A 55727-nucleotide genomic window follows, 5' to 3' on the forward strand; every position below is an offset into this window, starting at 1 on the left:
CGACCAGCCCGTCGACGGGTCGCCGTCGAGCATCGCGGCCGGCAGAGTGCCGGGCGAGCCCGAGTAGCTCGCGTCCGCGAGCGGGTAGCCGGGCTCGCCCTGCCCGGGATCGGGGCGCATCGCCGGCGGCGGCGTGCGGGTGAGCACCTCGGCCTTCGCGACGCGCACCGACGCCGTGTCGCCCCGCAAGTCCCGGGACTCGGCCCTGACCGTGAGCACTCCGGGCTTCGTACCGGCCTGCACCACGGCGAGCGCCTTCCCGTGGAAGGCAGTCCTCGTCGACGCCTGGTAGCGCTCGGCGCTCTCCTGCCTCCCGCTGTCCACGCCGGCCAATCGCCCGCCGGTGACGCCGAACGACAGCACGTTCTGCGCGTACGGCACGAGCACCCCGTGTGCGTCGACCACGTCGGCCGTCACGTAGACCAGCGACCTGCCGTCCGCGTCGACCTCCCGCCGGTCCGTCGACAGGCGCACGGCGTGCGGCGCGCCGGCCGTGCGCAGCACGTCCGTCGCCACCTGCCGGTGGCCGCGCCGAGCCACCGCCCGCAGCTCCCCGGGCGCGAACGGCACGCGCCAGGTCAGGTGGAGCTTGCCGGCGCTGCCCGTCGGGCTCGTGTAACTGCCCGGATAGGGGCCCGAGGTGACGGTCTTGTCGTCGCCGGTCGGCTCGGTCGTCTCCAGATAGGCCCGCCCGTCCGCCGTCCTCTTGCGGTCGAAGCGCCGCACGCCGAGCGACTCGCCGTTCAGCAGCAGCTCCACCGTGTCGACGTTCGCGTACGCCCACACCTCGACGGTCTCGCCGCGGCGGTGGCTCGTCCAGTCCATCGGGACCAGGTGCACCATGGGCTCGTCGGTCCACTGGCTGCGGAAGAGGTGGTAGGCGTCCTTGGGGAAGCCGGCCGTGTCGACCGCGCCGAAGAACGAGGTCTTCACCGGGAACACGTCGTAGGGCGTCGGCTCGCCGATGTAGTCCATGCCGGCCCACAGGAACTGCCCCACGAAGAATTGCCGGTCGCGGTCCTTCTTGAGCGAGTACTCGCCGCTGATCGTCCAGGACGCCAGGTTGTTGTCGTACGAGGACGTCTCGCGCCTGCCCGGGCTGTGGTTCTCCCCGGTGTTGAGGTGTTCGGGCGCCTGGTAGGCGCCGCGCGTCGACGTCTCGGACGAGGACTCCGACTCGAACAGGAAGAGATGCGGGTAGCGCGCGTGCAGGGCGTCCACCGAGGCAGCGGTGTTGTAGTTGAGCCCGAGGCCGTCGAGCTTGGCCAGCATCCGGTCCGCGGGCGAACCGGCCGCCGGCAGCGAGCGGTACTTGTCGGAGCCGATCACGACCGGGCGGGTGGCGTCGTGCGCGCGCACCCCGTCGATCAGCCGCTGCGCCATGCCGAGGCCGGCCTCGCTGGTCGAGTCGGGTATCTCGTTGCCGATGGACCACATCAGCACGGCGGGGGAGTTGCGGGCCGCTCTGACCATCTCGGCGATGTCGCGGTCGCTCCACTCGTCGAAGAAGCGACCGTAGTCGTAGCGGTTCTTGCCGGTGTGCCAGCAGTCGAACGCCTCGACCATCATCAGGATGCCGAGCCGCTCGCAGACGGCGATCATCTCCGGCGGCGGCGGGTTGTGCGAGGTCCTGAAGGCGTTGACGCCCATCGACTTCATCAGGGTCATCTGGCGCAGCAGCGCGTCCTCGTTGATGGCGCTGCCCAGGGCGCCCTGGTCGTGGTGGAGGTCGACGCCCTGGAGTTTCATGGGCTCGCCGTTGAGCGTCAGCCCGCGCTCCGGATCGATGGCGGTGTACCGGAAGCCGAACGTCGTCCGGTAGGAGTCCACCGTCTTCCCGCCGGCGCGCAGCTCGGTGTCGAGCCGGTACAGCCGGGGCGTGTCGCACGACCACAGCTCGGGGCGCCACACGGTCATCTCGTGCGTGGCACTCGTCGTCGACGACCCGGTGGTCAGCGCCGACTCCGTCCGCGCCACCACGCGGCCCCGCGGGTCGCGGACGGTGGAGACGACGGTGACGTGCGTGCCGCCACCGGTGGCGTCGACGACGTCGGTGCGCGCCCGCACGACGGCCCGGCCGGCGGCCGACGCCGCGTCGAGGCCCGGCGTGGTGACGACGGTGCCCCAGCGGTCCACGTGCACGGGGTCCGTCACCACGAGCCGCGCGTGCCGGTAGATGCCGCTGCCCGAGTACCAGCGTGAACTCGGCAGCTGGTTCTGCACCTTGACGGCGATGACGTTCGGTGTCGTGGAGTCGGTGTGCAGGTGCCCGGTGAGGTCGAAGGCGAACCCCGTGTACCCGTAGGGGTGGTTGCCGACCAGCGTCCCGTTGCAGTACACGTACGAGTCCATGTAGACGCCGTCGAACTCGACCGAGACGCGCTTGCCCGCGAGCCCGTGCGGCAGCGTGAAGGCGATGCGATACCAGCCGAGGCCGCCCGGCAAGAAGCCCGTGCCCGACGTGGTGCCGTCCTCCTCGGTGGGCGTGAGCTCGATCGACCAGTCGTGCGGCACGCGGACCGCGCGCCACCCGGAGTCGTCGAAGTCCGGCCGCGCCGCGTCGGCATAGGCGCCGGTGGGGTCCGTCGCGGCGGCCGGGTTGACGAGCGCGAACCGCCAGCCGTCGGTCAGTTCGATGGTGCGCCCGGCGGGCGCACGAGAGGCCGGCGCGGCCTCGGCCGCCGGGGCGCCGCCCGCGAGTGCCATGCCCGCGAGCGGGCCCGCCGCCCCCGCGACCAGGAACGATCTCCGATTGACAGCCACGCGATCCTCCACTTCGTGCCGGAGGGCGGGCACGGGGCCGCCCCCGCCGGCGCAACAGAAACGACCAGGACCAAACGAAAAGTTTCGTGAGCGAACGAATTCTCGCAGTCCGGGTCACGCGGTCGTCAAGTGGCGTGCGGCGTTCCGCTGTGCCGTTCCGTTGTGCCGTTCCGTCAGTCCGTGATGGACCCCTGGAAGCGGTACCGGTCGCCCCGATAGGTCGCCACGGTGAGCTCCAGGGGGCGGGAGTCCTGGTTGAAGGCGAGCTGTGTCGCGACGAGTACCGGTGTGCCGTCGTCGATCTCCAGCAGTTCTCGCTCCTCGCCGTCGGGCTGCCGTGCCTCCACCGAATACGCGGCCACTCTGGGCAGTTGGGGCGGTGTGGCGCGCCGGAGCGTGGCGAAGAGCGAATCGGTCGTGAAGTCGGTCTCGCTGAGCAGGGGGCACAGCGCGAGCGGCAGCCGGTTGTGCTCGACGACCACGACCAGGCCGTCCAGGTAGCGCAGCCTGCGCATCTCGAACAGGGCGGCGCCCGGGCCGACGCGCAGCCTCTCGGCCTCCTGGACGGTGGCGGGCCTGACCTTCGAGTAAAGGACCTTGGCGTGGGTGGGCAGGTGGTGCTCGCGGGCGTAGTCCGCGAAACCGCGGACCGTGTGGCCCTGAGCGGGGTCCGACGCGAAGGCGCTCGGGGCCTGGCTGTCCGTCGCCCCCGTCGCGCCCGCCGCCGCGAGGAACCAGCCGCGGGCGGCCGACGACTCGATCATGCCGCGGGCGGCCAGTTCGCCGAGCGCGGAGCGCATCGTGACCCGGGAGACGTCGTAGCGGGCGGCCAGTGCGCGCTCGGAGGGGAGGCGGTCGCCGTCGCGTGCGCCGCCTGCGGCGATGTCGTCGGCGAGTCGTGCGGCGATCCGCAGGTACAGCGGGAGCGCGTCGTCGCTCAGCAGTCCGCGGGGAAGGTGGCTCTCGTGCGCGGTAGGCATACCAGTTTCATACCAGAAAGAGGCCATTGACGTCCAGTTTCCAGACCAGTAGGGTTCCGATCGGGTTCGGGCGATCGGCCCATTCCCGAACAAATTGCAGCAGCGCGGGGCGATGTCCGACCGGGCGCCGGCGAGGCGCACGACCCTTCAGTCGCGACCCGCACCTACCGTCCCGACGCGCGCACCGCTCGCGGACGACGACAAAGGAGCCCCCGTGAACACCCCCGTCCTCACCCCGCCGAAGGGCGCCGGAGCCGAGCACACGGTCGCCGAGATCGCGCAGCAGCCCGCCCTGTGGCGGGAGGTGGGCCGTATCGTCGCCGGGCAGCGCGCGGCACTCGACGCCTTCCTGGCGCCCGTGCTCGCCGCCCAGGACCTCAGGGTCGTCCTGACCGGGGCCGGCACGTCCGGCTTCGCGGGCGACGTGCTGCGCACGGCACTCGCCCGCCACCTCGGCCGGCGTGTCGACGCCGTGCACACCACCGACATCGTCGCCGACCCGCGCGGCTGCTTCGCCGAGGACGTGCCCACCCTCCTCGTCTCCTTCGCCAGGTCGGGCGACAGCCCCGAGTCCACGGCCGCCACCGCCCTCGCGGACAGCTGCCTGTCGCGGACGCACCACCTGGTGATCACCTGCAACGCCGAGGGAGCGCTCGCCCGCGCGCACGGCGGTCAGCGCGCGTCCCACGTGCTGCTGATGCCCGCCGCGTCCAACGACCAGGGCTTCGCGATGACCTCAAGCTTCACGTGCATGCTGCTGGCCGCGCTCCTCGCCCTCGGCCCCTCGTCCGCCGGATCCGCCGTCGGCGCCCTCGCGGACGCGGCCGAGCGCATCACGACGGGAGAGCTCGACGCGCCCGTCGGGCAGCTGCTCGCCCGCGAGCCCGAACGGCTCGTCTACCTCGGCAGCGGCCCCCTGCGCGGCCTCGCGGGCGAATCCGCGCTCAAGCTGCTCGAACTGACGGGCGGCAGGGTCGTCGCCCACGCGGACTCCACGCTCGGCTTCCGGCACGGTCCGAAGGCCATCCTCGACGGCCGCACCGCCGTGATCGTGTTCGTGTCCGAGGACGCGTACACGCGCCAGTACGACCTGGACATCGTCGCCGAACTGCGCGCGGCCCTGCCCGCGGGCGCCGTCGTCGCGGTCTCCGCACGCCAGGACGGGCTGCCCGAGGACGGCGTCTGGCTCGTCCCCGTGCCCGCCGGCACGGAAGACGCCGCGTTCGCCCTGCCCGCGGTGGTCTGCGCCCAGCTCGTCGCACTCGGCGCCTCGCTGGCACGCGGCGTGCGGCCCGACAACCCGTTCCCGTCGGGCGAGGTCAACCGGGTGGTCCGTGGCGTGACCGTGCACCCGTACACCGGCAACTGACAGGCAGGAGGAAACACGATGTTCCTGGGTGTGGACGGTGGGGGCACCAAAACCGCCTTCTGCCTCGTCGACTCGTCAGGGTCGGTGCGGGCGAGGGCGCTCGGCGCCGGCGCCTACTACTTCTCGGACAACGCCGGCGACGGCGTCGCGCACGTCGCGCGCGTACTGGCCGAAGGCGTCACCGCCGTCTGCGCCGACGCGGGGATCCGGCCCGCGGGGATCGCCCACGCGTTCTTCGGCCTGCCCGGGTACGGGGAGGCCGCCGGGGACGTCCCCGCCCTGGACGCGGCCCCGCGCGAGGTGCTCGGGCACGACAGGTACGCCTGCGACAACGACATGGTGTGCGGCTGGGCCGGGTCACTCGGCGCGGCCGACGGCATCAACGTCATCAGCGGCACCGGCTCGATGACGTACGGCGAGCGCGCCGGAAAGGGCGTGCGCACCGGCGGCTGGGGCGAGTTCTTCGGCGACGAGGGCTCCGCGTACTGGATCGCGGTGCGCGCCCTGAACGTCTTCTCCCGCATGAGCGACGGCCGGCTTCCCGAGGGCCCGCTCGCCGGCGTACTGCGCCGGCACCTCGAACTCGCCGGCGACCTCGACCTGGTGGACGTCGTGCACAACCGCTGGGGCGGCCGGCGCGGCGAGATCGCCGCCCTGAGCCCCCGGGTCGCCGAGGCGGCGGGCCTGGGCGACGAGCACGCCGCGGCGATCCTCACGGACGCGGGCCACGAGCTCGCGCTCCTGGTCGACAGCGCGCGTCGCGGCCTCGGCTTCGAACGGGGCGAGACGGTACCGGTCTCCTACTCAGGCGGCGTCTTCGGCTCCGCCACCGTGCTGGACACCTTCGCCCGTGACCTGCGCGGCCGTGAAGGCGGCTACGACCTGCGAACCCCTCTCTTCGAGCCCGTGATCGGAGCCGCACTCCACGCGGCCCGGCTGGCGGGCACACCGCTCGACCCGACCGCGCTCGACGCGTTGCGCTCGACCGAGGTCTCCCGTCCCCTGGAGTAACGATGAAGTCACTCAACCGCGGCTGGATGCTCCCCGCCGGCCTCCTGGTCCTGTTCTGGGGCGTGTGGGGGGCCTTCTCCAGCAAGCCCACGGACCTGTACGGCTATCCGAACGAGATGGTCTACATCATCTGGTCCCTGACCATGATCCTGCCCGCCGCCGCGGCGCTGCGGCGGGAGCGCTTCGACCGGCGCCCGGTGGCCGCACTGTACGGCCTGCTCGCCGGACTCACCGGCGCCGGCGGCCAACTGGTGCTCTTCCAGGCCCTGTCCGACGGGCCGGCCTACCTGATCTTCCCGGTCGTCTCGCTCTCCCCGGTGATCACGGTCCTGATGGCCGTGGCGCTGCTGCGCGAGCGGATCAACCGGCTCGCCGTCGTGGGCGTCGTCGCGGCGCTCGTCGCGATCCTGCTGCTCAGCATCCCCGGCGGTGGCGGCGGCGGCTCCTCGTCGGGGCCGTGGATGGTGCTCGCCGCGGTCGTCTGCGTGGCGTGGGGAGCGCAGGCGTTCTTCATGCGCAAGGCAGCCGTGGTGGGCGTCAACGACGCGACCACGTTCGGCTGGATGACGATCAGCGGGCTCCTGCTGATCCCGGTCGCCTATTTCATGATGGGGTCCTTCCCCTCGGGCGCGCCCTGGCAGGCCCCCGCGCTCACCGCCGGGACGCAGGTGCTCAACGCGGTGGGCGCCCTCTTCCTCGTCATGGCGCTCAGCCGCGGCAAGGCGGCCGTCGTCGCGCCGCTGACCAACGCGCTCGCGCCGGTGCTCACGATCATCCTCTCGCTGATCGTTTACCAGACGCTGCCCACGATATGGGCGGGCATCGGCATCGTGCTCGCCCTGGCAGGGTCGACGCTCATGGTCTACAGCGACGAGAAGCGGGGCGAGGAGGCCGCCGCACCCGAACCGGCCGCCAAGGTGCCGTCCTGAACGCAAGGACGCATGGACCGCAACCGGGCCCGCGACGCCGCTTCGTCAGAAGCGGCCGAACCCTGACCGAGAACAGCGAACGAGGAATCCGACATGTCACTGGTCCCCACCGGAGAGCTCCTGTCCCGGGCCGCAGCCGGGAGCGGGTGCGTCGCGGCCTTCAACGTGATCACGCTGGAGCACGCCGAGGGCATCGCGCAGGGCGCCGAGGCGGCCGGCCGACCGGTGATCCTCCAGATCAGCGAGAACGCCGTCCGCTACCACGGAGGCCGCCCGGGTCCCCTGGCGGCCGCGGCCCGCTCGGTCGCCGCCTCCTCGCGCGGCGACGTCGCCCTGCACCTGGACCACGTGACGGACATGGACCTGCTGCGCCAGGCCGCCGAGCACGGGTTCTCCTCCGCGATGTTCGACGCCGGGGCCCTGCCGTACACCGAGAACGTCGAAGCGACGGCCGCCGCCGCGCGGTGGGCGCACGGCGAGGGCCTGTGGATCGAGGCCGAGCTCGGCTACGTCGGTGGCAAGCCCGGCGCCCCCGCGAGCGCTCACGCCGCGGGGGTGCGCACGGACCCCGTGGAGGCCGCCGACTACGTGCGGCGCACCGGGGTCGACGCCTTGGCCGTGGCCGTCGGCAGCTCGCACGCCATGACCGAGAGGTCCGCGGCGCTCGACCACGGCCTCGTCAGGCGGCTGGCCGGGGCCGTGCCGGTGCCGCTCGTGCTGCACGGGTCCTCCGGCGTCCCGGACGAGGAGCTGCGCGAGGCGGTGCGCTCGGGCATGCGCAAGATCAACATCGGCACGGCGCTGAACATCGCGTTCACGGGGGCGGCGCGCCGCGTCCTGGACGGGGACGCCGCGCTGACCGACCCGCGCAAGTACCTCGCGCCGGCGCGCGAGGCGATCTCCGGGACGGTACGCGACCTGCTGGGCGTCCTCGACGTGTGACGGCCGTCTCGCCGCAACCCGTGCGCCCTTCAGCGCCGGCCACGAAAGTGGTTGCCGCCCGCGGCCGGCGGGCGGTCAGGCCGCGGTCTGCCGGCGCGGGAGCTTCCAGTTCGGCCGCGGGAAGTGGCACGTGTACCCGTCGGGGTAGCGCTCCAGGTAGTCCTGGTGCTCCGGCTCCGCCTCCCAGAAGTCGCCGACGGGCTCCACCTCGGTGACGACCTTGCCCGGCCACAGGCCGGACGCGTCGACGTCCGCGATCGTGTCCTCGGCGACGCGCCGCTGCTCCTCGCCCGTGTAGAAGATCGCCGAGCGGTAGCTCTTGCCGATGTCGTTGCCCTGGCGGTCGCGGGTGCTCGGGTCGTGGATCTGGAAGAAGAACTCCAGCAGGTCGCGGTAGGAGGTCTCCTCCGGATCGAAGGTGATCTCGATGGCCTCGGCGTGGCTGCCGTGGTTGCGGTAGGTCGCGTTCGGGGTGTCGCCGCCCGAATAGCCGACGCGGGTCGAGACCACCCCGGGCAGGCGCCTGATCAGGTCCTGCATGCCCCAGAAGCAGCCTCCCGCGAGGACTGCGCGCTCGGTCGGTCGCGTCATCTCTGCTCGTCTCCCTTGTCGGTTCCCGGATCTCTCCGTGCACCTGTTCACAACCGTACCGGGAGGCGGGATATGCCCGCGGGCGCGGCCCTAGCGGTGCTCGCCGAGCAGCCAGGGCCTGATCTGCTTGCGCGCGTGGTGCAGCCGGGACTTGACGGTGCCGACCGGAATCCCCGTGCGCTCGGCGATCTCCGCGTACTCCATCTCGCAGATGTCGCGGTACACGAGCGGCGCGACCAGGTGCGGGCTGTCGCGCTCCAGGTTCTCCAGGGCGTCGAGCAGGTCGAGCCGCGACCCGGCGATCACGCTCGTCGTGCGGGGATCGGGACCGGCCGCCTCGGTGTCGAGGAGGGGCCGCTCGGCGGCCCGCCGCTTCAGTTCCCGGTACTTCTGCCGCGCGCAGTTCGTAACGATCGTATAGAGCCAGGTGCTGAACCTGGAGCGCGCCTCGAAGCGCGTGATGTTCCTCGACACCTGGAGCAGCACGTCCTGTGCGGCCTCCTCCGCGTCCTCCCGGAACGGCAGGAACCGGCCGCAGCGCCGGACGATCTCCGGGCGGATCTCCCGCAGCAGGCGATCGAGTGCCTCCTCGTCGCCGGTGGCGGCGCGGGCCGCGAGGGCCTCGGTATCACGGGTGTCTGTCACGGCGCTTGCACGGGTCGCTGCATCACCCGGGCATGATAACCACATGTCCCCACCAGAGCTGATCGGCCGTTATCGCATCGAACGACGCCTTGGCACCGGCGCCTTCGGTGTGGTGTGGCTGGCCCACGACGACCGCCTCGACGCCTCCGTAGCCGTCAAGGTGATGGCCGACAACTGGGCGTACCGGATGGACGTGCGCGAGCGCTTCCTCGCCGAGGCGCGCCTGCTGCGCAAAGGCATGTCCTCCGGGGTGGTGAAGGTGTTCGACGTCGGGGAGCTGCCCGACGAGCGCCCCTATTTCGTCATGGAGTACGCGGACCGGGGCACGCTGGAGGACCGGCTCAGCGCCGGTGTCCCCGGCCTCGCCGAGTCGCTCTCCCTCGCCGCCAGCGCCGCGCGGGGCGCCGGCGACCTGCACGAGGCGGGCATCGTGCACCGCGACATCAAGCCGTCGAACGTGCTGCTCGCAAGCGGCGGCGAGGGGGCGGGCGGCGAGGGACAGGAGCGTGTCCTGCTCGCCGACCTCGGCCTCGCCAAGAACCTCGCCCAGGCGTCCGGGCTCACGGTCGTGGCGGGCTCCGCCGGATACATGGCGCCCGAGCAGGCCGAGCCGTTCGACGGCATCGACGCCCGCGCCGACGTCTACAGCCTCGGCGCGGTCCTCTACCACCTGGTCACGGGCATCGTGCCGGGCCCGCCAGGCAAGGTCCTGCCGCCTGCCAAGGTGCGCGACGGCGTGCCGAAGGCGGTGCAGCGCGCCGTCCTGCGCGCCATGGAGACGGACCGCGAACGCCGCTGGCCGACCGCCGGGGCCTTCGCCGACGAACTCGACCGGCTGGCCGCCCAGGCTGCCGGGGGCCGCGTCCGCGGACGCCCCGCCGTCAGGGTGCGCCGCCGCACGGTCATCCTCAGCGTGGCCGCCCTCGTCGTGGCGCTCGGCGGCGGTTCGGCCGCCGCGGCCCTGCTGCGTCAGGGCGGCGAACCGCGTACCGAGCGCGTCGCCGACAAGACCGGGCAGGTCAGCGTCGAGGTGCCGCGGGCGTGGGCGAGCCAGGTCGTCGACTCGGGCTGGTCGCCCGCCGACCTCGGCCTGAAGGGCGGCCACGAGCCCGGGCTCACGGTGGCCGAGGACGTGCACGACTGGCCCGACCTGGGCAGCGGCGTCAGCGGAGTCTTCGTCGGCGCCTACGCGGGGGCGGCGAAGGACCTCGCGGCCAAGGCGGCCGCCGCCCACCACGCCACGTGCACCTATGCGGGCAGCCGAGCTTTCTCCGACGCCTCCTGGCACGGCACCGTGCGCACCTGGCGCTCCTGCGGCGCGTCGGGCAACTCGCTCGACGAGGTCGCGCTCGCACCGGCGAACGGGCAGCCGCCCGAGGCGTACGTGCAGGTCCGATACGGTTCGGACACCGGCGGCACGGCCACGACCGACCGCATCCTGCGCAGCCTCCACGTCACGGCTTGACACGGGTACGGCGCCCGCCGCCGGGGCACCCGGCAGGGGGTGGCCGGGGCTCGTGGAAATCACCGTGAACTTTTCCGCCGGGCCCGCCATCGAACCTTGTGCAGGACAGACCGAGACATGGAAGAGACGGGGTGGCACGGCATGGCGAAGAACCGTATCCACGGGCACGCGGCGGCGGTACGGGGCGGGCGTGCCTCACGCACCCGCCTCGCGGCGAGCACGCTTGCGCTGGTGGCGGCCTCGGGCATCGCGCTGGCGGGCTGCGGCGGCGGCTCCCCGGCGACCCCGCAGAACGTCAGCGGCACGGCAGGCCCGGCGACGGACGGCGCGAGCCCGGCGGACTCCGGCGGCGGCGACGCGAGCGCGTCGGCGCAGGACACGCCGGGCAGCGGTACATCGTCCACCGGCGGCCAGGACACCTCGAAGGCGACGTCCCCGCAGAAGACCAAGGCGTCCGGCGGCAGGTCGAGCGGCAGCACCACCGGTGCGAGCAGCACGCGCTGCCACACCTCGGAGCTCAAGGCGTCGGTGGGTTCGAACGACCCGGGCGCGGGCCAGGAGAACTACGCGCTGGTACTGACCAACACGTCGGGCAGTACCTGCACGGTCTACGGCTACCCGGGGTTCGCGTTCGTCGACGGATCGGGCAACCCGGTCGCGGCCGACCCGCAGCGCGAGGGCGGCACGAAGTCGGTCGTCCACCTCGCGCCCGGGCACAGTGCCTGGGCCGCCCTCAGCTTCCCGAACCCGGGCATGGTGGGCAGCGCGACGGCCACCCCGAAGGCCGTCGAGATCACCCCGCCCGACGAGAAGGCGTACCTGAAGGTGGCGTGGAAGGGCGGCCCCGTCACCAAGAAGCCGAACAGCGCCGCCGCGGCGCACGTCGGCCCGTTCCAGCCCGGCAACGGCCCCGGCTCGGCCGGCTGACCACCGGCCGCGGCCGGACCCGGGGCCGTCCGCGGCCGTACGACCGCGGACGGCCCCGATCTGCCGGCGTGGCTGCCGCGGCGGACGCGCGGCCCCTCCGGGCTTCGGGCAGGGCCCGGAAGGCCGGCGACCGCGTGGCCCGCGCCTCGGCCCGTTCGGGCCTGGGCGCGTGTGCGGCGGGCGCCCGGCACCGGGCGCCCGAGGCGTGCCGATGCGTGTTCCCGCCGCCCCGGGCGTCCGGACGCGCCTGCCTGTGCCAGGCCGGTGCGGCCGTCGCACGCTCGCGGCGGCGAGTCCCGCCTTCAGGCCAGGGCCCCGCATCCCAGGGCCGGCCGGCCGAGGCGGCGCGGCTGCTGAGCCCGGACGCCCCAGGGCGTGTGCGGCGGACAGCCGCGCCGTTCCGTGCCGGGGCGCCCGGGGCGTGCCTGCCTGCGCCGCCTGCAGCGGGGTGCCGCCGTGAACATCGGCAGCCCGAGGCCCGGGGCCCGGGGCGCGCCCCGGGCCGGCGCGGGCAGCAGCAGGCAGGCGCGCCCGGCCCACCCCGGCGATCGGCCCCGGGCGACTGCCGCACACGCCCGGGATGCCGGCTGCCCCGGCGGGCCCTGCCCGCGGCGGAGCCGCCGCGGCGCCCTGCCGCGTGGCTCACGCCACGCGGCGCAGCGCCTCCGGGACCAGGTCCGCCAGGGTCGGATAGCCGTCGACGGCCATGATCAGGTCGGCCTCCGCGAGGAGCGTGCGCAGGACGTGCACGGCTCCGTCCGTGCCGCCGAGCGCCAGGCCGTACGCGTACGGCCTGCCGATCCCGACGGCGCTCGCGCCGAGTGCGAGTGCCTTCACGGCATCGGCGCCGCTGCGCACCCCGGAGTCGAACAGGACCGGCAGCCCGTCGGCCGCCTCCACCACGCCCGGCAGGGTGTCGAGCGCGGGCAGCCCGCCGTCGGCCTGCCGGCCGCCGTGGTTGGAGCAGTACACGCCGTCCACGCCGCCGTCCCGTGCGCGCCGCACGTCCTCCGGGTGGCCCAGCCCCTTCACGATCAGCGGCAGGTCCGTGAGCGAACGGAGCCACGGCAGGTCGTCCCAGGTCAGCGGGGCGCCGAAGACCTGGGTCCAGCGCAGGACCGCGGCGCCCGGATCCTCCTCCGGCGAGTGTTCGAGCCCCGCACGGAACACCGGGTCGCCGAAGTAGTTGGCCAGGCAGTGCCCGCGCAGCTGCGGGAAGTTCCCGGTGGACAGGTCGCGCGGGCGCCACCCCGTCACCCAGGTGTCCAGGGTGACGACGATGCCGCGGAAGCCCGCACGTTCCGCCCGCTGCACGAAGTGCGCCGCGAGATCCCGGTCGGTCGGCGTGTAGAGCTGGAAGAACCCCGGCGTGTCCCCGAGGGCGGCCGCCACGTCCTCCATCGGGTCGGCGGAGAGCGTCGAGGCGATCATCGGCACGCCCGTGCGTGCGGCGGCCCGCGCTGTCGCCAGATCGCCGTGGCCGTCCTGTGCGCAGAGACCGATCACCCCGATCGGCGCCATGAGCAGCGGCGAAGGCAGCCGCATGCCGAACAGCTCGACCGACAGGTCGCGCTCCTTCGCCCCGACGAACATGCGGGGCATGAGCCCCCACCGGCCGAAGGCGCTCACGTTGGCGCGCTGCGTCCGCTCGTCGCCCGCGCCTCCCGCCACGTACGACCACACGGACGGGGGGAGCGCTGCGCGCGCCCGCTCCTCCAGCTCCCCGTGCTCCATCGGGAACTGCGGAAGCACCCCGCCGAGCGCCCGCAGGTAGATCTCCTCCTGGTAGGAGCCGTACGACTGCGCCATTTGCTGTCCGCCCGCCTTCCCCTGTCACCCGCGGCGCGTGAGCCGCCCCGCGCGGAGGACCAGCATGCGCCGCGGTCGCCGTCGCGCGTCGCCCGGGTCCGGCGCGAGGCAAGGGCCGGGGCGCTCAGCCGCGCACCGCCCAGCTGTAGCGGTGCTCGGGGCGGCCCGTGTCGCCGTATTTGAGGGTCAGCGCGACCCGGCCGGCCCTTTCCAGCACCTTCAGGTAGCGCTGCGCCGTCGAGCGGCTGACGCCCGCGCGCTCCGCGACCTCGTGGGCGGACAGCGGCGCCGACGCCTCGCCGAGCACCCGGCGCACCAGGTCGGCGGTCGGCGCGGAGTGGCCCTTCGGCAGCGTCCGCGCCGGTTCCCCCGCGGGGCGCAGCGCGCCGAAGATGCGGTCCACCTGCTCCTGGCCGGCCTCCCCGCGCCCGCCCACCGCGTTGACCGTCCGGCGCAGCGCCGCGTATCCCTCCAGCTTCGCGCGCAGCCCGGTGAAGCTGAACGGTTTGACCAGGTACTGCAGGGCGCCGTGCCGCATCGCGGAGCGCACCGTCGCCACGTCGCGCGCCGCCGTCACCATGATCACGTCGGCGTGGTGGCCCGCCTGGCGCATCCGGCGGATCAGCGCGAGGCCCGGCTCGTCGGGCAGGTAGTGGTCGAGCAGGACCAGATCGATGCGGTGCTGCTCCAGGGTGGCCAGCGCCTGCGCCGCCGTGTGCGCGCGGGCGGCGACCCGGAAGCCGGGCACCCGCCCCACGTAGGCCGCGTTGATCTCCGCCACTCTGAAGTCGTCGTCCACGACCAGTACCTCGATCACCGCGCGGCCCCCTCCCGTACCCCGCCAACGGCCTCCTGCCGCGCGCCGTCCGCCGCCGGTGCGAGTGCCTCGGGCAGGACGACGGTGAACACGGCGCCCCCGCCGGCCCGCGCCGTCACCCTGGCCTTGCCGCCGTACCGCTCGGCGAGCCTGCGCACCAGCGCGAGGCCGAGGCCGCGGCCACGGTGGGCGGGGGAGCGCTTCGTGGTCCAGCCCTCGGCGAAGATCAGCTCGCGCTGCTCAGGGGGAACGCCGGGGCCGTCGTCGCTCACCCGCACCACCGCCGTGGTGCCCTCGGCGCGCAGCTCCACACCGACGGTCCGCGCCACGTCGAGTGCGTTGTCGATCAGGTTGCCCAGCACCGTCACCAGGTCACGGGGGTCCACCACGCGCTCCTGGAGCAGCGTGGCGGGGGAGATGCGCAGGGCGGCGCCGCGCTCGGCCGCGATCGCGGACTTGCCGACCAGCAGCGCCGCGAGCAGCGGATCGTGCACCCGCTCCGCGACCTGCTCGGCCGACGCCCGGTGCTCCTGCGACACCTCGGCGACGAACTGCGCTGCCTCCTCGTACAGCCCGAGCTCCAGCAGCCCGAGCAGCGTGTGCAGCCGGTTCGCGTGCTCGTGGTCCTGGGCCCGCAGCGCGTCGAGCAGACCGTGCGTACTGTCCAGCTCGCGCCCCAGCAGCTCCAGCTCGGTGCGGTCGCGCAGGGTCGCCACCGCGCCACCGTCGTCCGTCGGCATCCGGTTGGCGACCAGCACCCGGCCGCCGCTCACCGTCAGCAGGTCGGCGCCGGCGACCCGGCCCGTCAGCACGTCCGTGGTACGTCCGGGCGGCAGCAGTGCGTCGAGGGACTGCCCCGCCGCGTCCGGGCCGAGGCCGAGCAGGCGCTGCGCCTCGTCGTTGACCAGCCGGACGCGGCCGCAGGCGTCCAGCGCCACGACCCCCTCCCGTATGCCGTGCAGCATGGCCTCGCGCTCGTCGAGGAGCGCCGAGATGTCCGCGAACGCCAGGCCGTGCGTGCGCCGCTGGAGCCGCCGGGACATCCCGTAGGCGACGAGCGAACCGGCCGCGAGCGCCGCGCCCGCGTACAGCAGCAGGCCGCGCATGGTGGACATCAGCCGCGCCCGGACGCTGTCGTACGCGATGCCGACGGACACCGCGCCGACGACACGCCCCGCCGAGTCCCGCACCGGAACCTTGCCGCGGGCGGAGAGGCCGAGGGTGCCGCGATCGATGTCCATCACGTCCTTCCCCGACAGCGCACGGCTCGGGTCCGTCGACACGTGCTGGCCGATGCGCGCCGTGTCGGTGTGCGACCAGCGCACCCCCCGCCGGTTCATCACGACGATGTACAGCGCGCCGGTCGACCGCCTGATCCGGTCGGCCTCAGCCTGGATGGGACCCGACGGGCTCGGGTTCGTGGACGCCAGCTCGCGCGGGAGCCCCGGCTCCGCCGCAGTGGTCTGCGCGATGGCCAGCGCCTGCCGCATGGACTCGTGGTCGAGCTGAGAGCCGAGCGGCGCCATGAACAGGCCCGTCACCAGCATCAGCACCCCCGCGGTGGTGGCCACCTGCACGAGCAGCACCTGCGCGAAGACCCGGCGGGGCCAGCGGATCCGCATGCGATCCCCTCCGTTCTTGCTGCTCATCGGCGCTGTCGCCGCCGCGGCGGCCCTCCCGGCACCCGCGTCGCCGCACCGTAGACCGTGGACGGGCGTGCTGCCCAGCCCCAGCGGTGTTTTTCCCCCGCGAGCGGTGAGCAGAACGAGCAGAACGCCGCGTTGCGCGCAGAACGCCGGTTGTGGGAACAAGGCTCCCGGCAAGCCCCCGGCGCGCCTAGCTTCACCGGTCATGAACAGTCGGACGAGCCCCGCCATCGAGCTGCGGGGGGCGAGCAAGGTGTTCAGGACGCCCTCAGGGGCACCGCACACCGCCGTACGAGACCTGGATATGACCGTCGACAGGGGCGAGTTCGTCGCCGTCGTCGGTCCGACCGGATGCGGGAAGTCGACCACGCTGACCCTCGTCAGCGGCCTCGAGGAACCCACGGAGGGCGACGTCCTGGTGGGCGGGGAGCCGGTCAGCGGCATCGCGGAGGACGTCGGGTTCGTCTTCCAGCAGGACGCCGTCTTCCCTTGGCGCACGGTCCTGTCGAATGTGATGGCCGGGCCCCGCTTCCGTGGCGTGCCCAAGCAGGAGGCGAGGGAGCGCGCCAGGCAGTGGCTCACCAGGGTCGGCCTCGAAGCCTTCGAGGACCGCTACCCGCACCAGCTCTCCGGCGGGCAGCGCAAGCGCGTCTCACTCGCCGCGACCTTCGTCAACGACCCGAAGATCCTGCTGATGGACGAGCCGTTCTCCGCACTCGACGTGCAGACCAGGGCGCTGATGTCGGACGAGCTCCTCGACCTGTGGTCGGGCACGGGCGCGTCCGTCGTGTTCGTCACCCACGACCTGGAGGAGTCCATCGCACTCGCCGACAAGGTCGTCGTCATGACGGCGGGGCCCGCCACCGTCAAGGAGGTCTTCGAGATCGACCTGCCGCGGCCCCGCAAGGTCGAACAGGTGCGGTTGCAGACGGAGTTCACCGACATCTACCGGGAGATCTGGTCGTCGCTCGGCGAAGAGGTCCGCATCACGAGGGAGAGGGGAGCGGGACATGCGGCCTGACACGGCGGGGGCGGGAGCCGTCCTCGACAAGGCCCCGGCCGCGGCAGGCCGGCAGCGCACGCTCAGCAGGCAGCGCGCCGCGCGCCGCCGCAACTACCTGGTCCAGGGCGCCAGGGTGCTGGTGCTCGTCGGGGTGCTCGGCCTGTGGGAGTGGTTCTCACGCGCCGGGATCATCGACCCCTTCAACTTCTCCATGCCGTCGAAGATCTGGCACCAGATCTGGACCTGGGCATCGAACGGCACCGCCCAGGGGCCCCTGTGGGTCCAGGTCTGGGCAACGCTGTACGAGGCGCTGCTCGGCTGGGTCCTCGGTGTGTTCGCCGGTGTGATCCTCGGCATCGCGCTCGGCCGGGTACGCTTCCTCGCCGACGTGCTCGGCCCGTACATCAAGGTGCTGAACGCGCTGCCGCGCATCGTGCTCGCGCCGATCTTCCTGATCTGGTTCGGCCTCGGCCCCGCGTCCAAGGTGGCCTCCGCGGTCGTCCTGGTGTTCTTCCCCGTCTTCTTCAACGCGTTCCAGGGAGCGCGCGAGGTGGACAGGCGGCTCGTCGACGGGGCCAGGATCCTCGGCGCGAGCAACCGCCAGATCACCTACCAGGTCGTCATACCCTCAGCGACCTCGTGGATCTTCACCAGCCTGCACGTCAGCTTCGGCTTCGCCCTCATCGGCGCGATCGTCGGCGAGTACATCGGCGCCACCAAGGGCCTCGGCCTGCTGGTCTCGGCGTCACAGGGCAGTTTCAACGCCGCCGGCGTGTACGCGGCCATGGTGATCCTCGCGGTCGTCGCCCTGCTGGCGGAAGGGGTGCTGACCTTCCTCGAACGGCGCCTGTTCCGGTGGAAGCCCACCGACAGCGGTGACGGGCGCTGACGCCTCGCCCCGCCGCACCTTCCCCGCCCGTCCCCGCTTTCCGCGCGCCATTCCACAAGGACGTGACTTTCATGCGCAGTTCCCTCCGCCCCACCCACCGTGCCGCCAAGGCCGCCGTCGCCCTCACCGGTGTGCTCGCCCTCTCCGCCCTCAGCGCCTGCGGCAACTCGCACGGCTCGTCGGGCGACGGCGGCTCGAAGGACGGCAAGGTCAAGATCATGGTCGGCGGCCTCGACAAGGTCATCTACCTGCCCGCGATGCTCACCCAGCAACTCGGCTACTTCAAGGACGAAGGCGTGAATGTCCAGTTGCTGACGGAGTCGGCCGGCGTCCAGGCCGAGACGGCCCTCGTCTCGGGCGACGTCCAGGGCACGGTCGGCTTCTACGACCACACCCTCGACCTCCAGGCGAAGGGCAAGCAGGTCGAGTCCGTCGTCCAGTTCGCCCAGGCGCCCGGCGAGGTGGAGGTCGTCTCGACGAAGGCCGCCGCGTCCCTCAAGGGACCCAAGGACTTCAAGGGCAAGAAACTGGGAGTGACGGGCCTGGGGTCGTCCACCGACTTCCTCACCAAGTACCTCGCGGTACACAACGGCGTGAAGACGAGCCAGTTCACCCCCGTGGCGGTGGGCGCCGGGCAGACCTTCATCTCCGCACTCCAGCAGGGCTCCATCCAGGGCGGGATGACCACCGAGCCGACGGTCTCCACCATGCTGGCCAAGAAGGCGGGCTCCGTCCTCGTCGACATGCGCACCCCGGACGGCTCGCGTGCCGCGCTCGGCGGCCTCTACCCGTCGTCCAGCCTCTACATGCAGACCTCCTGGGTCAACGCGCACAAGGACACCGTGCGCAAGCTGTCCAAGGCGTTCGTCAAGACCCTGCACTGGATGGACTCGCACACCCCTGAGCAGATCGCCGCGAAGATGCCGTCCGACTACCAGCAGGGCGGCGGCTCCGCCCTGTACGCGCAGGCCATCAAGAACACGCTGCCGATGTTCACCAAGGACGGCGTCATGCCGTCCGACGGGCCCGCCACCGTCAAGCGCGTCCTGTCCACCTTCGACCCGAACCTGCAGAACTACGACGTCGACCTGAAGAAGACGTACACCGACGAGTTCGTGAAGTAGGCGGGAAGAGTCGACCGGGCCCGGCGGCGCCACGCGGCACCGCCGGGCCCGGTCGACTCTGCGCGTGTCAGGTCGCCGTGCCGCGCCTGCGGCGCAGCAGCCACGCGCCGCCGCAGGCGAGGGCAGCAGCCGCAAGCCCCCCGCCGGCGGCGAGTTCGGCCGGTGTGCCGGCCCTGGAGTGCTGCCCGGCGGGAGCGGTACCGGTCCCCGTCGGGAAGCCGCCCAGCTTGCCCGCCTTCTGGTACGCGGAGCCCGCCATCTTGTCGGCGTAGCGGCCGTGCACGAGCTTCTGGTAGCCGGCGAGCGAGACACCCCGCGTACCCACCTCGTGGCGCGCCGAGCCGTTCAGCGGAAGGACCCGGTCTGCGTGCACGCGGTACCACGCGTCGGTCTGCGGTTCGGAGAACACCAGGTCACCATTGCCCTGCCGTGGGTAGGAGACCTCGTCGGAGCCGGAGATCCTGTTGATGACCGACCAGCGCCCGGTGTGCTGGTCCTTGCCCAGCCAGACGCTCGCGGCCCTGCCCCTTGCGGAGGTCGCCCCGACGGCCGCGAAGGCGAACCGCGCGACCGGAGCGGACGCCGAACCGCCCTTCACGAAAGCCGGGTTGAGTACGTACACGGCTTGCGCGGATCCGTCGACACGAGGATGTTCAGCGGCCGCGGCCGGCGCCTTCTCCGCGTGCGCCACCAGGCCGGTGTGCCCGGCGGCACGGGCGTCGAGGTGTGCGAAGAACGTCGACAGGCCGCTGACCGCCTGCCCGGTGGAGGCGGCCTGCGCGGCGCTCACCAGGTCGGCCTTGGAGGGCCCGTGGACGGTGGCGGGGCCCGAGGCGAAGGCGGTGGACGAACACAGCGCCAGGGCCGCCGTCGTGAACGAGGCGGCGAGCAGTGCGCGGGTGCGGACGCGTGTGCGGGTTTCCTTGCGGTTCATCGCGCGCCTCAGCTCTCCCCGTAGAGGGACTGGCCCCACCGGAACTGGTAGTTGCTGACGTAGGAGTTGTAGTTCATCTCGCCGTAGCGCGGGTTGCTCGGCCACGGGTCCGCATACATCAGCGTCTGGCTGTTCGCGTCGTACCCGTACAGCACGTTGGCGTGCCCGCCACCCGACGTCCAGTAGATGCCGACCTCGACGGGGGAGCCCGCGTCGATCGACTGCGTGACGGTGCTGAACGACACGGGTCCTGTCACCTGCCCGACGTCGCGCATGCCGGTACCCTGCCAGCCCCGCTGCGCGTCGCTGAGCTGGCCTGCCTGGTCGGGGCACGGGTAGCCGGCCGGCAGGCCGCGGGCGTAGTCGCAGAACGTGTTCTGGTTGACGCCCGCGCCGTAGCCGAGGAACTGGGCGATGGACAGGGCCGTGGCGTCCCAGCACCACTCGTCCTGCGTCTGGACCTGCTCGGTGAAGTTGAGTTGACCGGCGGTCGCCGCGTGGGACGAGCCGTGTCCGGCCGCCGTGGCGGTCGCGGCGCACGGTATGAGCAGCCCGACGGCCGCGACGGCCGCAAGCAGCAGCTTCCCGCCGCGGCGGGCGGGGACAGGGGCCGCGGGAGCAGGGGCCGCGGAGCCGGCGGCGGCGGCCGGGTCGGGCGGGTTGCCGCGTTTGCGCAGAGCCATCGTCACTCCTTTGTGGGGGTGGAGGTGGGAGGTGAGCGAGACGCCAGGACCATAGGAGCGCCGCGCCCCGCACCGGACCCCTCACGGCGGAGAACAAGGGGTTACCCGCCGGCCGCGAGGCGGCGTCCGCCCCGCCGGGCCGCACCTCTTGACTGCCGGTGGCACCCGGGACACGATGCACCACGCCCGGCAGGGACCGCCCCCGCCGGGGCCGGGGGTCGCGCATGCTCAACGCCGTGCGGGGAGAGCGCCGCGAGACGCTGGAGCGGCTCGACGGCGAACTGGTGGAGCACGGCGGCGTCCTGCTGCACGGCCCCGCCGGCATCGGCAAGACCTTCGTCGCCCGCGCGTTGGCCGGCCGGCGCGGCGACCGCGGCGATCTGGTGCTGTCCGCCGAGCCGGGGGAAGCCGAGCGGGACCTCGACCACTCCGCACTCGCCGACCTCTTCCGCACGGTCACCGGCGACCGGCTGCACATGCTGCCGGACCCCCAGCGCTCGGCCCTGCGCCAGGCGCTGCGCCGGGAGCCTCCACCACCGGGCGGGCCGGAACCGGTGGCCCTTCGCCTCGCGGTGCTCTCCCTGCTGGCCGCCCTCGGCCGGGACCGCCCCGTGCTGCTGGTCATCGACGCGGCGCAGCACGTGGACCGGGCGAGCGCCCAGCTCCTGGCATTCGCCGCCCGGCGGCTCGACACGGCGCGCGTGCGGACACTCGTGACCGAGACCACCACCCCGGGTGCCGCACCCGCCGCAGGACCCGCCCTCTGCCCGGCGGCCGCACCCGAAGTCGTCCTGCCGCCTCTCTCGTTCCCCGAGGTGTCGGCGCTGCCGGGGCATCCGGAACTGCCGCACTGGCTGCTGCGCAAGGTGTACGAGACCAGCGCGGGCAACCCGCTGTTCGCCCTGGAGCTCACCCGTGCGGTGGCCACGCTCCCCGAGCCCCCGGCCAGGGACGACCCGCTGCCGCTGACCGCTCGGCTGCGCGCCCTCGTGGCGGGGCCGCTCCGCGACCTCGACCCGGCCGTCCGGCGGGTGCTGCTGCTGATCGCCCTCGACTCCCGGCCCACCCCGCGGCACCTGAGTCTGGCCGCCGTCGCCGCCTGCCCCGCCGGGCAGGGACACGGCAGCGTGGCCGGGACGGACACCGACGGCGCCGTCGCCACGGCCTGCCGGGCGGGACTGCTCACCGTCACGGGCGAATCGCTGCGCCTGACTCACCCGATGCTCGCGGCCGCCCTCACGGACTGCCCCGCTGACGACCGCCGCGCGGCGCACGCCCTGCTCGCCCGGGCGGCCGACGACCCGGTGGAGCGCATCCGCCATCTGGCGCTGGCCGCCACAGGAGCGGAAGAGCCGCTCGCGGCGGCGCTCGCGTCGGGCGCGGAGCAGGCACGCCGCCGCGGCGCGACCAAAACGGCCGCGCGTCTTGGCAGGCTGGCTCTCGAACGCACCCCCGCCGACCGCGGGGCACTGGTCGCCGAGCGCGCCCTGACCGGCGCGCAACTGGCCTACGACGCGGCCGACTACGAACTGACCCGGGAGCTGGCGCACCGGGTGATCTCCGGCAGCGCGACCCCCACCCAGCGCGTCCAGGCGTGCATCCTCGTGATCCACGCCTCCAACCAGGCGCTGGGCGACACCTCGGAGGTCTTCGCCGAGATGCTCGTGAGCGTCGGCGACGACCTGGGGCTGCACGCGCAGCTGCACTACGCACGCGCGCTGCGCGCCCACATCACCGACGGCAGGACCGCGCTGGCCCGCCTGGAAGCGGCACGCGCGGCGGAGCTCGCGGCGCGCTCACGCGACCGTACGACCGAGCTGATGGCGCTGTCGCTGCAGGCGTTCACCGCCGCCGTCCTGGGGCGGGCCGACGCCGGGCAGCCGCTGGCCCGCGCGCTGTCGCGACCGCAGGACAGCGGACTGCCGGGCGGCCACAACGGCCCGCGCGCCATCAAGGCCAGGCTCGACCTGTTCGCGGACCGGCACGAGGCGGCCGCGGCGGAGCTCGCGTCCCTGATCCAGCGGGCCAGGGACAGCGGGACCGTGGAGGACGTGATCTTCCTGCTCTGCGCGTCGATCGACGTGGACGTGCGTGCAGGACGCGGCGCGCAGGCCCTGGCGTCGGCTGACGAGGTCACGCGGCTCAGCCGGGAGATCGGCGTGTGCCACGGCCCGGTGCTGCACAGCGTCGCACTCGCCGAGGCGGCCGGCGGCGACCTGGCGCGGGCCGCCGCGCTGGCACGCGAAGGGGTCCAGACCTCGCTGTCGAGGCACGACCAGATCTTCCTTCCCCTGGCACTGTGCACCCTGGGCCACGTCCAGCTCCGCTCGCGGGACACGGCGGCCGCCGTCGCGAGCCTGGAGCGTGCACGCGGCATCGCCGAACGGCGCGGCATCGTCGACCCGCTGGCGGTCCCGTGGGCCGTCGACCTGGCCGAGGCGCTGGTCGCCGCCGGAGAGCACGCCAGGGCCGCGGCCCTCACGGCAGCCGCGCTCGGCACCGCCGAACGCCTCGACCGCGCCGGGGTGGCCGCCTCCCTGCACCGCGCCCAGGCCCTGCGGGCGGCCGCCGGCACGGACAAGAACGGCATCGGGCAGGCGGTCGCCTCGCTGCACCGGGCCGCCGACTGCCACCAGGAGCACGGCCTGCGCCTGGAACACGGGCGTGATCTGCTCGCCCTGGGCAGCGTCGAGTGGCGCCGTCGCCACCCGACGGCGGCCGGCGCCGCATGGCAGCGGGCCGCCGCGGTGTTCCGGGAGTGCGGGGCAAGGACCTGGCTGCATCAGGCGACGGCCGAGCTCGCCCGGCTGGAACGCGGCGAGGACGGCGGGAGCACGGAAGGCTCCCTGGTGCACGCGCTCAGCGGCACGGAGTACCAGGTGGCCACCATGGCCACGGCCGGCGCGACCAACCGGGAGATCGCCACGAGCCTGTTCCTCGCGGTCAAGACCGTGGAGGCGCACCTGACCCGGATCTACCGCAAGGCCGGGGTCCGCTCCCGCACCGAACTGGGCGTGCTGCTCCGCCGGTCCGCCGCGCGTCCCGGCGCCCGGCGGGCCTGAGCGGCGCGCGGGGGTGGCATCGAGTGCCGCGCTGGGGGCCTATCGTTGTCGTAGCGCCTTCCGCCCGCGCCCGCGGGCCGCCGCCGTCCGTCCTCAGGAGTGACACCATGCCGGAGCTCCCCAGCGCAAGCGACGCGGGGCCGCGCGCCCGCGTCCCGGCCGGGACCGTGTTCGTCCCGGTCAGGCCGGAGGGCGAGGGCCACCGCGTACGCCTCTTCCGCACGCCGCTCGGGGCGCGCACCGCGGTCGCGTTCACGTCCGTCCGCCTGCTCACCGCCACACTCGGCGCCGGCCAGCCCTACCTCAGGCTCGCCGAGCCCGCGCTGCGGGCGCTCACCGTGCCGATCGGCGTCACCGCGCTGACCGTCGACCCGCAACTCGTGGCTCCGCGCCCGGCGCCCGCCGACGTCCGTGTTCCCTCTCCGCTCGGCGCGCGCGAGTGCCGTACAGCCGGGAGAATCCAGCTGGTCGGGCCTCGCCGCTCGCTGTGAGCCGGTCCGCCGCTCCCGTGTGAGCGGAGCACCGCTGGGCACACGGGAGGGTCGGGGCTGCACGACCACACCCCGTGCGAGCGGAAAGGACGTGAATCACATGCGAGTCGCTTTTCTCGTGGCTCCCGAAGGCGTGGAACAGGTAGAGCTGACCGAACCGTGGAAGGCCGTCGGTGACGCGGGCGGTGAACGCCACCTGATCTCGACCACCCCCGGCCGGATCCAGGCGTTCGACCACCTGGACAAGGCGGACACGTTCCCCGTGGACCGCACGGTCGGCGAGGCGTCCGTCGGCGACTACGACGGGCTCGTACTGCCCGGCGGCGTGGCCAACCCGGACCAGCTGCGCACCGACAAGGCGGCCGTCGCGTTCGTGAGCTCCTTCTTCGACGCCGGCAAGCCCGTCGCGGCGATCTGCCACGCGCCGTGGACGCTGGTCGAGGCCGACCAGGTGCGCGGCAGGACGCTCACCTCGTGGCCCAGCCTGCGGACCGACATCCGCAACGCGGGCGGAACCTGGGTGGACGAGCAGGTCAAGGTCTGCACGAGCGCGCCGAGCCCGCTGATCACGAGTCGCAAACCGGACGACCTGAAGGCGTTCTGCGAGGCCTTCATCACGCAGTTCGGCGGCTGAAAGACCCTCACCGAGCCCCCTCCCGCGGCACGGCGGGCCACGCATCACATGCGGACGGCCGGTGTGAAGGAGTGGCCCGCCGGGTCCGAGTGGATGCGGGTGTCCCGAGGGCCCCCGTTGTCCCTCGTGTCCAGCGGCCGCGCGCCCAACCCGATGAGCTCGCGCTCCGCCGCGTCCATCTCGCCGCGCTCCATCAGGATGCGCAGATGGGCCTGTTGCGAGGTCTCGGGCCTGGGCCGGCTCGGCGGCGCGTAGCTGCGGTCTCGGCGTATCGCCAGGCGCACACCCGCGTCACCGACGATCTCCAGGAAGTCGGGATCGTCGCCCTGCCGCGTTTCGGCGTCGAGGAGAGCGGCGTAGAAGTCGGCCGGTTCCGCGGGCTCCGCGGCGTCCAGTACGAGCACGGTGGTCTTCGCGACGGTCATGCGGCGCGTGTGCCCCCGTGGGTAGCTCGCACACGGTTGCCGCCGGGGGCCACGGGTACCCGCCGGGGAACCGGGGAGCCGCCCCGGGCACCGGACGATGAGGAGACAGTCATGACCAGTGCGGAGCAGTCCGCGCACGCGGCGGCGACGGTGGTGGTGGAACTGACGGGCTCCGCGCCGGCGGACGCCCACGCCGTCTTCGGTGTCCTGCACACGGCCTACGCGTCCGACCGCGCACCCGACGACGTGCCGCAGGAACCGGACAGCGGAGGCAGGACGACGGTGTGGACGGCGGCTTTCGACACCACGGATGTCCGCGAGCAGCCGCACCCCGTGCCGCTCGGCGCGCCCGTCACGGCGGTGCTGCAGGGGGGTTACCAGGCCGTCGAGGGGCTGCGCGTGACGCTGTCGTCGGCGTTCGCGGTGAACGTCGTGGGCACCTCGTCGGGCGACCAGGAGAAAGAGGTGCAGTTGCGGCTCGCGAGCAGGTGACGTGGTCCCAGGTCACGCACGGTGCGCGGGTGATCGTGTTGCGCGTTCGGCCCAGTCGGGTGAGGCTTTGGGTGACCCAGAAGTGGCTGTTGCTCACGCTTCGTGCTCGGGGGTCGTTCACGCGATGTGAAGCATGTGGGCCTCTCTGTGAGGAGCCTGAATCATGACAGTTCCACTCGACCGTCACTACGAGCTGGAATTGCACGCCTCCGAGGAGCGCGTACCGCAGATCCGGCGCATCGTCGCCGCCCACCTCCGGCACTGGAAACTCGACCTGCACGTGCGGGCCGTCTGCAGGGGTATCGACGAACTGCTGACCAACGTCCACCGCCACGTAGGCGACGAGAGCCGCTGCCTGCTCGAGATCCGCTGGTCCGGACGGCGCCTGACGGCGTCCGTCGAGGACGACGGGCCGCGCATGCCGCGCATGCTGACCGCCGGGGGCGGGCTCGCCCGTATCGCCGCGCTCAGCGACAGCTGGGGCACCTGCGCCACGACAGGCGGCAAAGTGGTCTGGTTCACGCGCAGCGTCGAGGCCCCGCTGTCGGTGCCGCGCGTGCCGTTCGTCCCGCTCACCCTCGTCGACGCGGAACTGCGCCACCCTGAGCCGGCCGGGCCGGTCCCGGTGGCCGTCGCCGGCACGGCCGCGGCGGACGCGATGTCGCAGCCGCGGATCCCCACACCTGCCTGATCGGCCGGCGCGCCGCACGGCGCCCGCCGAGCACGACGACTGCCCCGCACCCGCCACACGGGCCGCGGGGCAGTCCGTCAGGGCGTGTACTCGTCTTCGTCGACGGTGTGCACCGCGGCCTCCTCGGCCGACGCCGCCGCGCCGTCGATACCCACGTCCTCCGCGACCATGTCCTTCTCCGCGTCCGCGTGGGCGCCCTCGTCCGGCGCCACGAGACGGCCCGACCTCATGCCACCGACCTCGTCGTCGCGGACCTCGCCGTCGCCCTGCGGCAGGTCGCCGATGCCGTCGCCCGCCACAACGGGCGGGTCGGGGACCTCCTCGGCCAGCCGTTCGTCCAGAGTCTCGCCCTCGTACTGCTCCTCGGCCGTGATGCCCTCGCCCTCGACGCCGAGCGGGCGCTCCGGCGGCGACCAGCCCTCGTCGTACGGGTCCGCCACGCGGTCGCTGAGGCTGTCCTCCGGGTCGAGGATGCCCTCGTCCTCCCGCACCTCGGCGTCCGCGTCGGGCTGGTAGACGTCGTCGGCCATGGGATCGGTGTTCTCTCCGCTCACGTGGATCACCTCGTCGAGTCCGATTGCGTTCGACCCCGGCTACCCGGCGCGGACCGCGCTATCCGCGCCGCCCTCGGACGGTCCACATCCCACGCTGCCACCAAACCCGGCGCCGCTCAAACCCCAGGTGGCGGGCGCCGCGTGTTTGCCACGGCCGACCAGGGGCACGCGGTGCTTTCGTCCGCAGACGCGAAAAGCCATCGACCGGAGTCGAGCGTGAGCCAGATGCGCATCGTCATCGTCGGAGCGGGATTCGCCGGATACGAGACCGCCCGCGTCCTGTCCCAGCGGTTGCGGGGGCGGGCGGAGATCGTCCTGCTGAACCCGACCGACTACTTCCTCTACCTGCCCCTGCTGCCCCAGGTGGCGGCGGGCGCCCTGGAGGCCAGACGGGTCGCCGTGTCGCTGCCGGACACCCTGCCGCACGTGCGGCTCGTGCTCGGGGAGGCCGACGAGGTCGACCTGGACGCCGGACGGGTCGGTTACATCGGCCCGGAGGGCAACCGCGGCCGGATCCCCTACGACCGGCTGGTCCTCAGCGTGGGCAGCGTCAACAAACTGCTGCCCGTGCCCGGAGTCGCCGAGCACGCACATGGGTTCAGGGGCCTGCCCGAGGCGCTCTACCTGCGCGATCACGTGACCCGGCAGATCGAACTCGCCGCGGCGGCCGACGACCCGGCCGAGTGCGCCGCCAGGTCCACCTTCGTGGTCGTGGGCGCCGGGTACACCGGCACCGAGGTCGCCGCGCAGGGCAAGGTGTTCGCCGACGGGATCGTGCGCAGGCAGGGCCACTGGCGCCGTTGCGGCCCCTCGCGCTGGCTGCTGCTCGACGTGGCCCCCCGGGTACTGCCTGAGCTCGACCGGCGCCTGTCGGACACCGCCGACCGGGTGCTGAGGCAGCGGGGCGTCGAGGTCATGCCCGGTACGTCCGTCAGCGAGGCGACGGCGCGCGGCGTCACGCTCGACAACGGTGAGCACGTCGACACGCACACCCTCGTGTGGTGCGTGGGGGTGCGGCCCGACCCGCTCGTCTCGGCCGTCGGCCTGCCCGTGGAACGCGGCAGGCTCGTGGTCGACGCGATGCTGAACGTACCGGGCAGGCCGGAGGTGTTCGCGTGCGGCGACGCCGCGGCCGTGCCCGACCTGACCAGGCCGGGTGAGTACACCCCGATGACCGCCCAGCACGCCTCGCGCCAGGGCAAGGCGGCGGCCCGCAACGTCGCCGCGTCCCTCGGGTACGGGCAGTGGCGGCACTACCGCCACGGCGACCTCGGGTTCGTCGTGGATCTCGGCGGCGCCCAGGCCGCCGCGAATCCGCTCGGCGTACCGCTCGCCGGGCCACTCGCGGGGGCCGTCACCCGCGGATACCACTTGGCCGCGATGCCCGCCAACCGTGTCCGCGTGGCCGCGGACTGGCTCTTCGACGCCGCGATGCCGCGTCAGACCGTCCAGCTCGGCCTGGTGCGTTCGGGCGCGGTGCCGCTGGAGTCGTCGGCGCCCGAACTCGGCAGGGCCGTCGCAGCGAAAGCGAAGGAGTGACATGGACACCCGTGAAATGGCAGAACTCGCACAGCAGCTGAGGGTCGACTCGGTACGCGTCGCCGACCGCGCGGGCTCCGGCCACCCGACATCCTCCATGTCGGCGGCCGACTTGATGGCCGTACTGCTCGCGGGCCACCTCCGCTACGACTTCGGCAACCCCGGACACCCGGGCAACGACCGGCTGATCTTCTCCAAGGGGCACGCGTCGCCCCTGCTGTACTCGATGTACCTGGCCGCGGGCGCCATCGACGAGCAGGAATTCCTCACCTACCGCACCCTCGGCAGCCGCCTGGAGGGCCACCCCACGCCCCGCCTGCCCTGGGTGGACGTGGCCACCGGATCCCTCGGGCAGGGCCTGCCGGTCGGCGTCGGCATGGCGCTCGCCAACCAGCGCCTCGAACACACGCCGCACCGGGTGTGGGTCCTGTCCGGCGACAGCGAGATGGCCGAGGGGTCGGTCTGGGAGGCCGCCGAACACGCCGGGGACCAGCACCTGGACGCGCTCACCCTGATCATCGACGTCAACCGGCTCGGCCAGCGCGGCCCCACGCGTCACCAGCGCGACCTGTCCGCCTACGGCAGGCGCCTGCGCGCCTTCGACTGGCACACCATCGAGATCGACGGCCACGACATCGAGGCCGTCGAGCGGGCCTTGGGCGAGGCCGAGTCGACCGCCGGGCGGCCCACCGCGATCATCGCCGGCACCCGCAAGGGCCGCGGCGTACGCGCCGTGGAGGACCGCGAGGGCATGCACGGCAAGCCCGTCAAGGACGCCGAGGCCGCCGTGGAGGAACTCGGCGGCAGGCGCTCGATCAGGGTGGACGTGCACCGGCCCGGCGAGCCCGCGCAGGAGACCGGGCCACGCCACCGCGAACTGCGGCTGCCGCGGTACGAGCTCGGCGAAACGGTGCCCACACGCGACGCGTTCGGCGAGGCGCTGACCGCGCTCGGCCACGCCTACGAGGACGTCGTCGTGCTCGACGGCGAGGTCGGCGACTCCACGCGCGCGGAGTACTTCGCCAAGGAGCACCCCGACCGGTACTTCGAGTGCTACATCGCGGAGCAGCAGATGGTGGCCGCGGCGGTGGGCATGCAGGCGGTCGGGCGGGTCCCGTACGCGGCCACCTTCGCGGCCTTCCTGACGCGCGCCCACGACTTCCTGCGCATGGCCGCTGTCAGCCGCGCCTCGCTGAACGTCGTCGGTTCCCACGCGGGCGTGTCCATCGGCGAGGACGGCCCCTCCCAGATGGGCGTCGAGGACATCGCGATGTTCCGCGCGATCCACGGCTCGACCGTGCTCCAGCCGTGCGACGCGAACCAGGCCGCCTGCCTGGTCGCCGCCATGCACGAGCTGGACGGCGTGCGCTACCTGCGCACGATGCGCAGCGGCACCCCGGTGATCTACGGGCCCGGCGAGGAGTTCCCCGTCGGCGGCAGCAAGGTGCTGCGCCGGTCGGACGCGGACCGCGTCACCCTGCTCGGCACCGGCGTCACCGTGCACGAGTGCCTGGCCGCTGCCGACGCGCTGGCGAAGGACGGCATCCCCGTCCGCGTCATCGACATGTACAGCCTCAAGCCCGTCGACGAGCACGTGCTGATGGCGGCGGCCGAGGACACGGAGTGCCTGATCACGGTCGAGGACCACCACCCGCAGGGCGGCCTCGGCGATGCGGTGGCCGAGGCGTTCGCCGACGCCAGGCCCGCGCCGCGCCGCCTGGTCAGGCTGGCCGTCACCGACATGCCCGGCTCCGGCACCGGCGAGGAGCAGCGCCGCGCCGCCGGCATCGACGCCGAGTCGATCGCGGCCGGCGTGCGGCTGCTCACCGAAAAGATCATCCGCTGACCGTGGCGGCGCCGTGGACCGTGCATGAACCCTCCCGATTGGTTACCCGTCCCCTGCGGGTGCGTCGGCCAGCCCCTCCCGGGAGGGTTCGGCAGTGAGCCCCCGCTCCGCCGCCCCCGGCACCGCCGGTGGGCGGCGGAGTCCGTGTTGCGCCGTCCAAGAGGCCACCTCAAGGTCGTAACCAACCACTCCAGGAGGAACCGGTCATGCCGATCGCGACGGTGAACCCCGCCACGGGGGAGACGCTCAAGACGTTCGACCCGCTGGGGCCCGAGGACGTCGAGCGCATGCTCGCCACGGCGTACGACACGTCCAGGGCCTACCGCACCACGTCGTTCCAGGAGCGCGCCCGCCTGCTCGGCCGCGCCGCCGACCTCCTCGAACAGGACGCCCCGGACATCGGCCGCACCATCACCACCGAGATGGGCAAGCCGGTCGCACAGGCACGCGCCGAGGCCGCCAAGTGCGCCAAGGCGATGCGCTGGTACGCGGCGCACGCCGAGGAGCTGCTCGCCGACGAGCACCCCTCGGACGCGGACGTGAAGGACTCCGGCGCCTTTGCCGCGCGCGTCGTGTTCCGGCCGCTCGGCGTGGTGCTCGCCGTGATGCCGTGGAACTTCCCCCTGTGGCAGGTGGTGCGGTTCGCGGCCCCGGCCCTGATGGCCGGGAACGTCGGGCTGCTCAAGCACGCGTCCAACGTGCCGCAGACGGCCCTCTACCTGGAGGACCTCTTCCGCAGGGCCGGCTTCCCCGAGGGCTGCTTCCAGACCCTGCTGATCGGTTCCGACGCCATCGAGTCCGTCCTGCGCGACCCGCGCGTCGCCGCCGCCACGCTCACCGGCAGTGAACCCGCCGGCCGCTCCGTCGCGTCCATCGCCGGCGACGAGGTCAAGAAGACGGTGCTGGAACTCGGCGGCAGCGACCCGTTCGTCGTGATGGACTCCGCCGACATCGTGAAGGCCGCGAAGACCGCCGTCACCGCGCGGGTGCAGAACACCGGGCAGTCGTGCATCGCGGCCAAGCGGTTCGTCGTGCACACCGACGTGTACGACGCCTTCGCGGAGCGGTTCACCTCCGCCATGCGCGAGTTGACCGTCGGCGACCCGATGGACGAGGACACCGACGTCGGCCCGCTCTCCGGCGAGCAGGGCCGCGCCGACCTCGAGGAGCTCGTCGCAGACGCCGTCAGCCGTGGCGCGCAGGTCCTCTGCGGGGGCGGGCGGCCCGACGGCGCCGGCGCGGGCTGGTTCTACGAGCCGACGGTGCTCGCCGGCGTCACCCCCGAGATGCGCGTCCACCGGGAGGAGACGTTCGGACCCGTCGCCACCCTCTACCGGGTCGCGAACCTCGACGAGGCGGTGGCCGTCGCCAACGACACACCGTTCGGACTCAGCTCCAACGTGTGGACGCGCGACGAGCAGGACATCGAGCGGTTCGTCCGCGACCTGGAAGCCGGCGGCGTGTACGTCAACGGCATGACCGCCTCGCACCCCGCGTTCCCGTTCGGTGGCGTCAAACGCTCCGGCTACGGGCGCGAGCTCGCGGGCCACGGCATCAGGGAGTTCTGCAACATCACCACCGTGTGGCGCGGCGCCCAGGACTGACCGCCCCGCTGCCCGCCGCCACGCCGACGCGCCGCCCCGGCACGGGGTGCCACCGCCCAGGGAAACGAGCAGGGAGAAGAACATGCACCAGGCGAAGACCCCCGCTGAGCGGCTCACCGACGCCGACCTGGCGGCGCTCGACGCGCACTGGCGCGCCGCGAACTACCTCGCCGTGGGCCAGATCTACCTGATGGCCAACCCCCTGCTGCGCGAGCCGCTGGCACCCGAGCACATCAAGCCGAGGCTGCTCGGGCACTGGGGGACGTCACCGGGGCTCAACCTCGTCCACACCCACCTGAACCGGGTGATCAAGGACCGCGGCCTCGACGCGCTGTGCGTGTGGGGGCCAGGACACGGCGGTCCCGCCGTCCTCGCCAACTCCTGGATCGAGGGCACCTACGGGGAGACCTATCCGGACGTCGGCCGAGACCGTGCGGGCATGGAGCGGCTGTTCGAACAGTTCTCCTTCCCCGGTGGGGTGCCCAGCCACGTCGCGCCCGAGACACCCGGCTCCATCCACGAGGGCGGCGAGCTGGGCTACTCGCTCGCCCACGCCTACGGCGCGGCCCTCGACAACCCGGAACTCCTGGTCGCGTGTGTGATCGGGGACGGCGAGGCGGAGACGGGCCCCCTGGCCGCCTCCTGGCATGCGAACAAGTTCCTCGACCCTGTCCACGACGGCGCCGTGCTGCCGATCCTCCACCTCAACGGGTACAAGATCGCCAATCCCGCGGTACTCGCCCGGCTGCCCGAGGACGAACTCGACGAGCTGCTGCGCGGATACGGCCACGAGCCGATCCACGTCACCGGCGACGAGCCGCTCGCCGTGCACCGAGCCATGGCGGTGGCGATGGACGGGGCGCTCGACACCATCGGCGGCATCCAGCGCGCCGCCCGCGAGGGCAGCGACGCCGAGCGCCCCCGGTGGCCCGTGATCGTGCTGCGCACGCCGAAGGGGTGGACGGGACCGCGCGAGGTGGACGGGCAGCCCGTCGAGGGGACCTGGCGGGCACACCAGGTCCCGCTGAGCGGGGTGCGCACCAACCCCGGTCACCTGCGCCAACTCGAGGCCTGGCTGCGCTCGTACCGTCCCGACGACCTGTTCGACGAGAGCGGCGCACCGCTGCCCGAGCTGCTGCGCTTCGTGCCCGAGGGGACCCGCAGGCTGGGCGCCACACCGTACGCGAACGGCGGGCTGATGCTGCGCGAACTTCCGCTGCCGCCGCTGACGGAGCACGCCGTGCCCGTCGAACGTCCCGGCACCGTGCTGCACGAGCCGACCAAGATCCTCGGCGCGCTGCTCGAGGACGTGATGGCGGCGACCGCCGGGCGCCGCGACTTCCGTGTCGTCGGGCCCGACGAGACCGCGTCCAACCGCCTCGGCGCCCTCTACGAGGCCACGGACAAGGCGTGGGACGCGCTCACGCTCCCCACCGACGAGCACCTGGCGCGCGGCGGCCGCGTGATGGAGATCCTCTCCGAGCACGTCTGCCAGGGCTGGCTCGAGGGCTACCTCCTGACGGGCCGCCACGGCCTGTTCTCCAGCTACGAGGCGTTCGCGCACATCGTGGACTCGATGGTCAACCAGCACATCAAGTGGCTGCGCACCTCGCGCAGGCTGACGTGGCGCCGCCCCATCGCCTCCCTCAACTACCTGCTCACGTCGCACGTGTGGCGCCAGGACCACAACGGCTTCTCGCACCAGGACCCGGGCTTCGTCGACCACGTGCTCAACAAGAGCCCCGAAGTGGTGCGCGTCTACCTGCCGCCGGACACCAACACGCTGCTTTCGGTGGCCGACCACGCGCTGCGCAGCCGCGACTACGTCAACGTGATCGTCGCGGGCAAGCAGCCCACATTCGACTGGCTCACGATGGACGAGGCGATCGCTCACTGCACCAGGGGCCTCGGCGTGTGGGCCTGGGCCGGCACGGAGGACGGCACGCGGGAGCCCGACGCCGTACTCGCCTGCGCCGGCGACGTGCCGACGCAGGAGACGCTCGCGGCGGCCGACCTGCTGCGGCGCCACCTGCCCGAGCTCGTCCTGCGCGTGGTCAACGTCGTCGACATGGCGCGCCTGCTGCCGCACGAGGAACACCCGCACGGTATGCGGGAGTCCGAGTACGACGCGCTGTTCACCCGGGACAAGCCGGTGATCTTCGCCTACCACGGCTACCCCTGGCTGATCCACCGGCTCGCGTACCGGCGCGCGGGCCACACGAACCTCCACGTGCGCGGGTACAAGGAGGAGGGCACGACCACCACGCCCTTCGACATGGTGGTCAAGAACGACCTGGACAGGTACCGGCTCGTCATGGACGTGATCGACCGCGTGCCCGGGCTCGGCGTGCGGGCGGTCGCGGTGCGCCAGGCCATGGCCGACGCGCGGGCACGCCACCACGCGTGGATCCGCGAGCACGGCACGGACCTGCCCGAGGTCGCGGAGTGGACGTGGCAGGGCTGACGGCCGGCGCCGGCGGGACGGCACGGGAAGGGACGCTGACGATGACGGCGGCAGACAGGTGCGCGCGGCGATGAGCGGCGGCGCGAAAGGCGGCCCGCGGACGGTACGGGCGGGACGCAGGATGATCGAGGTGCACCGGCCGGACAAGGTCCTCTTCCCCGGCCGCGAGCTGACCAAGGCCGACCTGGTCACGCACTACCACGACCTGGCCCCGTACATCGTGCCCGAGCTGAGGGGCAGGCCGCTCATGCTGGAGCGCCACCCCGACGGCCTGGCGGGGCCGCGGTTCATGCAGAAGAACATCCCGGAGTCGTACCCCGGGTGGATCCGCCGCGCCGAGCTGGAGAAGCAGGGCGGCACGGTCACCCACGCCGTGTGCGACGACACGGCCACCCTGCTCTACCTGGCTGACCAGGCGTGCCTCACCTTCCACCGCTGGCAGGCGCGCGCGGACCGTCCTGACAACCCGGACCGCCTCGTCTTCGACCTCGACCCGGCGGGCGACGACTTCGAGCAGGTGCGCTCGGCCGCCGGGCTGCTGGGCGAGCTGCTGGGCGATCTCGAACTGCCCGGCGCCCTGATGACCACGGGATCGCGCGGCCTGCACGTGATCGTCAAGCTGGACCGCCGTGCGGGGTTCGACGAGGTACGGGAGTTCGCCGGAGAGGTGGCCGAGGCGCTGGCCGCCCGTGACCCTGACCACCTCACGACCGAGGTGCGCACGCAGGCGCGTGGCGGCCGCCTCTACCTGGACATCCAGCGCAACGCGTACGCCCAGACGTCGGTCGCGCCGTACTCGGTGCGCGCCAAGGAGGGCGCGCCCGTCGCGACGCCCATCAGCTGGGACCAGCTCGGCGACCCCGGTCTGCACGCCAGGCGCTGGAGCGTCGGCACGGTCCTGGAGCAGGCAAGGAAAGACCCCTGGTCGGACGTGCCGGCCAGGGGCAGGGGACTCGGTCGGGCGAGGCGCCGCCTCAGGTCACTGCGGTGAGACGGTCACACGGCTGCCCTGGCCGCTCTCCGCGTACGGCTCGCCGCTGAACGCGGCGGCGATCCGCAGCTGGGTGGCCGCCTCGTCGGCCTTGCCCTGGCGCTCGAGCGTCCTGCCGAGCATCAGGCGGGCGTACGACTCGACGGGGTCGAGCTCCAGCACGGCGCGCAGCTCGTCCTCGGCCTTGCGCAGGCGCGCGGAGTGGTAGTAGGCGCGGGCCAGCAGCAGGCGCGGGGCGACCTGAGCGGGCTCCTCGGCGACGAGCCCGCCGAGGATGCGCGCGGCGCTCACGTACTCCTTGGCGTCGAAGAACATCCGCGCGCGCTCCCACCGCTCGGCCGGCGTGCCGTACTCGTAGTACGCCGAAACATTGTGCTCTCCCACAGGACCCTCCTCACGGGCCGGCTGCTGACTGACAGCCCTGACAACCGGAGCGGGTAGTTGAATATTCCACAGCTATGTGTGGGGGAGTCCCTCGCGGTCTCAGCCGGTCGGGCCGGCGGCCGCGTGCCCGGAGAGCGCGAGCGCCGGGTCCTGGCCCGCCCAGTGCGCGAGCGGCGCCACGGGCAGCGTGGAGCCGATCTCCCGCTCCGCTGCGCCGAGCCACGCGGCCAGCCGGGCGTCGCTCGCCGCGGGAGGCGGAGCCAGGTCGCACAGGACCGGGTGCTGGCGCAGCAGTTCGGGAGCGCACTCGTCGACGGCGCGCTGGCGCTGCCAGGGTTCGAGACGGGCGCCGGTCATCCAGTGGAGCAGGGCGGTGCGGCCGTCCTTCCGCCTCCGGGGCAGCCGGCCGGGCGCCGTGACGCCGAGGATGTCCGCCAGGGGCACGCTGCGCGTTTCACTCATGGCGCCATCCTGCACCGTCCGCGGTGCCCTGTGGGGTCAGCCGCGTACCACGCGGACCTCGGCCACCTCCATCAGGCCGTCGAGTTCGACCCTGCCCACCGTCTGGCCCCGGCCCACCGTCAGGCCGTCGCGCCGCACCAGGTCGAGCAGCCGTTCCGCCAGTGGCATCACCATGTGGCGGCCCCAGCAGCGCTCGTTGGCGTGGCCGAACGGCAGGTAGCCCGGGTGCGTGTCCGGGTCGAGCCCGTCCCACCGCTCGGGCAGGAACGCGCCGGGCTCGTCCCAGAGCTTCGGGTCGCGGTGGCTCAGCAGCGGGAGCAGCAGCACGTCGTCGGACGGGCCTATCCGCCGGTCCACCGCGGTGAACTCGGGCGACGCCACCCGCAGGATGTTCCACGACACGGGCAGCAGGCGCAGGGCCTCGTGGATGATGTGCCGGTTCGGCGTGGCGTCGTCGAACGGCGCGCCGAGCCACAGCGCGTTGGTGACGAGGGCCGCGACAGTGAAGCACACGGGCGCCGCGACCCGCCGATACAGGTACATCGCGTAACGGCGGTCCTGGTAGGTCGCGGAGTCGAGGACGAGTGACGCGAGCTTCGACAGCGGTGCCTCGCGCCCGGGCGCACGCAGCAGCGCGGCACCCGAGGTGACGGCCGACCAGGTGAGCTTCGGGGTGAGCTCCAGCCTGCGGTCGACGAGCACGCGAAAGCGCAGGCGCTCCCGGCCGAAGACCAGGTCGCGCAGGTAGGCGTGCGGTACCTGGGGCCACGGGCCCGTCAGGTCGACGGTGTCCTCCAGGGGACGCTGCAGCGCCTTGCGCACGTCCGACGACACGGCCTGCATGTACGTGGAGGCGTCGGTACGGCTGACCGACCTCGCCCGAACCGGCTTGAACGTCGGCCGCTCCTCGGCGTTCGCGGGCCTGCTGCGCAGCAGCGCGTCCATCAGGTCCGGGCCGGCGACGCCGATCGTGTCGGGTTCCAGGCGGAAGAGGTCGGCGCCGGTGTGGCGTGCGAGCAGCGCGTCGATCCGCGGTGCGAAGCGCACGGGCCGTCCTGCGCGTACGGTGGCCGGTCGTTCTGGCATGGAGCAACCTCCGGGGCGAACGGCGGGTGACGGGACGCGCCCGGCGCCCCGCCACCCGCCCTCTGCGTGAACGGGCCGATCAGATCCAGCCGTACCACGCGTAGGCCTTGAGGCTCTTCTCGCTCCTGACCTTCTTCATGAGGCGAACGAACTTCATGACTACCTCCAAGTGACGGGAAGTGCTGAGCGCCGGGCGGCGGCCCCTCGCGAGGTCGTCAGCCGTCGCAGAAGTGAATGACGGGTCGTCAAGGCAGTCAAGTGGCCCGCATCACTTCCAAATCCGCGCACGGGGTGTTTCGGAGGCGTTGACATTCGCCAACCGGGAAGAATCCGGCCCGAGATGGGAGCTTGCGCCTGATGCAGCAGCCGGCGCGCTGTGGACGGTGCATAACCGACCGCCTCACGAGAGGTCCGGGACCGGGCCGGAGATTTTACGTCGGCGGCGCCGGTCACCGAGTCCCGTCGAACACACCGCCGCCGGTCGCGGCGGTTCCGCGCGGCGGGTCGGGCAGCCGTCTCGTGCCGCCGGCGCCCGTGCCGCCGGCGCCGGTCTCGTCGTCGTGCGTGCCTGCCGACGGGTGCTCGCCGGCCTGGCACTCGGCGTCGAAGATGTTGCAGCCGGCCGTGGTTGAAGGCGTGGGTGCGGGCGTGGGAGCAGCGGGGGGCGGTGAGACGGCCCCCGCCTGGGAGACGTGCGGGCGGGGTGGCTTCGAGTCGGTGGTGCCGTTGCCGCTGCCGAAGGCCGTGAAGACGGCGAACAGGGCGCCGGCGAGCGCGATGGCGACGGCGAGAGTGAGGGTGGCGGATCGGGAGGTACGGGACGAAGCAGGCATGCCCGGATCTTCCCGCAGCGAGAGGCGGTGGGGGTGCCGACACCTCGGGACCGCGTTGACCGGGTCACCCGCGCGCCGGAGCGCGCGAAGGGCCCCCGCGGGTGGCGCATCCGCGAGAGCCCTCCGTCTGTCCGTCTGCCGGTGTCCGGCTGCCCGTCAGCCGGACTGGCCGCTGTCCTTGAGGGGGCCCCAGCCGTGCCAGCGCTCGACGTCGATCCACGCGCTGACCCTGCTGCGTTCCCGGTTCGGGTAGTCGTTGCCCCCGTAGTGGCGCGACAGCCGGTCGATGTCGGTCAGGCCGGCGTCGTCGCGCATCTCGCCGACGCGCCCGATGAGGCTGACGTGCGTGTACCAGTTGCCCTCGTCCAGCACCGTGAGGGTGACCCGCGGATCGTTGCGCAGGTGGCGCAGGCGCACGCGGCCCTCGTCCATGTTGAGCAGGACCCGGCCGTCGTCCTCCCACAGGTACCAGGTGGCGGTCGACACGGGTTGGCCGTCGGACCTGAGCGTGGTGACGACGGCCGGGTTCGCCTTGCGCAGCATGGCGACTGCGTCCTCGGGGAGCGGTGGATTCGACACGGTCTTCTCCTTGTCTCGTGTTCCCGGCCCCGCCACCGTGGCCCGTGCCCGCGGAGGGGACGGGCGCGGCGGGGCCCACCCGGGATCGTACGAACGGGCGGCGCCCCGCCGTGCGCGACGCACGGCACGGGGGCCGGAGCCTCGATCTCGGGTGCCGGCCCCCTGCGCGATGCGTGGTCGGCGGGTCAGTGCCGACCGTCCTCGTAGGAGCGCCGCACCGCATCCGACGCCTTGTTCGCCATGTCACCCAGCTTGCTCATGTCTACCTCCCGGCAGTGGTGCATGTGCTGCCTTGCACCCCGTCGTCCGACCGTCCCTTCCCGCACGCAAACGCCCCGGCCCCGGACCGTCCTCGGGGTTCGCGCGCACGGGCCCCTACGGGAGGGCCCCAGGGCACCCCGCACGGCGGGAGTCGCCGTTCTCGTCCGCGGGGCCGAGGTCTCGGCGCCACGCCGCCGGGACGATGGAACGGAGCCGAGCATCCAGAGGGAAGGACCGTCATGGACACCGGGAGTCCGGACATCCGCACGAGCGCCGGCGGCGGATCTCCGCGCGCCGCGGCCGCGTTCCGCCGCGCGAAGCTGCTGACGGGGTGCTACCTCGCCGTGAGTGTCGCCACTCTCGCGGCCATCGTCCTGCTCCGCGACGACGCCGGCGCGGTGAACGACGCCGTGTGGGTCAGGGGCTGCATCGTGGTCGCCAGCGCCGTGGTGACCTTCCTGTGCGCCGTGCGCGCGGCACGCGGCGACCGGGGCGCCTACCGCAGACTGCGGGCCGTCTCGGCGGTCATGGTCGTGGCGATCGCCGTGATCATCGCCCTTCCCGGGACCTTCCCGGTGTGGATGAAGATCGACCAGGGAGTCTGCGGGGCGCTGCTGCTCGCGGTGGTGCTGCTCGTCAACAGCAGGCACGCGCGCACGGCCTTCGCCGCCGCGCGGTGAGACCGCGGCCGGGCGGCCTCACCGCGGGCACCGGTCAGCCGCCGATGTGGTAGCTGTCGCCGTAGACCTTCCAGTCGAGCGGCGGGTCGAGATCGAGGTTGCCCTGCTGGAGGAACACGCGCTGCTCGGTGTCCACCCGGCTGGTGTCCTCGTGGGCCGCCTCCTGCTTCATGGCCCAGACGCGCGCGTCCAGGAACGCGTTCAGGTAGGCGGTCTCGTCGCCGCCCCCGGAGGGCGGCTCGGCATGCGAAAGCGCACGCGCGCGGATGCCGCCGAAGCTGGTGGCGTCGTCGCCCGGGCCGTGCATCACGATCGCGTCGTAGTAGATGAACTGGCCGAGCGTGCCGAGGCCGTCCTTCTTCGCCTGGGCGACCGCGGGGTCGAAGTACACCCGGTCACGTTCGTCGTCCTGCGCCGACTGGAACACCGGGTCGGACGCGGCCTGCTGCCAGGCGGAGGTGAACGCCGTGCCGAGGCCGTCGTGCGAGTCGGTGCCGTTGACCGCCTCGAGCGCCGGCAGGAAACGGGCGAGCGGGTTGTCCGGCTCCCGGTCGGTGTAGAGGCGCACGACCTGCAGCATGTCGCCGGTGCCCGAGCAGAATCCGATGATGCCGGCGGTGTAGCCGCGACCGTCGCCGATGTCCTCGATGTACTTGTACTGAGCCTTCCAGTCCAGCGAGGAGTTCTCCGCGCTGGAGACGAGCTCCATCGCGATCTCCTTCTTGGCGGGGTCGTCGAGTCCGGTCGCCGCAGCGGGCCTCGCGCTCGCGGCCGCGCCGGCCGCGTGTGCGGCGGCCGGGACGGTCTGGGCGCCGGCGGCCGTCGGCACGGCGGCGAGCGCCAGGCCGAGAAGCGCGGCCGGGACGAGGCGGAGCGTGCTCTTGTGGGGGTGCACTGTGGCCTCCGTGGGGGGTGGGGGCATCTGTTAGGAAGCTTTCCTATCAGAGTTGGCATGGGCACGTACACCCCTGTGGAGCACGCGAGTTGGGAATCGCTTGTCCTCGTCGCCCGCGCCCGGGCCGAGGGCGCGACGATGTGGTCCGGCCCGGGCAGCCATTTCCCCTGCTGCCGGGCCCTGCTCCATCCCTTGGCCCATTCGGGCGAATAATGGCTGTGGCGGGGACGCGTCACACGGCCCCGGGGAGTTGCGGCACACCTGCCGACTACAGCAATGTAGACGTCAGAGCGAAGGGGGACCCCTTGTCAGGAACGAGTGCGGAGCGGCGGCCGACGGGCGAGCTGGAGACGGCCGTCCTCACCGTGCTCTGGGCCGCGGGCACACCGCTCGTCGCCCGGCAGGTGCAGGCCGACCTGCCGATGCCGCTCGCGCGGACCACGGTCGCCACGCTGCTCGCCCGCCTGCACGAGAAGGGCGCGGTCGTCAGGGAGCGCGCCGGCCGCGGGTACGCCTACTCCGCCGCGCAGGACCGGCAGGGCCTCGCCGCCCGCCGCATGCACCGCGAGCTGGACAAGGACGCCGACCGCGGGGCCGTACTCGCCCGCTTCGTCTCCCAGCTGGAGCCCGAGGACGAGAAGGTGCTGAGGGAACTGCTCGAGTCGGACCTGCCCGGCGGGAGGGACGAGTGATCCTCCTGCTGCTCATCGTCCCCCTCGTGCTGCCCTTCGCGGCGCCGCCGCTCGCCCGCGGGCTCGCCGCCCGCGTCGAGCCGGGCGCCGCGCTGTGGGCGCTGACGGCGGCGACCGTCGGCCTCGCGGCGAGCGCCGTCGCCTCGCTGTGCGGCCTCGTCATCGCCGGCGCGTTGCGCCTGCCCGCCGTGGCCCGCCTCGGCGAGCTGATCCGGCCGATGGCCACAGGACCGGCCGAGGCGCTCATCCCGCTCGCCGCGGCCGCCGCGGCCGTCCTCGCGCTGTGCGCCCGCACGGCCCTTGGCTCCGCCGTGCGGCAGAGCCGCTCGGTGCGGGCCGCGCACGCCGAGGCCCGCGGCGCGAGGACGTCGGACGGTATGACCGTCGTGGCCGACGAGCGGATCGACGCGTACGCCCTCCCGGGCGGGCGCGGCGGCTTCGGCCGAGTCGTGGTCACCGAGGGGATGCTCGGGTGCCTGGACGCCGACGAGCGCGCCGCACTCGTCGCACACGAACGCGCCCACCTCACCGGACGCCACCACCTCTTCCTCGCGGCGGCCGAGCTGTCCGCGCACTGCCACCCCGGGCTGCGTCCCCTGCGCGGCGACATCTCGCTCGCCGTCGAACGCGCCGCCGACGAGACCGCGGCGCGGGCCACGGGCGACCGGCGGCTGATCGCGCGCGCCATCGGGCGCGCCGCGCTTGCCGCGCATGCCGCCCCGGCCCGCCGGCAGGCCGTCCTCCCGTCCGCCGCCGCCGGGCCCGTGCCCCAGCGGGTCGCCGCACTCCTGCACCGCACGGGCGGCGGGCCGCGGCGCCTGATGACGACGTTCGCCCTGCTGCTGCTCGTGTGCGCGGGCACCTCCTCCACGGCGGTACTCGCCGGCGCTGTCGGCCTGCACAGCGGCGTGGAGGTCGCGCAGGGCGAGACGGCGGCACCCACCGACCACTGACCGGGCGGGTTGCGCCCGGCCGCGTGGGACGGGCGCCCAGCGGGGCGCGAGCGCGCCGACGTCAGCCGAGGGAGGGCGGCCCCTGCTCGACGCGGCGCAGCACCAGGTCCATCCGGTCCACCCCGTCATCGTGCGGGCGCCGCTCGTCCCACCAGGTGGCGCCCGCGTCGGCGAGCGGGCCGACCACGTCGCGCGCGCGAGTGGGATCCGCCGGGCTCGCACCGCCCACGACGAACTCGAAAGGACCGTCGCCCGCGCCCTGCTCGCGACGCTGCTCCCGCACGTAGCCGACCATGTCGCGCACCTCGTCGACGGGCGGGCAGTGGCCGTGCGGCGCCGAGCGGAACAGCGGCACCGCGCCGTCCCAGCGCGCCGCTCTGCGCATCGGCCTGCGCCTGGGCCAGTACCCGGCGATCCAGACGGGCGGGCGCGGGCGCTGCAGCGTGGCGGGCAGCAGCGCCACGTCGTCGGCGTGGAAGTGCCGGCCGTGGTGCGTCACCGGCTCGCCCGTCCAGTACCGCGCCAGCAGGCCGAGGCCCTCGTCGAGGCGCTCGGCCAGCACCACGGGGTCCGTGGGCCCGCCGAAGCTGCCGTACTCGTCGTCGATCGGGCCGCCGAGCCCCGCCCCGAAGACAACCCGCCCCCCGCTCAGCCGGTCCAGCGTCGCCACCTGGCGCGCGAGCTGCTCGGGGCGGCGCCGCGGCACGGGGGTGACGAGCGTGCCGAGAGCGATCCGGCTGGTCGCCAGGGCGGCCGCCGTGAGCAGCATCCACGGATCGCCGAACACCCGGCGCTCCTTCTTGGTATGGACGACGTGGTCCCAGACGAACAGTCCGTCCCAGCCCGCCTCTTCCGCGGTGGCGGCAAGGGAAGCGACGGCTCGCGGGTCGGCGAAGTCGCCGAAGTTGGGAATGTTGATGGAATAGCGCACGCAGGCATCGTGCGCCACGGCACCCCTGCGGGCAACGGGGTTTCGGGTGCTCCGGGATGCCGGTCCCGCGGGCGGGCCATACGCTGGCCGCCACAGGGGGGCCGAGCTGGAGGTGCCCGCATGCCCCGCCCCATCTGGACAGGCGCCGTCTCGTTCGGGCTCGTGACGATCCCGGTCCGCGTCACCGGCGCCTCCGAGAACCGGGGCGTGCGCTTCCACCGCATCCATCTGGAGGACGGCGGGCGCGTACGCAACCAGAAGCGGTGCGAGCTGGACGACGAGATCGTCACCGAGGACGACATCGGCAAGGGGTACGAGCTCTCCAAGGACCACATCGTCCCGGTCTCCGACGACGAGCTCGACGCCATACCGCTGCCCTCCGCCAAGACCGTCGAGATCATCGCCTTCATGGACCGCGACGCGATCGACCCCGTACGGCTCGGCCAGAGCTTCTACCTGGAGGCCTCGGGCCAGGCCGCCGCCAAGCCGTACGTGCTGCTGCGGCGGGCCCTGGAGCGCAGCGGCAGGGTCGCCGTCACCAAGCTCGCCCTGCGCGGACGGGAGCGCCTGGCGATCCTCGACATCCGCGACGACGCGCTGACCCTGCACACCATGCACTGGCCCGACGAGGTCCGCTCGCCCGGCGAGCTCGCCCCCCGGCCCGTCGACCTCTCGGAGGACGAGGTCGCTCAGGCGATGTCGCTGATCGACGGCATGACAACCGACGACCTGTCCCAGTTCCACGACGAGTACCGCCACGCCGTCGAGGAGTTGCTCGCCGCGCGGGCCGAGGGCCGCGAGCCGCCGAAGGCCGAGCAGGGGACGGAGCCGGGCAAGGTGGTCGACATGATGACCGCACTCGAGCAGAGCGTCGAGAGGGCCAGGCAGTCGCGCGGCGGGGGAGGCGGGAAGGCGACGGTGCACGAGATGACCGGCAGGAAGGACACGGCCGGGAGGACCGCCGGGAAAGGGCCGGCGAAGAAGAAGGCCGCGGCCAAGGCGCCGGCCGGGAAGGCGGCAGCCGGTAAGGGGGCGGCCGCGAAAACGGCGGGCAAGAAGACCACCGCGAAGAAGACCACCGACGGAAAGGCAGCGGCCAAGAAGGCGGCGGGGAAGAAGACGGCCGCGAAGAAGGCCCCACCCCGGCACCGCAAGGCCTCCTGAGCCCCGCCGGTCGGCGAGCAGGTCGCCGGGTACGACCGCGCACCCGGCGGCACGGTGCGCCGCCGGCGACTGTCGGCTCGCCCGGCCGGGGCACATCGCGACGGGACACATCCCAGGCCGCGCGGCCCGGGGCCGATGTCAGTGGCCGCCGGTAGATTGCACCGGCATGAGGGAGACCGATGTGCCCCTGCCCGACGGGGGCGTCCTGCATGTCTACGACACGGGCGAAGGCGATCGCCTCGCCGTCCTCTGGCACCACGGCACGCCCAACACGGGCGCCCCGCCCCGCCCCCTGTTCCCCGCCTCCGAGCGGCTCGGCATCCGCTGGATCTCCTACGACCGCCCCGGCTACGGCGGCTCGACGCCCAGGCCCGGCCGCGACGTGGCCTCGGCCGCCGGGTACGCGGCGCTGGCCGCCGACGCGCTCGGCGTCGGCCGGTTCGCCGTCATGGGCCACTCGGGCGGCGGCCCGCACGCGCTCGCCTGCGCCGCGCTGCTGGGGGAGCGGGTCGTCGCGGCGGTCGCGGGGGCGTCGCTCGCGCCCTACGGCGCGCCCGGTCTCGACTACTTCGCGGGCATGGCGGCGTCCGGCGTGTTGTCGCTGTCCACCGCGGCGCGCGGGCGCGCCGAGAAGGAGCGCCTCCAGGAATCGGGGATTCCGTATGACCCCGAGTTCACCGCTGCCGACCTCGCCGCGCTGCACGGCCCGTGGTCCTGGTTCGACGAGGTGGTCGGCGCGGGGGTGGCATCGGGCCATGCCCCGGTGGTCGACGACGACCTGGCCTACGTCGCGCCGTGGGGGTTCGAGCCGGCGCAGGTGCGTGTCCCGGTCCTGCTGCTGCACGGCGGCCTCGACCGGATCGCCCCCGTCGCCCACGCGCGCTGGCTCGCCGTGCATCTTCCGGCGGCCGAGTTGCGGGTCGGCGAGGAGGACGGCCACATCTCGGTGCTCACCGCGGGCGACGAGGCGCTCGGCTGGATCCGCGAGCGCGCCGGCGGGTGAGGATCCGTCAGGCGCCGCCCTGCCCACGGCTCGCCGCACGGCTCGCGGCACGCTCGGCGCGGCGTTTGGCCGCATGCTCGTGCAGAGCCCGCTCCTCGGGCGTCACCGGGACGAGCGCGGGCACGGCGTGCGGGGTGCCGTCGGCGTCCACCGCGACGAACGTGAGGTGCGCGGTGACCACCTCGGTCGCGGGGCCAGGCGCGTTCCACCGCTCGGCGGTGACACGCACGCCGACGTCCATCGAGGTCCGGCCCGCGTACTCCACCTGGGCGTTCACGGTGAGCAGGTCACCCACCCTGGCGGGCGCGATGAAGCTCATCCGGTCCACGGACGCCGTGACGGCCGGGCAGCCCGCGTGACGGGCCGCGGCGGCACCCGCCGCGTCGTCCACGAGCTTCATGACGACACCGCCGTGCACGGTCCCGTACAGGTTGGTGTCGTGGGCGGACATGATGTGTGCGAGCGTGACCGTCGAGTCCGCCGGTGATTTCTTGTCTTCCATGGTCTTTCTCGTGCCGGAGCCGTCCGCCGCGCAGGGGGCGCGACCTGCCCAGTCTCCCAGCGCCCGTGGCGGCGGGCACCCCGGGGGCCCGGCCGCGGCCGGGCGCGCGGGGGTCAGCCGGCGGTCGCCGAGGGCGCGCTGACGGACCGGCTGTGCCGGTCCACGATTCCCTCGACGATCCGCATCAGCCGGTCCCCTGCCTCGGCGATGCTTGCGTTCTGCGTGCTGACCTGCGCCCCTTCGAGTACGAAGGTGATCTCGGCCGTGGCCTGCACCGGATCGGACATCCCGGCAGCCTCGCACATGGCGGCGAGCCTGCGGGCCTGGAGGGCCTTGTGCTCCTCGACCACCTGCCGTGCCGGATGGCCGCGGTCGGGCAGTTCGGCAAGCGAGTTGATGAACGGGCAGCCCCGGTGCGAGATCGCCGGAAGTCCCTCGGCGATGAAGCGGGCCAGGCCGAGGATCTGCTCCCTCGGCAGGCCCGGATGCTCGGCCTCGACGCGGTCGAAGGCGGCCTGGTACTGGGCCGCGACGATCCGCAGCCACTCCGCGACCAGCGCGTCCTTGGTCTCGAAGTGCCGGTAGATGGCCATCTTGGTCGTCCCGGCCCGCTCCGCGATCGCCTGGACGCCCACCCTCCTGATCCCCTCGCGCTGGAAGAGCTCTTCGGCGGCGTCGAGGATGCGTTCGCGCGGCGGCAGTGTCGCCACCCTGCTCGGCCTTGCCGCCGTCGATGCCATGGCTGCTCCGTGTCGTCGGGTTCGTCGTCGGGCCTCTCACCCTGCTGCTACGGTACCAGTCCGTTCCATGCGATACCGTTGGGTATCGTAAAGGACCGGTCGGTATCATCTTGATGTACTGGGAGCGGCAGTGAAACTTTCCGAATACGTGCGGTTCGACGCGGTCGGGCTGGCGGGGCTCGTGGCCGACGGCGAGGTGAGCACGGGGGAACTGGAAGCGGCGGCACGCGAGGCCGCGCGGACGGTCAACCCGTGGATCAACGCCGTCGTGGAGACCTGGCCGGCGGACGACGAGCCCGCCCCCGGCAGTGCCCCATTGGCCGGGGTCCCGTTCCTGATCAAGGACATCGGAGTGTCGATGGCCGGACGGCGGGCGGAGCTCGGCAGCCGGCTCGCGGCGGGCCATGTCGCGGCCGCCGACTCCTTCCTGATGCGACGCTTCCGCCGCGCCGGCCTCGTGACGTTCGGGCGCACCGCGACCCCTGAGCTGGCCTACAGCATCACGACGGAGCCCGTGCTGTACGGCGCGACCCGCAACCCGTGGGACCCGCGGCGCAGCGCGGGAGGATCAAGCGGCGGCGCGGGCGCGGCGGTCGCCGCGGGGGTGGTACCCCTCGCGCACGCCACCGACGCCGCCGGCTCGATACGCATCCCGGCCGCGTGCAACGGCCTGTTCGGCATGAAACCCACCCGCGGCAGGGTCTCGGCGGGTCCCGACTTCGACGAGGTGTTCAGCGGGCTGGCCGTGCAGGGAAGCGTCAGCCGTACCGTGCGCGACAGTGCCGTGCTGCTCGACCGGGTCCGCGGCCCGGAACCGGGCGACCCCTACTTCGCCCAGGAGCCGTCCCGGCCTTACGCGCAGGAGGTCACCCGTACCCCGGGTGCCCTGCGGATCGGCGTCCTCACCCACGCGTGGGGCGGACGCCGCACCGCCGCACCCGTGTCGGACGCCCTCACGCGCACGGTGCGCCTGCTCGAATCCCTCGGCCACCACGTGGAGGAGGCCGATGTCCGGCTCGGGGCCGGCTGGGACGAATTCACCGAGGCCACCGCCCGGCTGATGGCGGCGAACCTCACGGCAACGATCGACGAGCTGGCCGCCGCCTTCGACCGGCCCGTCGACCCGTCCACCCTGGAGCGCGCGACGCTGGCAGGCCACCACTACGGGCAGCAGGTCAGCGGCGCCCGGATCGTCGCCGCTCTCGCGACCCGAAACCGGGTCGCCCGAACCCTGGCCGAGTACTTCGCCACCTACGACGTGCTCCTCACCCCGACCCTGCCCGATCTCCCCATGCCCCTCGGTGCCCACGCCGAGGGCGCGGAGGGGCTGGACGGCCTCGGCCTGTTGCGCCGGCTCTTCGACACCTCGCCGTTCAGTGCCGTGTTCAACATGACCGGCACGCCCGCCATGTCGGTTCCCCTGGCGGCCGACGCCGGGACGAAGCTCCCCATCGGCATGCAGTTCGCGGCGGGCTACGGGCTCGAAGGCCTGCTCTTCCGCCTCGCGGGGCAGCTCGAACAGGCGAGTCCGTGGTCGGGCCGTGTCCCCGAGGTGTGGGCCGGCGCCCCCGCGGGGAGCTGAGCCCTGTTCCGGACGGCCGATGCTCCGGGAGTTGTGGCCCCGTCAGGCCGCGGTCCGGCCCGCGCGCTCCGCGAGCGCCAGGACGCGCCGCGCGGACGCGACCACCGCAGGGTCCACGAACCTGCCGTCCGGCAGGGCCAGCGCGCCGGGTTCGGCCGCGGCCGCCTCGACCGTCTCGCGCGCAGCCGCGACCTCCCGGGCGTCCGGCAGGAACGCCCGCTCGATGACGGGCAGCTGGCGCGGGTGGATCGCGGCCCTGCCGAGGAACCCGAGGGCGCGGGCGCGCCGGCAGGACGCCTCAAGGCCCGCCAGGTCGCGCACGTCCGGGTAGACGGACTGCGCGGGCGGGGCGAGGCCCGCGGCACGGGCCGCGACGACCGCGCGCACCCGCGGCCAGGTCAGCGCGTCCTCGCCGGCCAGGCCGAGGTCCGCGCGCAGGTCCGCCTCGCCGAGCGCGATGCCGCGCACCGCGGGGTGGGACGAGGCGACGGCGAACGCGTTCTCCACGCCGAGCGCCGACTCGAGCAGCGGGTACAGCGCGGGCACGGCCGCATCGGTGCCGGCCGCCTGCCGCACAGCGTCGACGACGCCCGCCACGTCCGCCGCCGAGGCCACCTTCGGCAGCCGCAGCCCGCCGAGGCCCGGCAGCCCGGCCAGGGCCGCGAGGTCGGCGGCGGCCCGCGACCCCCCGAGCGCGTTGACCCTGACGTGCACGGCGCACGGGCCGGGGACGGGGTCGGCCAGCAGTTCGGCCGTGGCGTCGCGCGCGTACTCCTTGCGGCCGGCCGCGACGGCGTCCTCCAGGTCGACGACGACGACGTCGGCCCCGGATCGCAGCGCCTTCGCCACCACATCGGGCCGGTCGCCCGGCGCGTAGAGCCAGGTCAGGAAGGCCGGTGCGGAGCCCTCGCACACGGAGGGCGCGGTATCGGCCCGGGCGGTCGTGTTCACAGAGTTCCCTTCTCGCGCAGCGCGCTGATCTCCGACTCGCTCATGCCGAGTTCGGCGAGAATCCCGCTGGTGTCGGCGCCGTGCGGGCGGCCCGTCCAGCGGATGGCGCCCGGCGTGCCGGACAGGCGGAAGAGGACGTTCTGCATCCGCACCCGCCCCAGCTCGCCGTCCTCGACGTCGGCGACGGTGCCGAGCGCCCGGTACTGCGGGTCCTCCATCACGTCCCGCACGTCGTAGACGGGCGCGACGGCGGCCTGGGCCTCCTCGAAGGCGGCCACCACCTCGTCACGGTCGTGGCGGGCTATCCAGGCGCTGACCACCGCGTCGATCTCGTCCGCGTGCTCGGCCCGGCCCGTGCCGGTGGCGAACCAGGGTTCTTCCGTGAATTCCGGGTGACCCACGAGGCGCAGTACCCGTTCCGCGACGGACTGGGCGGACGACGACACCGCGAGCCATCTGCCGTCCGCCGTGCGGTACGTGTTGCGCGGCGCGTTGTTGACGGACCTGTTCCCGGTCCTCGGCTGCACGTAGCCGAGCTGGTCGTACCAGAGCAGCTGCGGGCCGAGCACCGCGAGCATCGGCTCGATGATCGCCAGGTCGACGACCTGCCCCGCGCCGGTGCGCTCACGCCCCGCGAGCGCCGTCATCACCGCGTACGCCGTGGCGAGCCCGGCGACCGAGTCGGCGAGGCCGAACGGCGGCAGCGTCGGCGGCCCGTCGGGCTCGCCCGTGGTCGCGGCGAAACCGCTCATCGCCTCGGCGAGCGTGCCGAACCCGGGGCGCCGCGCGTACGGTCCGAACTGCCCGAACCCGGTGACCCGGGCCAGCACGAGCCGCGGGTTGACGGCCGAGAGCTCGTCCCAGCCGAGCCCCCACCTCTCCAGCGTTCCGGGGCGGAAGTTCTCGATGACCACGTCCGCGGTCGCCGCGAGCCGCAGCAGCACATCGCGTCCGTCGGGCGTGGAGAGGTCCAGCGTCAGGTTGCGCTTGTTGCGGCCGAGGTGGATCCACCACAGGCCCACGCCGTCCTTGGCGGGGCCGTGGCCGCGGGACGGATCGGGCTTGCGCGGGTGCTCGACCTTGATGACCTCGGCGCCGAAGTCGCCGAGCATCGTCGCGGCGATCGGCCCGGCGAACAGCGTCGCCAGGTCGAGGACGCGCAGCCCGGCCAGGGGGCCGGGGCCCGGCCCTCCCGGAGCGCTGGTGGCGGCGGGCTCCGGCGGGCAGCCGCCCGGCCGGTCGCCGGGGCGTGGGTCGTGCATGGCGGTACCTCGGTTCTCCGCTGCCTGCCCGGCACGGGAGGCGCGGTGTTGTGCGGTGGGTGCCGTGTGTGCGGTTCGTGAGGCGGTGTCAGGGCGCGGTCGCCGCCAGCCGGTCGACGGCCGACCGGCCGGGCATCGAGGACGACGCGCCGTGGTGCTGGACGGACAGCGCGGAGGCCGCCGTCGCCCAGCGCAGGGCTTCCTCGGGCCGCCGCCCCTCGCCGAGCGCGACGGCGAGCGCGCCCACGAAGGTGTCGCCCGCCGCGGTGGTGTCGACGGCCGTGACCCGGCGCGCAGGCACGGCCAGCGTTTCGCCGTCCCTGCTGCTGTACAGGCATCCGTCGGAGCCCAGCGTCACCACCACCTCGGGGACCCGTTCGAGCAGCGCGCGTGCCGCCTCGCGGGGGTCGCGCAGCCCGGTGAGCGCCGCGGCCTCGTGCTCGTTGGGCACCAGCAGGTCCACGAGGGACAGCAGTTCGTCGGGCAGCGGCTGGGCGGGCGCGGGCGTGAGGAGCGTGCGCACCCCGTGCGCCCTCGCGGCCCGCAGCCCCGCGAGCACGCCGTCGACGGGGGATTCGAGCTGCAGCAGCAGCGCGTCACTGCCGGCCACCACCCGCTCGTCCTCCTCGGTCAGTGACGTCACGGTGGCGTTGGCCCCCGGCACCACGACGATGGAGTTGTGCCCGGCGCCGTCCACCACGATGTGCGCGGTGCCGCTGGCGCCCGGCACGGTGCGCAGCGTCCGCGTGTCCACGCCGGCTTCGTCCAGCACGGCCCGCAGCCGTGGCCCGAGGCAGTCGTCGCCGACTGCGCCGATCATGGCCACGTCGCCGCCGGCGCGGGCCGCGGCCACGGCCTGGTTGGCGCCCTTGCCGCCCGCGACCGTGCGGAACGACTCGCCGGTGACGGTCTCGCCCCGGCCCGGCGCCACCGGCGCGTACGCGACGAAGTCCATGTTGGTGGAGCCGAGGACCGCGATCCTCGCCCGTGGTGTGCTCGTCATGGTGTGTCCCTGGGGGTGTGGGTCGCGCGCTCGCGCGTTCCGGGGCTCGGCGGCAGCACCGCGAGGGCGGCGGTGCGGCGCGCGAGCACGTCGAATCCGATGCCGTCGAATCCGGCGACCGACGTGGCAAGACGGTTGTCCAGCGGGCGTGTCCACCGTCCGGGCAGCGCGCCGGGCGATCCGGCGAGCAGCCCGGCCACCGAGCCGGCCGTCGCGCCGTTGGAGTCGGTGTCCCAGCCGCCGGAGACGACCCGGCACACCGAGCCGGTGAAGTCGCCGTCCGCGTGGGTGAGCGCCGCCGCGAGGAGCGCCGCGTTCGGCACGACGTGCACCCAGTGGTGGTGGCCGTAGGCCGCGTGCAGGGCGTCGACGACGCTCGCGAACCCCTCCGCCGTGCCCGTCGGTTCGTCGCGGGCCGCCTCGATGCCGTGGCGCACGGCCGAGGCCAGCCGCGACCGTGCCGGCACCACGGCGAGCCCAGCGGCCAGGCAGGCGTGCACGTCTGCGCCGCCGCCCGCGGCCCGCGCGACGGCGGCGGCCGCGAACATCGCCCCGTACACGCCGTTCGCGGTGTGCGTGAGCACGGCGTCGCGCCAGGCCTCGTCCGCCGCGGCGGACGGGTCGCCCGGCCGGGTCCAGCCGAAGACGTCGGCGCGGATCAGGGCGCCGATCCACTCGCGGAACGGGTTGCGCCGCACTGCTGTCCCCGGCGGCTCGACGCCGTCGAGCAGGTTGCGGTACGCGACGCGCTCCGCGGTGAACGTCCGTCCCGCGGGCAACTCGTCGAGCCACAGCCCGGCCACGTCGTCCGTGGTGAAGGAGTGCCCGTGCCGCTCCAGCGTGAGCAGGCCGAGCAGCGGGTAGTTGAGGTCGTCGTCCTCGGGCATTCCGTCGATGTTCTCGGCCAGCGAGGTGGGCCGGCTGCGCCGGTTCCACGGGTAGCGCGCGGCCACGCCGGGGTCGAGGCCGACCTCGCTGAACCACGACGACAGCGGCCAGTTGCCCGTCGATGCCGCGAGCGCCCTGATGCCGTCGAGCGGCAGCTTCTCCACCGGCTTGCCCAGCAGGCAGCCGGCGGCCCTGCCGAGCCAGCCGGCCTCGATACGGGCGGGCAGTGCCTCGGCGGGCACGGTGAGCGCGGGCGCCGGCGGCGCGCCCGCGGCCTCGTGGATCGCGGCCAGGCCGGTCGGCTCGTCCGCGGCCGCCGGGCTCGTGAGCGCGGCCAGCTCGTCGAGCAGCCCTGCGGCGGTCTCCCGCAGCGCCGGGTCCGCGGGCCCTGGCGACGCGCCGGCCCGTTCGGGCGCGAGATGACCGCCCGCCGCGAGCCACCGCCGGCGCACGGCGTCCGCGTCGCGGCCGTCCTCTGCCGCCTGCCGCAGCTCGTGGCCGACCAGGTCCTCGGGCTGCACCCAGGTCACACGCAGCGCGCTCACCGCACCCCCGCCAGCTCGGCGAACGCCGCCTCGTGTGCGCGGCGCCGATCCGTGTCCCTGGCGAACACCTCCCGTGTCACCGCGGCGAGTTCCGCGGCGGGGCCGTGCAGGTCGAGCCTGCTCGCCCGGGCCACCTCGTCACCCCACGCGGCGGGCACGGCGCCGCTGCCACCGAGCGCGCCGGCGATCGACCCGCTCATCGTGGCGATCGAGTCGCAGTCACGGCCGTAGTTGACGGAGCCGAGCACCGTGCTCTCGAAGTCGCCGCCGCCGATCAGCAGCATCGCGAGCGCTACGGGCAGTTCCTCGATGCTGTGCAGCCGGGACGGGCGTCGCGCGCCGAGCGAGGGCTCGCGGTAGCGGGGGCCCACGGTGTCGAACGGGGCGACGGCCTCGCGCAGCGGGACCAGCGCCTCCTCCCAGTCGCCGAACGCGCGTGCCCGCTCGCACACCGCCTCGATCGCCGCGCGGGTGCCGTCCTTCGCGAGCCGCAGCGCCTCCTCGACGACGCTCGAAGGGGTGGCGCCCGGCGTGAACGCGGCGGCCACGGCGGCGGCGAAGACGCCGGCCGCCTCCCGCCCGTACGACGACTGGTGCGGCGCGGCCACCTCGAGCGCCTCGGCGTAGGCGCCGGCCGGGTTGCCCGCGTTGACGACGCCGACGGGCGCCATGTACATCGCGGCACCGCAGTTGACGATGTTCCCGACGCCGGCCTCGCGCGGGTCGACATGGCCGTAGTGCAGGCGCGCCACGATCCACTTCTCGGCCAGGAAGATGCGCTGCAGCGGCAGCGCCTCGGCCTCCAGCTCCGGGATCCAGCGGGGGTTGCCGATCAGGTCGGGCACCAGGTGGTCGGCGACGCTGTACGCGTCGAGGTGGTCGCGGACCTTCGCGTACACGCGCACCAGCGCCTGCGTCATCAGGGTGTCGTCGGTGACGTGCCCGTCACCCTTGTGGTACGGCGCGATCGGCCGGGCCGTGCGCCAGGCGTCTCCGTGGAACGGGCCGACGATGCCGCGCACCCGGCCGCCGTGGCGCTCCGTGATCTGCTCCGGCGTCCAGCCCTCCACCGGGCCGCCGAGCGCATCGCCGACGGCGGCGCCGAGCAGGCATCCGGTCACGCGGTCCTCAAGGTTCGGTTTCATGGGTTCGAAGGTCCTTCCGTGGCGGTGAACGCGGGTTCTGCGGCGGTGAGCCGGGCGGCGAGACGCACGAGGTCCACCCCGGCAAGGCGCGGCAGCGCGCAGCCCGGGAGGACGGAGCACGCGTCTCGCCACGACACGGGCAGCGTGCCCGCGCCGCCCACGGCGCCCGCCAGCGCACCGGCGAGCGCGGGCGCCGAGTCGGCGACGCGCGACATGCAGGCGGCGGCGGGCACCGCCTCGGTCACGTCGCCTCCCGAGGCGAGGACCAGCGCGAGCGCGGCCGGCACCGTCTCGGCCGCGGCGATGCCGTAGCTGTAGACGTGGTCGATGATCTGGTGTTCGAGCAGCGGCACGAGGCCGAAGGCGCGGCCCCGTGTGCCGGGTTCGTCCGTGCGGGCCAGGGACACGGCGTGTGCGGCGTTGCGGCCGATCTCCGAGCCGGCCGGCAGCTGGTCGAGCGCGCCGTGCACGCAGGCCTCGGCGGGCGCCCCGGCGAGCGCCAGCGCGACGGCGGCAGCCATCGCGCGGGCACCGTGCACCCCGTCGCCGTCCTGCGTGTAGCGGGCGTCGAACTCGGCGAGGTCGGCCGCCGCCGCCGGATCACCGGGGTGGACGACGGCCAGCACGCAGGCGCGCACGCACGCCGCGTCGTCGAAGAAGTGCGGGTTGTCGTGGCCCGTCGCGGGCGGCCTGAGACCCGTGGCGAGGTTGCCGAGGCCCGCGCGAACGGAGATCCGCGCGCGCAGCGGGATGACCGCCGACTCGACCTCCGGGGCGCGTGCGGCGGCCGAGGAGATCTCCGCCGCCAGCGCCATCCACGCCAGGTCGACCGCCGAACGCACCCTGCGGTCCCTGCTGAGGTCGCTGAGCGCCGTGCCGTGCGAGGCGAGCACCGCCTCGGCCGTGAACGCCGCCCATTCCGCGTCGTCCGAGGGACCGAGCCGCAGCGGCTCGGGCGGCTGGTTGAGCGCGATGGGCACGGGCAACGTCGTGGTCTCGTTCTGCTCGGCGAACGTGTCGAGCTCGCGCGTGAGCCGGCGCGTCCACTCCGGCATGCGCGCGGCACGGTGGCGCGCGGCGGGCCAGCCCGCCGCGTCGCCTGCGGCGAGGCCGAGGAGCATGCCCTCGACGCGGCCGTCCGCGTGCTCGCCGGGTGGCTCGGCGCCGGGGGCCCGGCCTGCCGCGGCGGGGCCGTCAGCGCGACCGCCGCGGCTCTTGGTGGCGGGGACGCCCGCCCGGCCGGTGGACCGGGATCCGGCGGCCGCGGGGTGCCCGGCCGTGCGCGTGTCCGCGTTCACGAACCGGCCCTCCCTGCCCGCGCCGTGTCCTGCGCGGGTGAGAGCAGATCGGCGATGTCCCGCACGTGATGGCCCGCCATGGACGGCAGGCAGCTGCCGCGCACCGGCCGCACCGCCGACGACCAGCGCTCGGGGATGGCGCCGAAACCGCCGAGTGCGCCCGCGAGCGCGCCGGCGACGGCGGCCGTGGTGTCCGCGTCCCTGCCCATGTTGACGGCGCCCAGCACGGACCCGGCGAACTCACCGCCCACCAGGGCGAACGCGCCGAACGCCAGGCCGACGGCCTCGGGCGCCAGGTCCGTCCACGGGTAGCCGCCGATCACCACCGAGGCCCTCAGCGCTCGCTCCCGGTCGAGCCGGGTCAGCGATCCGTCCAGCCTGAGGCGGCCCGCCGCCGTCACCGCGCGCCGCAGCGAGCGCGCGGTCCACGAGTCGTCCGGCACCACCGAGAGGGCGGCGGCGAGCACGGCCGGTACGCCGTCGCCGCTCATCGCCGCGGCGACACCGGCGGCGACGGCCTGCCCGCCGTAGATGCCCTCGCCCTCGTGGCTCACGGTGCCGTCGATGG

Annotated in this window: 53 protein-coding genes (2 of these 53 cut by a window edge); 25 read left to right on the plus strand and 28 right to left on the minus strand. The window is 73.7% G+C overall.

Annotation, left to right across the window (positions count from 1 at the left end):
* Positions 1 to 2763 carry the 5' portion of a glycoside hydrolase family 2 TIM barrel-domain containing protein gene (locus tag IH48_RS0116740; protein WP_030904419.1) on the minus strand. The gene continues 357 nt to the left of window position 1, outside the view, so only the first 2763 of its 3120 coding nucleotides appear in the window; the start codon lies at positions 2761 to 2763; the stop codon falls past the left edge of the window.
* 173 nt (positions 2764 to 2936) lie between these two features.
* Positions 2937 to 3743, minus strand: a complete 807-nt coding sequence (locus tag IH48_RS0116745) for a GntR family transcriptional regulator (RefSeq protein ID WP_030904420.1) — start codon at positions 3741 to 3743, stop codon at positions 2937 to 2939.
* A gap of 214 nt (positions 3744 to 3957) precedes the next feature.
* Between IH48_RS0116745 and IH48_RS0116750 the strand changes: the two genes are divergently transcribed.
* The 4 genes from IH48_RS0116750 to IH48_RS0116765 all read left to right on the plus strand — a co-directional run bounded on the left by IH48_RS0116750 (position 3958) and on the right by IH48_RS0116765 (position 7994).
* Positions 3958 to 5112 (plus strand): SIS domain-containing protein, encoded by a 1155-nt coding sequence (locus tag IH48_RS0116750; protein ID WP_030904422.1) that lies wholly within the window; start codon positions 3958 to 3960, stop codon positions 5110 to 5112.
* 18 nt (positions 5113 to 5130) lie between these two features.
* Entirely contained in the window at positions 5131 to 6123 is a 993-nt protein-coding gene (locus IH48_RS0116755; protein WP_030904424.1) for an N-acetylglucosamine kinase, read from the plus strand.
* A gap of 2 nt (positions 6124 to 6125) precedes the next feature.
* The gene (locus tag IH48_RS0116760; RefSeq protein WP_030904426.1) at positions 6126 to 7052 is read left to right on the plus strand and encodes a DMT family transporter; all 927 of its coding nucleotides are present in this window, start codon (positions 6126 to 6128) and stop codon (positions 7050 to 7052) included.
* A 93-nt stretch (positions 7053 to 7145) separates the two neighbouring features.
* Complete coding sequence (locus IH48_RS0116765; RefSeq protein WP_030904428.1) at positions 7146 to 7994, plus strand: class II fructose-bisphosphate aldolase; 849 nt, start codon at positions 7146 to 7148, stop codon at positions 7992 to 7994.
* 75 nt (positions 7995 to 8069) lie between these two features.
* Here IH48_RS0116765 and msrA read toward each other — a convergent pair whose 3' ends face one another.
* Positions 8070 to 8585 (minus strand): peptide-methionine (S)-S-oxide reductase MsrA, encoded by a 516-nt coding sequence (gene msrA, locus IH48_RS0116770; RefSeq protein ID WP_030904430.1) that lies wholly within the window; start codon positions 8583 to 8585, stop codon positions 8070 to 8072.
* Between the two features lie 90 nt (positions 8586 to 8675).
* Positions 8676 to 9275, minus strand: a complete 600-nt coding sequence (locus IH48_RS0116775) for an RNA polymerase sigma factor (RefSeq protein ID WP_078849793.1) — start codon at positions 9273 to 9275, stop codon at positions 8676 to 8678.
* Here IH48_RS0116775 and IH48_RS0116780 point away from each other — a divergent pair.
* Complete coding sequence (locus tag IH48_RS0116780) at positions 9274 to 10695, plus strand: serine/threonine-protein kinase (protein ID WP_030904434.1); 1422 nt, start codon at positions 9274 to 9276, stop codon at positions 10693 to 10695. The two genes, IH48_RS0116775 and IH48_RS0116780, sit on opposite strands and share 2 nt — an antisense overlap.
* A gap of 117 nt (positions 10696 to 10812) precedes the next feature.
* Positions 10813 to 11622 carry a DUF4232 domain-containing protein gene (locus IH48_RS0116785; protein WP_234434284.1) on the plus strand — a complete coding sequence of 270 codons (810 nt, stop codon included), beginning with the start codon at positions 10813 to 10815 and terminating at the stop codon, positions 11620 to 11622.
* 642 nt (positions 11623 to 12264) lie between these two features.
* Here the strand turns inward: IH48_RS0116785 and IH48_RS0116795 are convergent.
* From IH48_RS0116795 to IH48_RS0116805, 3 genes are all read right to left on the minus strand, one after another.
* Entirely contained in the window at positions 12265 to 13431 is a 1167-nt protein-coding gene (locus tag IH48_RS0116795) for an alpha-hydroxy-acid oxidizing protein (RefSeq protein ID WP_030904437.1), read from the minus strand.
* A 124-nt stretch (positions 13432 to 13555) separates the two neighbouring features.
* Positions 13556 to 14248, minus strand: coding sequence for a response regulator (locus IH48_RS0116800; protein ID WP_030904439.1), 693 nt, complete (start codon positions 14246 to 14248; stop codon positions 13556 to 13558).
* A complete protein-coding gene (locus IH48_RS0116805) occupies positions 14245 to 15870 on the minus strand; it encodes an ATP-binding protein (RefSeq protein WP_051839934.1) in 1626 nt (541 codons plus the stop codon). Before IH48_RS0116805 ends, IH48_RS0116800 begins: the two co-directional genes overlap by 4 nt.
* 229 nt (positions 15871 to 16099) lie before the next feature.
* Here IH48_RS0116805 and IH48_RS0116810 point away from each other — a divergent pair, with 229 nt between their 5' ends.
* From IH48_RS0116810 to IH48_RS0116820, 3 genes are all read left to right on the plus strand, one after another.
* Positions 16100 to 16915: an ABC transporter ATP-binding protein gene (locus IH48_RS0116810; RefSeq protein WP_030904443.1), complete on the plus strand. Its 816-nt coding sequence runs from the start codon at positions 16100 to 16102 to the stop codon at positions 16913 to 16915.
* Positions 16905 to 17786, plus strand: coding sequence for an ABC transporter permease (locus IH48_RS0116815; RefSeq protein ID WP_030904445.1), 882 nt, complete (start codon positions 16905 to 16907; stop codon positions 17784 to 17786). Before IH48_RS0116810 ends, IH48_RS0116815 begins: the two co-directional genes overlap by 11 nt.
* Before the next feature lie 71 nt (positions 17787 to 17857).
* The gene (locus IH48_RS0116820) at positions 17858 to 18910 is read left to right on the plus strand and encodes an ABC transporter substrate-binding protein (protein ID WP_030904447.1); all 1053 of its coding nucleotides are present in this window, start codon (positions 17858 to 17860) and stop codon (positions 18908 to 18910) included.
* Between the two features lie 67 nt (positions 18911 to 18977).
* Here IH48_RS0116820 and IH48_RS34415 read toward each other — a convergent pair whose 3' ends face one another.
* Positions 18978 to 19844, minus strand: a complete 867-nt coding sequence (locus IH48_RS34415; protein WP_051839936.1) for a hypothetical protein — start codon at positions 19842 to 19844, stop codon at positions 18978 to 18980.
* Positions 19845 to 19852: 8 nt separating this feature from the next.
* Positions 19853 to 20527, minus strand: coding sequence for a papain-like cysteine protease family protein (locus IH48_RS0116830; protein WP_030904451.1), 675 nt, complete (start codon positions 20525 to 20527; stop codon positions 19853 to 19855).
* 236 nt (positions 20528 to 20763) lie between these two features.
* On the opposite strand from IH48_RS0116830, the gene IH48_RS0116835 reads away from it, so the two are divergent.
* The 3 genes from IH48_RS0116835 to IH48_RS0116845 all read left to right on the plus strand — a co-directional run bounded on the left by IH48_RS0116835 (position 20764) and on the right by IH48_RS0116845 (position 24714).
* Positions 20764 to 23589 (plus strand): helix-turn-helix transcriptional regulator, encoded by a 2826-nt coding sequence (locus tag IH48_RS0116835; protein WP_234434285.1) that lies wholly within the window; start codon positions 20764 to 20766, stop codon positions 23587 to 23589.
* A 107-nt stretch (positions 23590 to 23696) separates the two neighbouring features.
* Positions 23697 to 24080 carry an SAV_915 family protein gene (locus IH48_RS0116840; RefSeq protein ID WP_030904455.1) on the plus strand — a complete coding sequence of 128 codons (384 nt, stop codon included), beginning with the start codon at positions 23697 to 23699 and terminating at the stop codon, positions 24078 to 24080.
* A gap of 100 nt (positions 24081 to 24180) precedes the next feature.
* A complete protein-coding gene (locus IH48_RS0116845) occupies positions 24181 to 24714 on the plus strand; it encodes a type 1 glutamine amidotransferase domain-containing protein (protein ID WP_030904457.1) in 534 nt (177 codons plus the stop codon).
* A gap of 44 nt (positions 24715 to 24758) precedes the next feature.
* Here IH48_RS0116845 and IH48_RS0116850 read toward each other — a convergent pair whose 3' ends face one another.
* The gene (locus tag IH48_RS0116850; RefSeq protein WP_030904458.1) at positions 24759 to 25139 is read right to left on the minus strand and encodes a VOC family protein; all 381 of its coding nucleotides are present in this window, start codon (positions 25137 to 25139) and stop codon (positions 24759 to 24761) included.
* A 111-nt stretch (positions 25140 to 25250) separates the two neighbouring features.
* On the opposite strand from IH48_RS0116850, the gene IH48_RS0116855 reads away from it, so the two are divergent.
* The gene (locus IH48_RS0116855) at positions 25251 to 25631 is read left to right on the plus strand and encodes a hypothetical protein (protein ID WP_030904460.1); all 381 of its coding nucleotides are present in this window, start codon (positions 25251 to 25253) and stop codon (positions 25629 to 25631) included.
* A gap of 163 nt (positions 25632 to 25794) precedes the next feature.
* Positions 25795 to 26322: an ATP-binding protein gene (locus IH48_RS0116860; RefSeq protein ID WP_107059315.1), complete on the plus strand. Its 528-nt coding sequence runs from the start codon at positions 25795 to 25797 to the stop codon at positions 26320 to 26322.
* A gap of 77 nt (positions 26323 to 26399) precedes the next feature.
* Here IH48_RS0116860 and IH48_RS0116865 read toward each other — a convergent pair whose 3' ends face one another.
* On the minus strand, positions 26400 to 26852 hold the full coding sequence (locus IH48_RS0116865; RefSeq protein ID WP_030904464.1) for a DUF5709 domain-containing protein: 453 nt from the start codon (positions 26850 to 26852) through the stop codon (positions 26400 to 26402).
* A 249-nt stretch (positions 26853 to 27101) separates the two neighbouring features.
* Between IH48_RS0116865 and IH48_RS0116870 the strand changes: the two genes are divergently transcribed.
* The 5 genes from IH48_RS0116870 to ligD all read left to right on the plus strand — a co-directional run bounded on the left by IH48_RS0116870 (position 27102) and on the right by ligD (position 35320).
* The gene (locus IH48_RS0116870) at positions 27102 to 28415 is read left to right on the plus strand and encodes an NAD(P)/FAD-dependent oxidoreductase (protein ID WP_051839938.1); all 1314 of its coding nucleotides are present in this window, start codon (positions 27102 to 27104) and stop codon (positions 28413 to 28415) included.
* Position 28416: 1 nt separating this feature from the next.
* Positions 28417 to 30261: a transketolase gene (locus IH48_RS0116875; protein WP_030904468.1), complete on the plus strand. Its 1845-nt coding sequence runs from the start codon at positions 28417 to 28419 to the stop codon at positions 30259 to 30261.
* A 206-nt stretch (positions 30262 to 30467) separates the two neighbouring features.
* The gene (locus IH48_RS0116880; RefSeq protein WP_030904470.1) at positions 30468 to 31865 is read left to right on the plus strand and encodes an NADP-dependent succinic semialdehyde dehydrogenase; all 1398 of its coding nucleotides are present in this window, start codon (positions 30468 to 30470) and stop codon (positions 31863 to 31865) included.
* An 82-nt stretch (positions 31866 to 31947) separates the two neighbouring features.
* Complete coding sequence (locus IH48_RS0116885; protein WP_030904472.1) at positions 31948 to 34329, plus strand: phosphoketolase; 2382 nt, start codon at positions 31948 to 31950, stop codon at positions 34327 to 34329.
* Positions 34330 to 34399: 70 nt separating this feature from the next.
* Positions 34400 to 35320: a non-homologous end-joining DNA ligase gene (gene ligD, locus IH48_RS0116890; RefSeq protein WP_030904474.1), complete on the plus strand. Its 921-nt coding sequence runs from the start codon at positions 34400 to 34402 to the stop codon at positions 35318 to 35320.
* Here ligD and IH48_RS0116895 read toward each other — a convergent pair.
* The 6 genes from IH48_RS0116895 to IH48_RS0116920 form a co-directional block, all read right to left on the minus strand.
* A complete protein-coding gene (locus tag IH48_RS0116895) occupies positions 35309 to 35635 on the minus strand; it encodes a tetratricopeptide repeat protein (protein ID WP_051840012.1) in 327 nt (108 codons plus the stop codon). The two genes, ligD and IH48_RS0116895, sit on opposite strands and share 12 nt — an antisense overlap.
* 168 nt (positions 35636 to 35803) lie before the next feature.
* Positions 35804 to 36166, minus strand: a complete 363-nt coding sequence (locus tag IH48_RS0116900; protein WP_030904478.1) for a hypothetical protein — start codon at positions 36164 to 36166, stop codon at positions 35804 to 35806.
* Between the two features lie 36 nt (positions 36167 to 36202).
* The gene (locus tag IH48_RS0116905; RefSeq protein WP_030904480.1) at positions 36203 to 37252 is read right to left on the minus strand and encodes a cytochrome P450; all 1050 of its coding nucleotides are present in this window, start codon (positions 37250 to 37252) and stop codon (positions 36203 to 36205) included.
* A 79-nt stretch (positions 37253 to 37331) separates the two neighbouring features.
* Complete coding sequence (locus tag IH48_RS37640; protein WP_420705500.1) at positions 37332 to 37409, minus strand: tryptorubin family RiPP precursor; 78 nt, start codon at positions 37407 to 37409, stop codon at positions 37332 to 37334.
* A gap of 292 nt (positions 37410 to 37701) precedes the next feature.
* The gene (locus IH48_RS0116915; RefSeq protein ID WP_030904482.1) at positions 37702 to 38085 is read right to left on the minus strand and encodes a hypothetical protein; all 384 of its coding nucleotides are present in this window, start codon (positions 38083 to 38085) and stop codon (positions 37702 to 37704) included.
* Between the two features lie 156 nt (positions 38086 to 38241).
* Positions 38242 to 38664 carry a PPOX class F420-dependent oxidoreductase gene (locus IH48_RS0116920; protein WP_030904484.1) on the minus strand — a complete coding sequence of 141 codons (423 nt, stop codon included), beginning with the start codon at positions 38662 to 38664 and terminating at the stop codon, positions 38242 to 38244.
* A gap of 500 nt (positions 38665 to 39164) precedes the next feature.
* Here IH48_RS0116920 and IH48_RS0116930 point away from each other — a divergent pair, with 500 nt between their 5' ends.
* A complete protein-coding gene (locus IH48_RS0116930; RefSeq protein ID WP_037842284.1) occupies positions 39165 to 39605 on the plus strand; it encodes a hypothetical protein in 441 nt (146 codons plus the stop codon).
* Positions 39606 to 39639: 34 nt separating this feature from the next.
* Here IH48_RS0116930 and IH48_RS0116935 read toward each other — a convergent pair whose 3' ends face one another.
* The gene (locus IH48_RS0116935) at positions 39640 to 40527 is read right to left on the minus strand and encodes a chitosanase (protein WP_078849794.1); all 888 of its coding nucleotides are present in this window, start codon (positions 40525 to 40527) and stop codon (positions 39640 to 39642) included.
* A gap of 278 nt (positions 40528 to 40805) precedes the next feature.
* Here IH48_RS0116935 and IH48_RS0116945 point away from each other — a divergent pair, with 278 nt between their 5' ends.
* The gene (locus tag IH48_RS0116945; protein WP_030904490.1) at positions 40806 to 41192 is read left to right on the plus strand and encodes a BlaI/MecI/CopY family transcriptional regulator; all 387 of its coding nucleotides are present in this window, start codon (positions 40806 to 40808) and stop codon (positions 41190 to 41192) included.
* Entirely contained in the window at positions 41189 to 42145 is a 957-nt protein-coding gene (locus IH48_RS0116950; protein ID WP_030904492.1) for a M48 family metalloprotease, read from the plus strand. The genes IH48_RS0116945 and IH48_RS0116950 overlap by 4 nt, the downstream gene beginning before the upstream one ends.
* Positions 42146 to 42206: 61 nt before the next feature.
* Here the strand turns inward: IH48_RS0116950 and IH48_RS0116955 are convergent, their stop codons facing one another.
* Positions 42207 to 43076 carry an LLM class flavin-dependent oxidoreductase gene (locus tag IH48_RS0116955; RefSeq protein ID WP_030904494.1) on the minus strand — a complete coding sequence of 290 codons (870 nt, stop codon included), beginning with the start codon at positions 43074 to 43076 and terminating at the stop codon, positions 42207 to 42209.
* Between the two features lie 120 nt (positions 43077 to 43196).
* On the opposite strand from IH48_RS0116955, the gene IH48_RS0116960 reads away from it, so the two are divergent.
* Together IH48_RS0116960 and IH48_RS0116965 are read left to right on the plus strand one after the other, a co-directional pair.
* Entirely contained in the window at positions 43197 to 44240 is a 1044-nt protein-coding gene (locus IH48_RS0116960) for a Ku protein (protein ID WP_030904496.1), read from the plus strand.
* A 166-nt stretch (positions 44241 to 44406) separates the two neighbouring features.
* Positions 44407 to 45243, plus strand: coding sequence for an alpha/beta fold hydrolase (locus IH48_RS0116965; protein ID WP_030904498.1), 837 nt, complete (start codon positions 44407 to 44409; stop codon positions 45241 to 45243).
* Positions 45244 to 45250: 7 nt separating this feature from the next.
* On the opposite strand, the gene IH48_RS0116970 is transcribed toward IH48_RS0116965, so the two are convergent.
* Together IH48_RS0116970 and IH48_RS0116975 are read right to left on the minus strand one after the other, a co-directional pair.
* Positions 45251 to 45745 (minus strand): acyl-CoA thioesterase, encoded by a 495-nt coding sequence (locus tag IH48_RS0116970; protein ID WP_030904499.1) that lies wholly within the window; start codon positions 45743 to 45745, stop codon positions 45251 to 45253.
* Positions 45746 to 45858: 113 nt separating this feature from the next.
* Entirely contained in the window at positions 45859 to 46485 is a 627-nt protein-coding gene (locus IH48_RS0116975; RefSeq protein WP_030904501.1) for a TetR/AcrR family transcriptional regulator, read from the minus strand.
* A gap of 130 nt (positions 46486 to 46615) precedes the next feature.
* On the opposite strand from IH48_RS0116975, the gene IH48_RS0116980 reads away from it, so the two are divergent.
* Entirely contained in the window at positions 46616 to 48067 is a 1452-nt protein-coding gene (locus tag IH48_RS0116980; protein WP_030904503.1) for an amidase, read from the plus strand.
* A 42-nt stretch (positions 48068 to 48109) separates the two neighbouring features.
* Here IH48_RS0116980 and IH48_RS0116985 read toward each other — a convergent pair whose 3' ends face one another.
* The 7 genes from IH48_RS0116985 to IH48_RS0117015 form a co-directional block, all read right to left on the minus strand.
* Positions 48110 to 48982: an HpcH/HpaI aldolase/citrate lyase family protein gene (locus IH48_RS0116985; RefSeq protein ID WP_030904505.1), complete on the minus strand. Its 873-nt coding sequence runs from the start codon at positions 48980 to 48982 to the stop codon at positions 48110 to 48112.
* 32 nt (positions 48983 to 49014) lie between these two features.
* A complete protein-coding gene (locus tag IH48_RS0116990; protein ID WP_051839940.1) occupies positions 49015 to 50280 on the minus strand; it encodes a CaiB/BaiF CoA transferase family protein in 1266 nt (421 codons plus the stop codon).
* Between the two features lie 88 nt (positions 50281 to 50368).
* Positions 50369 to 51283: a ribokinase gene (gene rbsK / locus IH48_RS0116995; RefSeq protein ID WP_030904510.1), complete on the minus strand. Its 915-nt coding sequence runs from the start codon at positions 51281 to 51283 to the stop codon at positions 50369 to 50371.
* Positions 51280 to 52716 carry an ADP-ribosylglycohydrolase family protein gene (locus IH48_RS0117000; protein ID WP_051839941.1) on the minus strand — a complete coding sequence of 479 codons (1437 nt, stop codon included), beginning with the start codon at positions 52714 to 52716 and terminating at the stop codon, positions 51280 to 51282. Before IH48_RS0117000 ends, rbsK begins: the two co-directional genes overlap by 4 nt.
* Positions 52713 to 53861, minus strand: a complete 1149-nt coding sequence (locus tag IH48_RS0117005) for an ADP-ribosylglycohydrolase family protein (protein ID WP_037842288.1) — start codon at positions 53859 to 53861, stop codon at positions 52713 to 52715. The genes IH48_RS0117000 and IH48_RS0117005 overlap by 4 nt, the downstream gene beginning before the upstream one ends.
* Positions 53858 to 55159, minus strand: coding sequence for an ADP-ribosylglycohydrolase family protein (locus IH48_RS0117010; RefSeq protein ID WP_078849796.1), 1302 nt, complete (start codon positions 55157 to 55159; stop codon positions 53858 to 53860). The genes IH48_RS0117005 and IH48_RS0117010 overlap by 4 nt, the downstream gene beginning before the upstream one ends.
* A protein-coding gene (locus IH48_RS0117015) for an ADP-ribosylglycohydrolase family protein (protein ID WP_078849797.1) crosses the window boundary here: on the minus strand, positions 55156 to 55727 show its 3' portion. It continues 562 nt past the right edge of the window; the window shows 572 of its 1134 coding nt (coding positions 563–1134); its start codon lies off the right edge, out of view; the stop codon is at positions 55156 to 55158. Before IH48_RS0117015 ends, IH48_RS0117010 begins: the two co-directional genes overlap by 4 nt.

Origin of the sequence: Streptomyces sp. NRRL F-5126 (assembly GCF_000721265.1) — a bacterium.
Taxonomy (GTDB): domain Bacteria; phylum Actinomycetota; class Actinomycetes; order Streptomycetales; family Streptomycetaceae; genus Streptomyces.

Bases quoted from the DNA above. Each gene is read 5' to 3' on its own strand.
- IH48_RS0116805 (WP_051839934.1), bottom strand. From the start codon at position 15,870: ATGCGGATCCGCTGGCCCCGCCGGGTCTTCGCGCAGGTGCTGCTCGTG.
- IH48_RS0116795 (WP_030904437.1), bottom strand. From the start codon at position 13,431: ATGGCGCAGTCGTACGGCTCCTACCAGGAGGAGATCTACCTGCGGGCG.
- IH48_RS0116780 (WP_030904434.1), top strand. From the start codon at position 9,274: ATGTCCCCACCAGAGCTGATCGGCCGTTATCGCATCGAACGACGCCTT.
- ligD (WP_030904474.1), top strand. From the start codon at position 34,400: ATGAGCGGCGGCGCGAAAGGCGGCCCGCGGACGGTACGGGCGGGACGC.
- IH48_RS0116785 (WP_234434284.1), top strand. From the start codon at position 10,813: ATGGAAGAGACGGGGTGGCACGGCATGGCGAAGAACCGTATCCACGGG.
- IH48_RS0116870 (WP_051839938.1), top strand. From the start codon at position 27,102: ATGCGCATCGTCATCGTCGGAGCGGGATTCGCCGGATACGAGACCGCC.
- rbsK (WP_030904510.1), bottom strand. From the start codon at position 51,283: ATGACGAGCACACCACGGGCGAGGATCGCGGTCCTCGGCTCCACCAAC.
- IH48_RS0116970 (WP_030904499.1), bottom strand. From the start codon at position 45,745: ATGGAAGACAAGAAATCACCGGCGGACTCGACGGTCACGCTCGCACAC.
- IH48_RS0117005 (WP_037842288.1), bottom strand. From the start codon at position 53,861: ATGAAACCGAACCTTGAGGACCGCGTGACCGGATGCCTGCTCGGCGCC.
- IH48_RS0116860 (WP_107059315.1), top strand. From the start codon at position 25,795: ATGACAGTTCCACTCGACCGTCACTACGAGCTGGAATTGCACGCCTCC.
- msrA (WP_030904430.1), bottom strand. From the start codon at position 8,585: ATGACGCGACCGACCGAGCGCGCAGTCCTCGCGGGAGGCTGCTTCTGG.
- IH48_RS0116880 (WP_030904470.1), top strand. From the start codon at position 30,468: ATGCCGATCGCGACGGTGAACCCCGCCACGGGGGAGACGCTCAAGACG.
- IH48_RS34415 (WP_051839936.1), bottom strand. From the start codon at position 19,844: ATGAACCGCAAGGAAACCCGCACACGCGTCCGCACCCGCGCACTGCTC.
- IH48_RS0116895 (WP_051840012.1), bottom strand. From the start codon at position 35,635: ATGTTCTTCGACGCCAAGGAGTACGTGAGCGCCGCGCGCATCCTCGGC.
- IH48_RS0116855 (WP_030904460.1), top strand. From the start codon at position 25,251: ATGACCAGTGCGGAGCAGTCCGCGCACGCGGCGGCGACGGTGGTGGTG.
- IH48_RS0116965 (WP_030904498.1), top strand. From the start codon at position 44,407: ATGAGGGAGACCGATGTGCCCCTGCCCGACGGGGGCGTCCTGCATGTC.
- IH48_RS0116845 (WP_030904457.1), top strand. From the start codon at position 24,181: ATGCGAGTCGCTTTTCTCGTGGCTCCCGAAGGCGTGGAACAGGTAGAG.
- IH48_RS0116990 (WP_051839940.1), bottom strand. From the start codon at position 50,280: ATGCACGACCCACGCCCCGGCGACCGGCCGGGCGGCTGCCCGCCGGAG.
- IH48_RS0116840 (WP_030904455.1), top strand. From the start codon at position 23,697: ATGCCGGAGCTCCCCAGCGCAAGCGACGCGGGGCCGCGCGCCCGCGTC.
- IH48_RS37640 (WP_420705500.1), bottom strand. From the start codon at position 37,409: ATGAAGTTCGTTCGCCTCATGAAGAAGGTCAGGAGCGAGAAGAGCCTC.
- IH48_RS0116810 (WP_030904443.1), top strand. From the start codon at position 16,100: ATGAACAGTCGGACGAGCCCCGCCATCGAGCTGCGGGGGGCGAGCAAG.
- IH48_RS0116975 (WP_030904501.1), bottom strand. From the start codon at position 46,485: ATGGCATCGACGGCGGCAAGGCCGAGCAGGGTGGCGACACTGCCGCCG.
- IH48_RS0116775 (WP_078849793.1), bottom strand. From the start codon at position 9,275: ATGTGGTTATCATGCCCGGGTGATGCAGCGACCCGTGCAAGCGCCGTG.
- IH48_RS0116820 (WP_030904447.1), top strand. From the start codon at position 17,858: ATGCGCAGTTCCCTCCGCCCCACCCACCGTGCCGCCAAGGCCGCCGTC.
- IH48_RS0116865 (WP_030904464.1), bottom strand. From the start codon at position 26,852: ATGGCCGACGACGTCTACCAGCCCGACGCGGACGCCGAGGTGCGGGAG.
- IH48_RS0116905 (WP_030904480.1), bottom strand. From the start codon at position 37,252: ATGCCAGAACGACCGGCCACCGTACGCGCAGGACGGCCCGTGCGCTTC.
- IH48_RS0116900 (WP_030904478.1), bottom strand. From the start codon at position 36,166: ATGAGTGAAACGCGCAGCGTGCCCCTGGCGGACATCCTCGGCGTCACG.
- IH48_RS0116745 (WP_030904420.1), bottom strand. From the start codon at position 3,743: ATGCCTACCGCGCACGAGAGCCACCTTCCCCGCGGACTGCTGAGCGAC.
- IH48_RS0116935 (WP_078849794.1), bottom strand. From the start codon at position 40,527: ATGCCCCCACCCCCCACGGAGGCCACAGTGCACCCCCACAAGAGCACG.
- IH48_RS0116755 (WP_030904424.1), top strand. From the start codon at position 5,131: ATGTTCCTGGGTGTGGACGGTGGGGGCACCAAAACCGCCTTCTGCCTC.
- IH48_RS0116765 (WP_030904428.1), top strand. From the start codon at position 7,146: ATGTCACTGGTCCCCACCGGAGAGCTCCTGTCCCGGGCCGCAGCCGGG.
- IH48_RS0116830 (WP_030904451.1), bottom strand. From the start codon at position 20,527: ATGGCTCTGCGCAAACGCGGCAACCCGCCCGACCCGGCCGCCGCCGCC.
- IH48_RS0116815 (WP_030904445.1), top strand. From the start codon at position 16,905: ATGCGGCCTGACACGGCGGGGGCGGGAGCCGTCCTCGACAAGGCCCCG.
- IH48_RS0116875 (WP_030904468.1), top strand. From the start codon at position 28,417: ATGGACACCCGTGAAATGGCAGAACTCGCACAGCAGCTGAGGGTCGAC.
- IH48_RS0116915 (WP_030904482.1), bottom strand. From the start codon at position 38,085: ATGCCTGCTTCGTCCCGTACCTCCCGATCCGCCACCCTCACTCTCGCC.
- IH48_RS0116960 (WP_030904496.1), top strand. From the start codon at position 43,197: ATGCCCCGCCCCATCTGGACAGGCGCCGTCTCGTTCGGGCTCGTGACG.
- IH48_RS0116760 (WP_030904426.1), top strand. From the start codon at position 6,126: ATGAAGTCACTCAACCGCGGCTGGATGCTCCCCGCCGGCCTCCTGGTC.
- IH48_RS0116930 (WP_037842284.1), top strand. From the start codon at position 39,165: ATGGACACCGGGAGTCCGGACATCCGCACGAGCGCCGGCGGCGGATCT.
- IH48_RS0116850 (WP_030904458.1), bottom strand. From the start codon at position 25,139: ATGACCGTCGCGAAGACCACCGTGCTCGTACTGGACGCCGCGGAGCCC.
- IH48_RS0116885 (WP_030904472.1), top strand. From the start codon at position 31,948: ATGCACCAGGCGAAGACCCCCGCTGAGCGGCTCACCGACGCCGACCTG.